Annotated in this window: 54 protein-coding genes (1 of these 54 running past the window's edge); 27 read left to right on the top strand and 27 right to left on the bottom strand. The window is 71.0% G+C overall.

All coding sequences use genetic code 11. The annotated features are described in order from the left end of the window. A protein-coding gene (locus ACQEU1_RS05715) for a DUF5682 family protein (protein WP_433196958.1) crosses the window boundary here: on the top strand, positions 1 to 72 show its 3' portion. It extends 2,664 nt beyond the left edge of the window; 72 of the gene's 2,736 nt are visible here — the last part of the coding sequence; the start codon falls outside the window, past its left edge; the stop codon is at positions 70 to 72. Between the two features lie 56 nt (positions 73 to 128). Here ACQEU1_RS05715 and ACQEU1_RS05710 read toward each other — a convergent pair whose 3' ends face one another. Continuing rightward, positions 129 to 908, bottom strand: coding sequence for an ion transporter (locus tag ACQEU1_RS05710; RefSeq protein WP_433196956.1), 780 nt, complete (start codon positions 906 to 908; stop codon positions 129 to 131). A 489-nt stretch (positions 909 to 1,397) separates the two neighbouring features. On the opposite strand from ACQEU1_RS05710, the gene ACQEU1_RS05705 reads away from it, so the two are divergent. After that, positions 1,398 to 2,354, top strand: coding sequence for a hypothetical protein (locus ACQEU1_RS05705; protein WP_433196954.1), 957 nt, complete (start codon positions 1,398 to 1,400; stop codon positions 2,352 to 2,354). On the opposite strand, the gene ACQEU1_RS05700 is transcribed toward ACQEU1_RS05705, so the two are convergent. The 3 genes from ACQEU1_RS05700 to ACQEU1_RS05690 form a co-directional block, all read right to left on the bottom strand. After that, entirely contained in the window at positions 2,336 to 3,118 is a 783-nt protein-coding gene (locus ACQEU1_RS05700; protein ID WP_433196952.1) for a lipoyl protein ligase domain-containing protein, read from the bottom strand. The genes ACQEU1_RS05705 and ACQEU1_RS05700 overlap by 19 nt on opposite strands. Before the next feature lie 25 nt (positions 3,119 to 3,143). Continuing rightward, positions 3,144 to 5,150 (bottom strand): sigma-70 family RNA polymerase sigma factor, encoded by a 2,007-nt coding sequence (locus tag ACQEU1_RS05695; protein ID WP_433196950.1) that lies wholly within the window; start codon positions 5,148 to 5,150, stop codon positions 3,144 to 3,146. Positions 5,151 to 5,217: 67 nt separating this feature from the next. After that, positions 5,218 to 5,832: a methyltransferase domain-containing protein gene (locus ACQEU1_RS05690; RefSeq protein WP_433196948.1), complete on the bottom strand. Its 615-nt coding sequence runs from the start codon at positions 5,830 to 5,832 to the stop codon at positions 5,218 to 5,220. Positions 5,833 to 5,890: 58 nt separating this feature from the next. Here ACQEU1_RS05690 and ACQEU1_RS05685 point away from each other — a divergent pair, with 58 nt between their 5' ends. Both ACQEU1_RS05685 and ACQEU1_RS05680 read left to right on the top strand, forming a co-directional pair. Further along, positions 5,891 to 7,045, top strand: a complete 1,155-nt coding sequence (locus ACQEU1_RS05685) for a glycosyltransferase (RefSeq protein ID WP_433196946.1) — start codon at positions 5,891 to 5,893, stop codon at positions 7,043 to 7,045. Positions 7,046 to 7,133: 88 nt separating this feature from the next. Beyond that, a complete protein-coding gene (locus ACQEU1_RS05680) occupies positions 7,134 to 10,118 on the top strand; it encodes an MGH1-like glycoside hydrolase domain-containing protein (protein ID WP_433196944.1) in 2,985 nt (994 codons plus the stop codon). On the opposite strand, the gene ACQEU1_RS05675 is transcribed toward ACQEU1_RS05680, so the two are convergent. From ACQEU1_RS05675 to ACQEU1_RS05665, 3 genes are read right to left on the bottom strand one after another with little or no spacing between them, the layout of a single operon-like run. After that, positions 10,115 to 10,720 (bottom strand): TetR/AcrR family transcriptional regulator, encoded by a 606-nt coding sequence (locus ACQEU1_RS05675; protein WP_433196942.1) that lies wholly within the window; start codon positions 10,718 to 10,720, stop codon positions 10,115 to 10,117. The two genes, ACQEU1_RS05680 and ACQEU1_RS05675, sit on opposite strands and share 4 nt — an antisense overlap. Positions 10,721 to 10,748: 28 nt before the next feature. After that, positions 10,749 to 11,600, bottom strand: a complete 852-nt coding sequence (locus tag ACQEU1_RS05670; RefSeq protein ID WP_433196940.1) for an alpha/beta hydrolase — start codon at positions 11,598 to 11,600, stop codon at positions 10,749 to 10,751. 57 nt (positions 11,601 to 11,657) lie between these two features. Beyond that, positions 11,658 to 12,767 (bottom strand): hypothetical protein, encoded by a 1,110-nt coding sequence (locus ACQEU1_RS05665; protein WP_433196938.1) that lies wholly within the window; start codon positions 12,765 to 12,767, stop codon positions 11,658 to 11,660. A gap of 47 nt (positions 12,768 to 12,814) precedes the next feature. On the opposite strand from ACQEU1_RS05665, the gene ACQEU1_RS05660 reads away from it, so the two are divergent. The 4 genes from ACQEU1_RS05660 (at position 12,815) to ACQEU1_RS05645 (ending at position 16,397) form a co-directional block, all read left to right on the top strand. Further along, on the top strand, positions 12,815 to 13,696 hold the full coding sequence (locus tag ACQEU1_RS05660) for a pentapeptide repeat-containing protein (protein WP_433196936.1): 882 nt from the start codon (positions 12,815 to 12,817) through the stop codon (positions 13,694 to 13,696). A 196-nt stretch (positions 13,697 to 13,892) separates the two neighbouring features. Continuing rightward, on the top strand, positions 13,893 to 15,113 hold the full coding sequence (locus ACQEU1_RS05655; protein ID WP_433196934.1) for an NAD(P)/FAD-dependent oxidoreductase: 1,221 nt from the start codon (positions 13,893 to 13,895) through the stop codon (positions 15,111 to 15,113). A 19-nt stretch (positions 15,114 to 15,132) separates the two neighbouring features. Beyond that, positions 15,133 to 15,543 (top strand): hypothetical protein, encoded by a 411-nt coding sequence (locus tag ACQEU1_RS05650; protein ID WP_433196932.1) that lies wholly within the window; start codon positions 15,133 to 15,135, stop codon positions 15,541 to 15,543. 125 nt (positions 15,544 to 15,668) lie between these two features. Further along, positions 15,669 to 16,397 carry a hypothetical protein gene (locus tag ACQEU1_RS05645; protein WP_433196930.1) on the top strand — a complete coding sequence of 243 codons (729 nt, stop codon included), beginning with the start codon at positions 15,669 to 15,671 and terminating at the stop codon, positions 16,395 to 16,397. A 1-nt stretch (position 16,398) separates the two neighbouring features. Here the strand turns inward: ACQEU1_RS05645 and ACQEU1_RS05640 are convergent, their stop codons facing one another. After that, entirely contained in the window at positions 16,399 to 17,745 is a 1,347-nt protein-coding gene (locus ACQEU1_RS05640; protein WP_433196928.1) for a PLP-dependent aminotransferase family protein, read from the bottom strand. Positions 17,746 to 17,834: 89 nt separating this feature from the next. Here ACQEU1_RS05640 and ACQEU1_RS05635 point away from each other — a divergent pair, with 89 nt between their 5' ends. After that, the gene (locus ACQEU1_RS05635) at positions 17,835 to 18,677 is read left to right on the top strand and encodes an NAD-dependent epimerase/dehydratase family protein (protein WP_433196926.1); all 843 of its coding nucleotides are present in this window, start codon (positions 17,835 to 17,837) and stop codon (positions 18,675 to 18,677) included. Here the strand turns inward: ACQEU1_RS05635 and ACQEU1_RS05630 are convergent. The 3 genes from ACQEU1_RS05630 to ACQEU1_RS05620 are packed head-to-tail and all read right to left on the bottom strand — an operon-like array spanning position 18,669 to position 21,562. Continuing rightward, positions 18,669 to 19,517 carry an RNA polymerase sigma-70 factor gene (locus ACQEU1_RS05630; RefSeq protein WP_433196924.1) on the bottom strand — a complete coding sequence of 283 codons (849 nt, stop codon included), beginning with the start codon at positions 19,515 to 19,517 and terminating at the stop codon, positions 18,669 to 18,671. The genes ACQEU1_RS05635 and ACQEU1_RS05630 overlap by 9 nt on opposite strands. After that, positions 19,514 to 20,662, bottom strand: coding sequence for a PucR family transcriptional regulator (locus ACQEU1_RS05625; RefSeq protein ID WP_433196922.1), 1,149 nt, complete (start codon positions 20,660 to 20,662; stop codon positions 19,514 to 19,516). Before ACQEU1_RS05625 ends, ACQEU1_RS05630 begins: the two co-directional genes overlap by 4 nt. 45 nt (positions 20,663 to 20,707) lie before the next feature. Next, on the bottom strand, positions 20,708 to 21,562 hold the full coding sequence (locus ACQEU1_RS05620; RefSeq protein ID WP_433196920.1) for a LysR family transcriptional regulator: 855 nt from the start codon (positions 21,560 to 21,562) through the stop codon (positions 20,708 to 20,710). 107 nt (positions 21,563 to 21,669) lie between these two features. On the opposite strand from ACQEU1_RS05620, the gene ACQEU1_RS05615 reads away from it, so the two are divergent. Further along, complete coding sequence (locus ACQEU1_RS05615) at positions 21,670 to 22,563, top strand: NADP-dependent oxidoreductase (protein WP_433196918.1); 894 nt, start codon at positions 21,670 to 21,672, stop codon at positions 22,561 to 22,563. Here the strand turns inward: ACQEU1_RS05615 and ACQEU1_RS05610 are convergent. From ACQEU1_RS05610 to ACQEU1_RS05590, 5 genes are read right to left on the bottom strand one after another with little or no spacing between them, the layout of a single operon-like run. After that, positions 22,523 to 24,625 carry a heavy metal translocating P-type ATPase gene (locus tag ACQEU1_RS05610; protein ID WP_433196916.1) on the bottom strand — a complete coding sequence of 701 codons (2,103 nt, stop codon included), beginning with the start codon at positions 24,623 to 24,625 and terminating at the stop codon, positions 22,523 to 22,525. The genes ACQEU1_RS05615 and ACQEU1_RS05610 overlap by 41 nt on opposite strands. After that, positions 24,622 to 26,469, bottom strand: coding sequence for a cytochrome c oxidase assembly protein (locus tag ACQEU1_RS05605; RefSeq protein ID WP_433196914.1), 1,848 nt, complete (start codon positions 26,467 to 26,469; stop codon positions 24,622 to 24,624). The genes ACQEU1_RS05610 and ACQEU1_RS05605 overlap by 4 nt, the downstream gene beginning before the upstream one ends. Positions 26,470 to 26,502: 33 nt before the next feature. Next, positions 26,503 to 28,038, bottom strand: coding sequence for an acyl-CoA synthetase (locus ACQEU1_RS05600; protein ID WP_433196912.1), 1,536 nt, complete (start codon positions 28,036 to 28,038; stop codon positions 26,503 to 26,505). After that, positions 28,038 to 29,165: a DUF5938 domain-containing protein gene (locus ACQEU1_RS05595; RefSeq protein WP_433196910.1), complete on the bottom strand. Its 1,128-nt coding sequence runs from the start codon at positions 29,163 to 29,165 to the stop codon at positions 28,038 to 28,040. The genes ACQEU1_RS05600 and ACQEU1_RS05595 overlap by 1 nt, the downstream gene beginning before the upstream one ends. A gap of 3 nt (positions 29,166 to 29,168) precedes the next feature. Continuing rightward, positions 29,169 to 29,972 (bottom strand): SDR family NAD(P)-dependent oxidoreductase, encoded by an 804-nt coding sequence (locus ACQEU1_RS05590; protein ID WP_433196908.1) that lies wholly within the window; start codon positions 29,970 to 29,972, stop codon positions 29,169 to 29,171. A gap of 134 nt (positions 29,973 to 30,106) precedes the next feature. Between ACQEU1_RS05590 and ACQEU1_RS05585 the strand changes: the two genes are divergently transcribed. The 4 genes from ACQEU1_RS05585 (at position 30,107) to vanX (ending at position 33,373) form a co-directional block, all read left to right on the top strand. Then, complete coding sequence (locus ACQEU1_RS05585) at positions 30,107 to 30,742, top strand: TetR/AcrR family transcriptional regulator (RefSeq protein WP_433196906.1); 636 nt, start codon at positions 30,107 to 30,109, stop codon at positions 30,740 to 30,742. Between the two features lie 86 nt (positions 30,743 to 30,828). Then, positions 30,829 to 31,782 (top strand): D-isomer specific 2-hydroxyacid dehydrogenase family protein, encoded by a 954-nt coding sequence (locus ACQEU1_RS05580; RefSeq protein ID WP_433196904.1) that lies wholly within the window; start codon positions 30,829 to 30,831, stop codon positions 31,780 to 31,782. Continuing rightward, positions 31,779 to 32,777, top strand: a complete 999-nt coding sequence (locus tag ACQEU1_RS05575) for a D-alanine--D-alanine ligase family protein (RefSeq protein WP_433196902.1) — start codon at positions 31,779 to 31,781, stop codon at positions 32,775 to 32,777. Before ACQEU1_RS05580 ends, ACQEU1_RS05575 begins: the two co-directional genes overlap by 4 nt. Beyond that, positions 32,774 to 33,373: a D-Ala-D-Ala dipeptidase VanX gene (gene vanX, locus ACQEU1_RS05570; protein WP_433196900.1), complete on the top strand. Its 600-nt coding sequence runs from the start codon at positions 32,774 to 32,776 to the stop codon at positions 33,371 to 33,373. The genes ACQEU1_RS05575 and vanX overlap by 4 nt, the downstream gene beginning before the upstream one ends. Before the next feature lie 4 nt (positions 33,374 to 33,377). Here vanX and ACQEU1_RS05565 read toward each other — a convergent pair whose 3' ends face one another. Then, on the bottom strand, positions 33,378 to 34,448 hold the full coding sequence (locus ACQEU1_RS05565; RefSeq protein WP_433196898.1) for a sensor histidine kinase: 1,071 nt from the start codon (positions 34,446 to 34,448) through the stop codon (positions 33,378 to 33,380). Between the two features lie 62 nt (positions 34,449 to 34,510). Here ACQEU1_RS05565 and ACQEU1_RS05560 point away from each other — a divergent pair, with 62 nt between their 5' ends. Further along, on the top strand, positions 34,511 to 35,026 hold the full coding sequence (locus ACQEU1_RS05560; protein ID WP_433196896.1) for a hypothetical protein: 516 nt from the start codon (positions 34,511 to 34,513) through the stop codon (positions 35,024 to 35,026). Here the strand turns inward: ACQEU1_RS05560 and ACQEU1_RS05555 are convergent. The 3 genes from ACQEU1_RS05555 to ACQEU1_RS05545 form a co-directional block, all read right to left on the bottom strand. Beyond that, positions 35,023 to 36,141: a BMP family lipoprotein gene (locus ACQEU1_RS05555; protein WP_433211340.1), complete on the bottom strand. Its 1,119-nt coding sequence runs from the start codon at positions 36,139 to 36,141 to the stop codon at positions 35,023 to 35,025. The two genes, ACQEU1_RS05560 and ACQEU1_RS05555, sit on opposite strands and share 4 nt — an antisense overlap. Before the next feature lie 82 nt (positions 36,142 to 36,223). Continuing rightward, positions 36,224 to 36,736 carry a GNAT family N-acetyltransferase gene (locus tag ACQEU1_RS05550; protein ID WP_433196894.1) on the bottom strand — a complete coding sequence of 171 codons (513 nt, stop codon included), beginning with the start codon at positions 36,734 to 36,736 and terminating at the stop codon, positions 36,224 to 36,226. Beyond that, positions 36,733 to 37,728, bottom strand: a complete 996-nt coding sequence (locus tag ACQEU1_RS05545; protein WP_433196892.1) for a hypothetical protein — start codon at positions 37,726 to 37,728, stop codon at positions 36,733 to 36,735. Before ACQEU1_RS05545 ends, ACQEU1_RS05550 begins: the two co-directional genes overlap by 4 nt. A gap of 131 nt (positions 37,729 to 37,859) precedes the next feature. Between ACQEU1_RS05545 and ACQEU1_RS05540 the strand changes: the two genes are divergently transcribed. The 7 genes from ACQEU1_RS05540 to ACQEU1_RS05510 all read left to right on the top strand — a co-directional run bounded on the left by ACQEU1_RS05540 (position 37,860) and on the right by ACQEU1_RS05510 (position 46,203). After that, entirely contained in the window at positions 37,860 to 38,579 is a 720-nt protein-coding gene (locus ACQEU1_RS05540) for a MerR family transcriptional regulator (RefSeq protein WP_433196890.1), read from the top strand. Beyond that, positions 38,576 to 40,897, top strand: coding sequence for a VIT domain-containing protein (locus tag ACQEU1_RS05535; RefSeq protein WP_433196888.1), 2,322 nt, complete (start codon positions 38,576 to 38,578; stop codon positions 40,895 to 40,897). The genes ACQEU1_RS05540 and ACQEU1_RS05535 overlap by 4 nt, the downstream gene beginning before the upstream one ends. Positions 40,898 to 40,942: 45 nt before the next feature. Next, positions 40,943 to 42,817, top strand: a complete 1,875-nt coding sequence (locus ACQEU1_RS05530; protein WP_433196886.1) for a GH36-type glycosyl hydrolase domain-containing protein — start codon at positions 40,943 to 40,945, stop codon at positions 42,815 to 42,817. Positions 42,818 to 42,879: 62 nt separating this feature from the next. Next, positions 42,880 to 43,176, top strand: a complete 297-nt coding sequence (locus ACQEU1_RS05525; RefSeq protein WP_433196884.1) for a hypothetical protein — start codon at positions 42,880 to 42,882, stop codon at positions 43,174 to 43,176. 63 nt (positions 43,177 to 43,239) lie between these two features. Next, on the top strand, positions 43,240 to 44,640 hold the full coding sequence (locus tag ACQEU1_RS05520; protein ID WP_433196882.1) for a fatty acid desaturase: 1,401 nt from the start codon (positions 43,240 to 43,242) through the stop codon (positions 44,638 to 44,640). Positions 44,641 to 44,650: 10 nt separating this feature from the next. Further along, the gene (locus ACQEU1_RS05515; protein ID WP_433196880.1) at positions 44,651 to 45,253 is read left to right on the top strand and encodes a TetR family transcriptional regulator; all 603 of its coding nucleotides are present in this window, start codon (positions 44,651 to 44,653) and stop codon (positions 45,251 to 45,253) included. Positions 45,254 to 45,276: 23 nt separating this feature from the next. After that, the gene (locus ACQEU1_RS05510; RefSeq protein WP_433196878.1) at positions 45,277 to 46,203 is read left to right on the top strand and encodes an SDR family NAD(P)-dependent oxidoreductase; all 927 of its coding nucleotides are present in this window, start codon (positions 45,277 to 45,279) and stop codon (positions 46,201 to 46,203) included. Here the strand turns inward: ACQEU1_RS05510 and ACQEU1_RS05505 are convergent. From ACQEU1_RS05505 to ACQEU1_RS05495, 3 genes are read right to left on the bottom strand one after another with little or no spacing between them, the layout of a single operon-like run. After that, complete coding sequence (locus ACQEU1_RS05505) at positions 46,200 to 46,556, bottom strand: 5-carboxymethyl-2-hydroxymuconate Delta-isomerase (RefSeq protein ID WP_433196876.1); 357 nt, start codon at positions 46,554 to 46,556, stop codon at positions 46,200 to 46,202. The genes ACQEU1_RS05510 and ACQEU1_RS05505 overlap by 4 nt on opposite strands. A gap of 9 nt (positions 46,557 to 46,565) precedes the next feature. Next, complete coding sequence (locus ACQEU1_RS05500; RefSeq protein ID WP_433196874.1) at positions 46,566 to 47,231, bottom strand: GNAT family N-acetyltransferase; 666 nt, start codon at positions 47,229 to 47,231, stop codon at positions 46,566 to 46,568. Further along, a complete protein-coding gene (locus tag ACQEU1_RS05495) occupies positions 47,228 to 47,731 on the bottom strand; it encodes a winged helix-turn-helix transcriptional regulator (RefSeq protein WP_433196872.1) in 504 nt (167 codons plus the stop codon). Before ACQEU1_RS05495 ends, ACQEU1_RS05500 begins: the two co-directional genes overlap by 4 nt. Before the next feature lie 91 nt (positions 47,732 to 47,822). Between ACQEU1_RS05495 and ACQEU1_RS05490 the strand changes: the two genes are divergently transcribed. The 4 genes from ACQEU1_RS05490 (at position 47,823) to ACQEU1_RS05475 (ending at position 50,995) form a co-directional block, all read left to right on the top strand. Next, on the top strand, positions 47,823 to 48,110 hold the full coding sequence (locus ACQEU1_RS05490; protein ID WP_433196870.1) for a putative quinol monooxygenase: 288 nt from the start codon (positions 47,823 to 47,825) through the stop codon (positions 48,108 to 48,110). Beyond that, complete coding sequence (locus ACQEU1_RS05485) at positions 48,107 to 48,601, top strand: PaaI family thioesterase (protein WP_433196868.1); 495 nt, start codon at positions 48,107 to 48,109, stop codon at positions 48,599 to 48,601. The genes ACQEU1_RS05490 and ACQEU1_RS05485 overlap by 4 nt, the downstream gene beginning before the upstream one ends. Further along, positions 48,598 to 49,476 carry an NmrA family NAD(P)-binding protein gene (locus ACQEU1_RS05480; RefSeq protein WP_433196866.1) on the top strand — a complete coding sequence of 293 codons (879 nt, stop codon included), beginning with the start codon at positions 48,598 to 48,600 and terminating at the stop codon, positions 49,474 to 49,476. Before ACQEU1_RS05485 ends, ACQEU1_RS05480 begins: the two co-directional genes overlap by 4 nt. A 76-nt stretch (positions 49,477 to 49,552) precedes the next feature. Then, the gene (locus ACQEU1_RS05475) at positions 49,553 to 50,995 is read left to right on the top strand and encodes an alpha/beta fold hydrolase (protein ID WP_433196864.1); all 1,443 of its coding nucleotides are present in this window, start codon (positions 49,553 to 49,555) and stop codon (positions 50,993 to 50,995) included. Here ACQEU1_RS05475 and ACQEU1_RS05470 read toward each other — a convergent pair. Further along, the gene (locus ACQEU1_RS05470; RefSeq protein WP_433196862.1) at positions 50,985 to 51,731 is read right to left on the bottom strand and encodes an SDR family oxidoreductase; all 747 of its coding nucleotides are present in this window, start codon (positions 51,729 to 51,731) and stop codon (positions 50,985 to 50,987) included. The two genes, ACQEU1_RS05475 and ACQEU1_RS05470, sit on opposite strands and share 11 nt — an antisense overlap. 101 nt (positions 51,732 to 51,832) lie before the next feature. On the opposite strand from ACQEU1_RS05470, the gene ACQEU1_RS05465 reads away from it, so the two are divergent. Further along, positions 51,833 to 52,675, top strand: coding sequence for a helix-turn-helix transcriptional regulator (locus ACQEU1_RS05465; protein WP_433196860.1), 843 nt, complete (start codon positions 51,833 to 51,835; stop codon positions 52,673 to 52,675). Here ACQEU1_RS05465 and ACQEU1_RS05460 read toward each other — a convergent pair. Genes ACQEU1_RS05460 through ACQEU1_RS05450 form a run of 3 tightly spaced genes read right to left on the bottom strand, consistent with a single transcriptional unit; the run spans position 52,662 to position 55,773 of the window. After that, the gene (locus ACQEU1_RS05460; protein WP_433196858.1) at positions 52,662 to 53,138 is read right to left on the bottom strand and encodes a GNAT family N-acetyltransferase; all 477 of its coding nucleotides are present in this window, start codon (positions 53,136 to 53,138) and stop codon (positions 52,662 to 52,664) included. The genes ACQEU1_RS05465 and ACQEU1_RS05460 overlap by 14 nt on opposite strands. Then, positions 53,135 to 54,157: an alpha/beta hydrolase-fold protein gene (locus ACQEU1_RS05455; protein ID WP_433196856.1), complete on the bottom strand. Its 1,023-nt coding sequence runs from the start codon at positions 54,155 to 54,157 to the stop codon at positions 53,135 to 53,137. The genes ACQEU1_RS05460 and ACQEU1_RS05455 overlap by 4 nt, the downstream gene beginning before the upstream one ends. 17 nt (positions 54,158 to 54,174) lie before the next feature. Then, the gene (locus ACQEU1_RS05450; protein ID WP_433196854.1) at positions 54,175 to 55,773 is read right to left on the bottom strand and encodes a cellulase family glycosylhydrolase; all 1,599 of its coding nucleotides are present in this window, start codon (positions 55,771 to 55,773) and stop codon (positions 54,175 to 54,177) included. Positions 55,774 to 55,889: the final 116 nt, after the last annotated feature.

Below are 55,889 nucleotides of genomic sequence, written 5' to 3'. Positions count from 1 at the left end.
CCGCCGGGCGTGGCCCTGCTGGCCCGCCACCCGGACACGGCGGTGGCCCTGGAGGCGCTGCTGGCCACCTGACGAGACAGCCCGGGTCCGTCCCCGCACGGGACGGACCCGGCGTTCGGTCGCAGCGCTCAGGCGGAAGCCTTGGCGCGCAACGCCTCCACGTCGGCCCGGAGGCGCCGCACCTCGGTGAGGATCTCCATCGTCGCGGCCATCTCCTCGCGATCGTGCTCGGCGTGTTCCTCGCTCATCTGGTTCTGCATGGCGCTCACCGCCACGGCGATGAACAGGTTCAGCACGGTGAACGACGTGACGACGAGGTACCCGACGAAGAAGATCCACGCGAACGGCTTCTCGGCCATGACCTGCCGCGCGACCTCGGACCACGCCTCCCCGGTCATGACCTGGAAGAGCGTGAACAGCGAGTCGCCGAGGTCCCCGAAGTAGTCGGGCGCAACGCCGCTGAACAACTTCGTCGCGATCACCGCCGACACGTACAACACCAGCGCGAGCAACGCGGTGATGGAAGCCATCCCCGGCAACGCCGTCAGCAACGCCGACACCACCCGCCGCATGCTGGGCACGACAGAGACCAACCGCAACACCCGCAGGACCCGCAACGCCCGCAGCACGGAGAACGCACCAGAAGCCGTGGGCAACAACGTAACCGCGACCACCGCGGTGTCGAACCAGTTCCACGGATCGCGGAAGAAGCTCCTGCCATAGGCGCCGAACCGCAGCGCCAACTCGACCACGAACACCACGAGCGCGAGCCGGTCGATGGCGTGCAACACGTCCCCGAACGACGCGAGCAACGCGGGCGACGTCTCGGCGCCCAACGTGACGGCGTTGACCAGGATCACCGCGGTGATCACCTTGTTGAACCACGGGGCGTCCACCAGGAGGCGCACCCGCTCACGGGACAGCACAAGATCAATCTATCGACCGCCCCAGCACCGCCGGCGGTTCGCCCGTTCGGCCGCTGCTGTTGTGCTGCATCGGGTTTGCCGGGTCCGGTCCAGTGCGGCTGGTGCGCCACGCTCAGTCCGCGACGGCTGATGCCCGCCCCGCTCCGCCATATCCGCCCAGCCCGCAGCGCCCGCTCGGCCGCCCGCTCCTCCGTGCCTGCCTTGCTCCTCCGTGCCTGCCTTGCTCCGCCGTGCCCGGCTCGCTGCGGTCCGGCTCATCGGATCTGGGTTCACCGCGCGTTCCGGCCCGCCCGTGGTAGCTTGAGCCGCCGAAAAGACGTGAGGCGCCCGCTTGGGTGGTCGGGTCCTCGTAGTCCACACGTCCTCGCGAATCACCGCGGCCACGGCATCTTTCTGACGACTCGATTTCGTCGGGGGATGCGATGTGGCGCTGGTTGTCACAGGGTCTCCTGGCGAGGAACGGAAACAGTTGTGACCACCACGACCAAGTTCGAGGACGCCGCACCGCGCGGGCGTGCGCAGGCCGGGATGCGCGGGGTGATGTTGCCCGTCGTGATCGGGACGCTGACCGGGGCGATCTTCGTGACGGTGTTCCTGGCGCTCTTCCACGCGCCGACGCCGCATCGGCTGCCACTTGGGGTCGTCGGGACGGCGGAGGCCGTCCAGGCGAGGCTCGACGCGCAACGGCCCGGCGCGTTCGCGCTGACGACCTTCGCGGACGCTCAGCGCGCGACCGAGGCGATCAAGCGCCGTGAGATCTACGGTGCCCTGCTGCAGAGCGAAGGAAAGGTGCTCGTCGCCGGTGCGAACGGGCCTTCGGTGACCGCGACCGTCAGCCAGGCGCTCCAGGCGCAACCGGTGGACGTGCTGCCGTCGTCCGCGGGGGACACCGCCGGGTTGTCGACGTTCTACGCCGGGTTCGGCGTGGTGCTGGCCGGGTTCCTGTTCGGACAGATCTCGTACGGGATGGCGCCGCGGCTGGCGTTGCGCGGGCGGTTGCTGAGCATCGGGATCTTCGGGGCGCTCAACGGCGTGCTGGTCGCGTTGATCAGCAGCGGCCTGAACGCGCTGCCCGGCAACGTGGCCGTGCTCGCCCTCGTCATCGGCCTGGTGGCGACGGCGGTGGCGGCCGCGACGGTGACGATCATCCGGCTGGCCGGGCCGGTCGGCACGACGATCTCGTCGGTGTTGCTGCTGATCCTCGGCAACGCCACCGGTGGCGGCACGTTGCCCGTCGCGTACCTGCCGGAGTGGCTGCAGTGGGTTTCGGGGGTGTTGCCGGTCGGCGTCGGGGTGCGGGCGATCAAGGGCGTCTCGTACTTCCAGAACGACGGGCTCGTGGTCGGGCTGCTCGTGCTCGCCGCCTGGATCGTGGTCTGCGCGGGCGTGCTGTTCCTCAAGGACAGGCGTCAGCCCGTCACGGGGTGAGCGCGGGTCCAGTCGTCCACGTGGAAGGGTGCCTCGCCGCGCGCGGCCGACGCGTGGGCGAGGGCCCAGCCCGGCAGCGGTGCGGGCGTCAGGCCGAGCCGTGAGCGGTAGTCGGCCACGAACGCCTCCGCGACGGCGGAGGAGGTGAGCGAGGGCTCGTAGTCGGCCAGGCCGGCGATCGAGCTCTCGCGCAGCTCGTAGCCGAGTGCCTCGGAGACGTCCGTGATCACGGCGCGCACCTCGTCCGAGACCGACACCTGCACGACGGTGCTGAACAGCGAGCCGGTCGAGGTGACGCGTTGCGCCGAGCCGACGACCTTCGTGTCGCCGGCGACGTTGACGCTGAACTCGCCGGGGCAGTACTCGCCCGCCACCTCGCCGACGCGGGCGTCGATGGGGCCCAGGCCGCGCAGCACCCGGACGTGGGCGTCGGCGTTCGCGGCGAACGTCGAGGCGCCCGCGTGCCGGATGTCCGTGGTGCTGTCGAGGTGGTCGATCACGACCGCGCCGCCGTCGTAGGCGACCATCCGCCCGCCCGGCGACCTGACCACCGGCTCGAAGCCCGCCGCGCGGGCGATCGCGGTGGCGTCGGCGATGCCGGGCGAGCGGAGGTCACGGCCGCTGAACGCGACCGTGCGGCCAGACGGCACGTAGATGTGCACGAGCTGCGCCCACGGCGCGTTGGGCGTGCGCAGCAGCAGTGCCGGGACCACCAGTTCGGTGATGGCGTTCCCGGCACTCCCGGAGACCAGCAGGTTGTTCACGCCCGTGATTCTCGGGCACGGCCGGTCAGCCCGCGGCGCGGTATGCCTCACCCGCCTGGTTGGGCGTACCGCCCGCCTTGTAGAGGCCGGTGCCGGGCTTGTTCTCGTCGGGCAACGCGAACCACGCGTACCGCTCGACGTAGGGCAGGCCCTCCATCATCGCGCTGGAGTTCTTCGCGAACGCCGCGAGCTGCTCCTGCGTGGGGAAGCGCGCCGCACCACCGGAGAAGTCGATGAGCGCGTACTCGGTGAGCCAGATCGGCTTGCCGTACCGGGCGTGCACGGCCGACAGGTAGTTCTTCAGGTGCCCGACGGCGGCGTCGCTGAAGTCCGAGCCGTACCAGTGCACCGCGATGAAGTCGACGCGCAACCCCCGCTGCGCCGCCCCGGTCATGAACCGGTCGAGCCACCCGCCGGCCTTGTCACCGCTGTGCGCCACGGCGGGACTGCCCAGCCGCAGCCCGGTCGCCTGGAGCTTCGGCCACAGGTCGAGTGCCTGTTCGGGCGTCATGTTGGCCTGCTCGGGGAAGTCCGGCTCGTTGAACCCGAGCAGCACCTTGCCGTTCGCCTTCGCCTTGGCGAGCGTCGCGTCGTCGGTGAACTTGGTGCCCCAGATCATCGGCACGAACTCGACGTTCGGTGGCGTCGCGATGCCGTCGGGCGTCGCGGCCCAGTTGTAGTACCAGCCGGCGCGGACGTCCGTGAGCGCCTTGCCGACACCGTCGAACTTCCAGGTGCTCACGCCCTTCTTCACCGACTTCGTCACGGGGACGGCGGGCGGCGCGGGCTGGACCGTGGTGGTGGGCGGAGTGGACGACGGAACCGACGACGGCGCGGACGACGACGGGGCGCTGGTGGTCGTCGTGGTGGTCGGGGTGGTGGTGGCGACGGGGATGGCGCGGGCGACCGGTTCCTCGCCGGAGGGGATCACGGCCACCGCGACGCCCAGGGCCAGGACGGCGGCCGCTGCGGCGGCGACGGGCTTGACCAGGGCGCCCTTGAGGAGGAGGGAGAACTTGCCGCCGGTGGCGGAGGTGGAGGCCGGCGAGGTGGCGCCGACGTGGCTCACACCGGTGAGGGTGGAGGGGTCGGCCCCGCCGAAGTGGGTCGTGCTGCCGAGGGTGGAGGGGTCGGCCCCGCCGAGGTGACTCACGCCGGTCACCGCGGACGGGTCGGCCGCGCCACCGGCGTGGCTCATCCCGGCCACCGCGGTCGGGTCGGCCGTTCCCCACACCTGGCCCGCGGCCCCCGCGAACAGCGACGGGTCGAGCGTGAACGGCAGCGGCACGAGCGGCAGCCGTGCCAGCAGCCCCTCCACGGAGGCGAGGTCGTGCCCGCAGCGCTCACACCGGACGCACTCCCGGCTGTGCCGCGCGATCCGCTTGCGCCACAACGCGCTCGGCTCGCCGTCCCACTCCGCCACCATGTCGGCGAGGTCCGGACAACGCGGTGTGCGTTCCAACGCGCGCACGACGATCCGTGCGGCGTCGAGCTGTGCCTTCACGCGTTGGACGCGCACGGCCGTGTGCTGCGGAGTGAGGTCCAGCGCCGTGGCGACCTCGGTGCGAGTAAGCCGGCCAGCGGCTTCCAGCCACCACAGGGACAGCAGTTCGCGTTCGTCCTCGCTGAGCCAGCGGGTGGCCGCCACGACCTCGCGGCGCTGGCCGGACAGCTGCAGGCGCATGATCGTGAGGTCGACGAAGTCGGCGCCGGGGTCGGCGACGTCGTGCGGCACCTCGCCGGCGATCGGGGCGCGCTGGCGTTCGCGGTGGCGCAGGCGGATCTGGTTCATCGCGATCACGACGAGCCACGAGCGGAAGCCTGCCGGGTCGCGCAACGACGGGAGGCCGTGCACCGCGCGCAGCATGGTCTCCTGGACCACGTCGTCGGTGTCGGCGTGGCCCCCGAGGGCGTGGCCCACGATGTTGTAGACGAGGGGCAGGTACCCGCTCACCAGCTCGTCCAACGCGCGCTGGTCGCCGTCGAGCGCGGCGATCACCGTCGCGACGACGGGTTCCTCCGGTGCTGCCATGCCCACCTCACTTGCCGGTCCTCTGGTCCGACCAGGAGATGTCCAGGGCGCGCGGCGATAACAGAAACTACTTCGGCTTCACCGCGACCAGTCGCTCGACCACGCCGAGCTTGAAGCGGTCGTGCCGTTCCACGGCCAGGCCGTGGCCTTCCACCAGCGGAAACGGGCGTCGGAGGAAGTGTTCGCCCGCCATCGGCACGGTGATCCGCTCCAGCAGCCACTGCACGCCACGCGCGAGCCGGGACGTGCTGGCGACGTGGTCGAGCAGGATCAGCCGACCGCCCGGCCGCAGCACCCTGACCATCTCGGCCAGCGCGGCGGTGTGGTCGGGGATCGCGCACAGTCCGAGCGTGCACACCACCGCGTCGAACGAGGCGTCGGCGAACGGCAGGGCGTGCGCGGTGCCCTGCCGCAACGTCACGGCCCGTCCCAGGTCGGCGGCCCGCCCCCGCGCCAGCTCCAGCATCCCGTCGCTCAGGTCGAGGCCCGTGACCACGGCGTCGGCGGGGTAGTGCGGCAGGTTGAGGCCGGTGCCGACGGCGACCTCCAGCACCTCGCCGTGCGCCTGCGAGCACGCCCACGCCCGTGAGTCGCCGAAGACCTTGCGGTCCAGGACGCCGATCTCCTGGTCGTAGGTGGCGGACTTGCGGTCCCAGTAGTTCTGCCAGCGCGGCCGGTCCATGCCGCCCAGCGAAGCATCCCGCCTCGACTGGCGCGAGCAACTCCGCTAGATCTGTGCGGTGCGCGTTGTCGTGGTCTCCGGAGGCGATCCCGGTCATGTGGTGCCGGCGATCGCGTTGTGCCTGAAGTTCGCCGCCGCCGGCGACACCCCGTTCCTGCTCACCGGTGACCGCTGGGTCGACGCGGCCCGCGCGGAGGGCATCACGGCGTCGAACGTCCCCGGCCTCTCGCTCGCCGACCTGAAGGACGTGCCGGACCTCGGGCTCGCCCTGTGCGACCAGGCCGCCGACCTCGCCACGGCGCTCGCACCGCAGCTCGCCGTGCTCGGGCCGGACCTGGTCGTGTGCGACGTCCTGGCGCTGGGCGCGAGCATGGCCGCGGAACTCGTCGGGGTGCCGTGGGCGCAGCTCTCCCCGCACCCGCTGTACGAACCGTCGAAGTGGCTGCCGCCGATGGGCAGCGGGCTGGAGGCGGGAACAGGTGTGCGCGGCCGGCTGCGGGACGCGGTGCTGCGCGCGCTGACGGCCAGGTCGCTGCGCCAGGGCGAACGCCAGCGGGCCGTCGTCCGGCAGCGCATCGGCCTCGGCGCGAAGGAGACCGGCCGGATCGCCCGGCTGATCGCGACGCTCCCGGCCCTGGAGGTGCCACGCCCGGACTGGCCGCGCGACGCGCACGTCGTCGGCCCGCTGCTGTGGGAGGCGAGCCGGGACGTGCTGACCCCGCCGCCGGGTGACGAGCCACTGGTTATGGTGGCGCCGTCGACCGCCTGGACCGGCGCGCAGGGCATGGCCGAGATGGCGCTGGAGGCCTTGGAGGGACTCCAAGTACGAACGGTGATCTCGACGTTCGCCCAGCTCGACGACCTGCCGGACTGGGCGCGGTCGGGGCCGGGCAAGCAGGACGAGCTGTTGCGTCAGTCGGCGGTCCTGGTGTGCGGCGGCGGGCACGGAATGCTGGTCAAGGCGTTGCGGGCCGCCGTGCCCGTCGTGGTCGTGCCCGGCGGCGGTGACCAGTGGGAGATGGCCTGCCGGGTGGCCAGGCAGGGGAGCGGGCTGATCGTCCGGCCGTCCACGGTGGACGGACTGCGGGACGCCGTGACGCGCGTGCTGGACGACCCCGAGTTCGCGGCTGCAGCGGCACGGGCGGCGGCGACGGTGAGTGATGTTCGTGATCCTGTGGAGGTATGTCGGACTGCGTTGACTCTTGCGCGTTGAGAGCGCTCCCACTTCAATGAGGGCCATGCGCGTGTCAATGACGATGCTCGTGGTGGCGGCGTTATCCATTTCGACGGTAGGGCCCGCGGTGGGAGAGCAAGACCGCGCGGCAACGGGGCTCGGCCACGCGGAGGCGGGGCGGAGTCGCGCGGCGGCGGCTCCCGACCTGTACCCGCCGGTCGGCGCGGGCACCAGCTTCCTCAACCACTCCGACCTGCTCGGCAACGTCCCCGAACCGGCCTGGTACGAGGCCAACATCCCGTTCGTGGACCTGCCCGATCGCGAAATCCGCGACACCTACTACTACCGCTGGCGCACGTACAAAGAGGCGCTGAAGTACACCGGCCCGAAAGACGGCTGGATCGTCTCGGAGTTCCTCGGCCCGGTCGGCTACTCGGCACCGAACGGCGGCATCGTCGCGGCGGCGGGCCACCACGTCTACGAGGGTCGCTGGCTGCGCGACCACCGCTACCTCGACGACTACGTCGACTACTGGCTGCGCGGAGCAGGGGCCGGGCCGAAGCCCGCCACCGACTTCCTCAACAAGAACACCACCGACTGGGCCCACCAGTACTCGTTCTGGGCCGCCGACGCCGTGGCCGCGCGGGCCGCCGTCGACGGCAGGGCGCGGTTCGCCACGGACCGGCTGCCGGAGCTGACCCGGCAGTGGCAGCGCTGGCAGCCGCAGTTCGACCAGAACCTGGGTCTCTACTGGCAGACGCCCGTGTGGGACGCCATGGAGTACACGGTCAGCTCCTACCAGAGCCCCGACCCGTACCACGGCGGCGACGGGTTCCGGCCCACCCTCAACGCCTACCAGTACGGCGACGCCAAGGCGATCGCTCAGCTGTTCCGGGCACGCGGTGATACCACGAGTGCACGCCAGTACGACCAGGCCGCCGAAGCGCTCAGGACCAACCAGGAACGCTGGCTCTGGGACGACGCCGGCAAGTTCTACAAGCACGTCATGCGCGATGACAACCCCGGCCGCACGAAGCTCGCCGACCGCGAGGAGATCGGCTTCGTGCCGTGGTACTTCCACATGCCACCGGCGGCGAACAGCGCGGCGTGGGCGCAGCTCACCGACCCGCAGGGGTTCGCGGCGCCGTACGGGCCGACGACCGCCGAGCGGCGCAGCCCGTGGTTCATGAAGGACGCGCTCAACGGCTGCTGCCGCTGGAACGGGCCCAGCTGGCCGTTCGCGACCAGCCAGACGCTGACCGCGCTCGCGAACCTGCTGATCGACTACCCGAGCCAGCCCTACGTCGACCGCGACGACTTCGTCTCGGTGCTGCGCGGGTACGCGCTGACCCAGCGCAAGGACGGCGCGCCGTACGTCGCCGAGGCGCACCACCCGGACGAGAACCGGTGGATCTACGACGGCAAGGGCCACAGCGAGGACTACAACCACTCGACGTTCAACGACAACGTCCTGTCCGGCCTGCTCGGCGTCCGTCCGCAGCTCGACAACTCGCTGCAGATCTCGCCGCTGGTCCCGGACTCGTGGAGCCACTTCGCCGTCGAGAACCTGCCGTACCACGGCCGCAACCTCACGGTCCTGTGGGACAGGGACGGCTCGAAGTACGGCCAGGGCGCGGGCCTCAAGGTCTGGCTCGACGGCAGGCTGACGCACTCCCAGCAGAACCTGGCGACCGTCCGGCTCACCATCCCGGCCCGCACCGCCGCGGACACCCCGGAGCTGGTCGACGACTTCGCGAACGTCAGCCGCACCGGGTTCCCGACGGCCCGCGCGTCCTACAGCTACAGCGCCGACCCGCCCACCAAGGCGATCGACGGCCAGGACTTCCACCTCGACGTGCCCGGCACCCGCTGGACGTCGTACGGCAGCCCGAACGCCGCCGACTGGCTGGAGGTCGACCTCGGCGCCCCCACCCAGATCTCCGACCTGCGCGTGGTCTTCTACGACGACGGCGGGGGAGTGCGCGTGCCGACGACGTTCGACCTGCAGCACTGGGACGGATCAGGGTGGCGTGACGTGCCCGGCCAACGCAGAACCCCGGCGCAACCGGTGGCACGTCAGGTGAACCGGGTCCTGGTGGAACCCGCGCTGACCACCAGCCGGGTGCGCGTCCTGCCGCGCCGTGCGGACGGGGGAGCGGTCGGGATCACGTCGATCTCGTCCTGGCGCGCGCCGGTCGCCGGCCTCAGTGCGTCGGTTCCCGACGATCTCGCGCTCCGGTCCGGCGCGGTCGAGACCACGACGACTTTGCAGGCGCAGCAACCGTTGCGCGGTGTCCGGGCGACGCTCGCGGTCCCGCCGGCGTGGACCGCCACCGCGCTCACCCCGGCCACCGCCGCGGTGCTGAACCCCGGCCGCGGCCTCGTCACGAGGTGGCGGATCACCGCACCGGCCACGAAACTCGGTGACCGCGCGCCGATCCGGTTGCTGGCAACGGCTTCCGGCAGCACCGGCGCCACGTCGGCGGTGACGTCCGCCCAGGCCGTCTTCGATCCCGCCGACTACGCCTCCGTGGCCTGGGACGACACCTTCGACGCGGACCGGCTGGGCTCGTACCGCGTGGACGGCCCGTTCGGTGAGCCGGCACCGGGTCTGAGAGTCGCGAACGGCGTGCTGACGGCGAGCGCGGGAGCCAGGGCGGGCGCGGTGCTCGCGGCGCCCGTGGCCGGCAGCGCCAAGGGCACGGCGGTCGTCGTGGAGCCCAGGTCGTTCGCGGGCTCGGCGCCGGAGGACAGCCTGTTCCTCGGCCAGACCAACGGCAACCGCGACTTCGCGCTGGCCTGGTTCAACAACGCGGGCAAAGCGTCCGGTGTGGACGTCACGGTCGGCGGCACCAGGCGGGGCGACGAGGCCACCGGCGGTTGCTGCGCCACCCTGACCTGGGCGTCCGGTGACAAGCTCGCCGTCGTGATCGAGAACGGTCAGCTCACCAGCTGGCAGCAGCACGCGAACCGCTGGACGTTGCTCAGGTCGGCGCCCATCGGTACGGCGGTCGGCCAGGACGTGGTCGCGGGCTGGGCACCGGGCCTCGGCCTGCGCCTGGACGCGGGCGCGCTCACGATCGACCGCTTCACCGTCCGCACGAAGAGCTAGGCGCAGACGCGCTCGACCAGGACCCGCCAGCTGGTGACCAGGTTCTCCACCACGGCGGCCAGGTCGGGCGCGTCGTCGTGCGACTGCAGGTAGAGCAGGATCGGCCCCTCCAGCGCCGCTACCAGCTGCAACGCCAGGGTGCCGCTCAGCGCGTCGTCCGGGCGGGCCTCGGCCAGCAGCATCTGCACGTGGAAGAGCGACGGGCTCTCGGCGGCGGGCACGGGCTGGCCGGGGTCGATCGACGCGCGGGCCAAGACCATGTGCCGCACCAGGAACTCGAGCCGCGCCCGCCCGAACGCGACGAGCCGGTCCGACGCCGGCGCTCCCGGCCCGAGCGGGGGTGGCCCGCTCATGACCTCGCGCTGGAACCGGGTCTCCTCCTCGTCCAGCACCGCGTGGAAGATGCCCGCCCGCGTGCGGAACCGGCGGAACACCGTGCCCTTGCCGAGCCCTGCGCGTTCGGCGAGACCGTCCATCGTGACCTTGTCGGCGCCGAGCTCGGCCACCATCTCCCGCGCGACCTCGATGAGGTGCGCGCGGTTGCGTGCGGCGTCGGCCCGTTCTTCCCGGGGCCTGCCCAGCGGCAGCGCGACAGGTTCCACGTCCCGCACGCTACCCGGTGATCACCGGTCAGCGCCGGAAGGCGGAGTCCACGAAGTCGCGGGTCAGCCTCTGCAGCTTCTCGGGATCGTCCTCGCGCAGCATGTCCGTGCCGTGGCGGCCGCCCGGGATGATCTCCAGGTGCTTGTCGGCCGACCCTGCCGCCTCGTACAGGCGACGGGTGTGGGTGATCATGTTGCCGCTGTAGTCGTCGGGGGACACCGCGAAGAACGACGGTGCGGTGATCTTCCTGACCGCTGCCTCGCCGTCCAGTCCCGCGCACTGGGCCGGCGACGACAGGATCAGCAACCCGGTGAGCTTCGGCTCGTCCGCCGCCGTGACCGCGCTGGCCGTTCCGCCGCAGGACGCGCCGCCGAGCAGCACCCGGTCCGCGCCGAACGAGTGCAGCGCTGCCAGTGCCGCGCGCGTGTCCCGGTCGATGTTGTCGTTGTCCTCTGACTTCTCCGACGCGCCGTGGTTGCGGTACTCCAGCAGCACGACGTGGTACCCGGCCGCCGCGAGTTCCTGGCCGAACGCGAGCCACGAGCACATGTAGTAGCCCTGCTCGTGCGACAGCAGGACACCGCGGTCACCGCTGCCGAGCTCCACACCGGACAGTCGCACACCGTCCGAAGTGGTCAGTGTGAAGACGTTGGGGTCCAGGCTTTCCGGGACGCAGACGTTGACCTGGTGCCCGGCCGCGGTCTTGCGGGTCCGCTCGGGCACGGACGGGGCGTAGTCGACGGCGGGCGGGTACGGGAGCTTCGTCGTCGTGGTGGTCGTCGGTGTGCTCTGGGGCGTGCTGGTCGTCGCCGCGGTACCGGCACCGCACGAGGTCAACGTGAGGACGAGAAGCGCGGCAAGGGCGGTGCGGGCGGTCATGCTCCGCATGCTGCCAACCGGTTGTGAGGAAGTTGTCAGCACGCCGTGCGGGCGCGGTCAGCGGCGCAGCAACGCGTACGCCTGGGTGACCTGGTCGCTCACGAGCCGCAGGTCGTCGGGTCCGTACTGGCGGCTCACGAGGATCAGCCGCTCGTAGGTCCTGATGGCGTTGGTGGCGAGTCGTTCGACGGTCGCGGCCTCGCTCCTGCCGTGGTGGCAGGCGAGCATCCAGGCGAGCTGCGACCGCGCGTTGGCGGCGTTGCCGATCAGCTCCTCGAACTCCCGCACGGACTCGGGGTGCTCCCGCCGGAACCGCTGGACCGTCGCCTCGACCCGGGACGGATCGCCGTGCGTCGGGTCGAGGTCGGTGTAGAGGAACTCGGCGGCGCGCGCGGACTCCACGGCCTGCGGCCCGTTGCCGATGTTGTTGTGCAGCGCGGCCGCGTCGTAGTGCAGGCGTGCGATCGCGGGCTGGTTCGCGACTCTGGCGACGGGGTCGTGGCTCGCCTGGCGTTCGAGCTGGTCGAGTGCGCGTTGGTTCGCCTTGAGCTGCGGGCTGGTCCTGGGCCTGCCTGCCGGACGGGGACGTGCCTGCGTACCGAGGGGTGGTTTCCTCAGGTGTGCCTCGGCCGCCGCCTGCTGGGCGGCGATCCTGTCCACGTCGGCCTGCGTCGTGTCGTCGCCGTGCTCGCGCAGCTGCTCGTACGTGTCCAGGGGTGCGTCGTCGCGTGCCTTGCCCTCGTACTTCGCGAGCAGCCGAGCGAGCCTGGCGGCCGCGTCGGCGGCGTTGCGGATCAGGATCTCGGCGGCGATCCCGTCCGCTCGCATCTCGCGCAGCTGGCGGGCGACCGCGGCGGGGTCACCGGTCGTCGGGTCGAACGCCGCGTACGTCCGCACGGCGCTCTGGGCGGCGGCCACGGCCTCGTCACCGCGGCCGAGCGCGTCGAGGACCGTCGCCCGGTTGTACTGAACCCCCGCGAGCTGGAATCGGTGGAACGCCTCGCCGGGCTCGCGTTCGGTGAGCTCGGTGATCGTCTTCTCCAGCAGTTCGCTGTGCCGCAACGCTTCTGCCAGGTCGTTCGCCCGGACCGCCGCCTCGAACCGCTGGTGCTCGGTGGTCGCTTTCGCGCGGAGCCTCGCGACCGTCCGTCCCCCGAAGATCCCCATCACTCCACCGTGACAGCCCGGCTGCGGTCTGTCACTACTGTGCTCGTATGACGAGTGCCAGGGGAGTCGCCCTCAGCAACCGGGCCATCGCGCTCATCGGCGTCGGCCTGCTCGCGGTCGGGGCGACGTTCACCGTCCTGCTGCTGTGGCAGTTCGGCGACGACCGGCCGGTCACCAAGGCCCGCCTGGAGGCCATCAAGGTCGCCGGCACCATCGTCGTGGCGGCAGGCGGACTGGTCGCCCTGTGGCTCGCCGCCCGCAAGCAGCGCTCGACGGAGCTGGAACTCGGCCGCCAGCTCGCCGCCGACGCGGCCAACCAGCTGGACGCCGCCGAACGCCGCGTCACCGAGCTGTACACGAAGTCCGCGGACCAGCTCGGCAGCGACAAGGCGCCGGTGCGGCTGGCCGGGCTGTACGCGCTCGAACGCGTCGGCATCGGCGCGCCGGACCAGCGGGCCACGATCGTGAACGTCATCTGCGCCTACCTGCGCATGCCGCACACCCCGCCCGACCCCGGCCAGGACGCCGAGGTGTTCGAACGCCGCCAGCAGGAGGTCCAGGTGCGGCTGACGGCGCAGCGCATCCTGAACCGCCACCTGTCGACGTTGATCGACGCGAGCGGCACCAACGAGCACCGCTGGCAGCGCGTGCACGTCGACCTGACGAACGCCGACCTGCGCGGCGCCGACTTCGCGCAGTGCGACCTCACCGACGCGGACTTCAGCGGCGCCGACCTGCGCGGCGCACGGCTGACGTCCGCGACCCTCGCCCACGCGAAGTTCTTCCGGGCCGACCTTCGCGACGCCGACCTGCGCAACGCTCACGCGCTGCGAGCCAACTTCTTCATGGCCGACCTCAGCGGCGCGAACCTGTCCGGTGCGATGCTGACGGGTGCCTTCCTCGATGGCGCCGTGATCGACCCCGACTAGCGGGCTGCTCCGCGGGATCAGCTCGGCCGCGAGGTTTTGTGCTCCCGGCGCAAGCGGTGATGGTCGCCGGCCGGGTTCACTGCCGGGTGTGCATCGGTTCCCTCGGCGGCCGGACTCCTGAACCTTGACACTCAATGTCCAGGTTCCCTACCTTCGCCCTGACAGCACCGGTTCGTGACGACGGAGGAGAACCTGGATGTCCAGTATCCTGATCGTGGGCGGCGGTTTCGCCGGCGTCTGGAGCGCGGCCAGTGCCGCCAAGCTCCGCGGGGAGCGCGGACTGTCCGAAGAGGACCTGCGCGTGACCCTGATCAGCGCGGGCGACGACATGGTGATCAGGCCCCGGCTCTACGAGGCGAGCCCGGACCGCATGCGCGTGCCGCTCGACCGCGTCCTCGGCCCGATCGGGGTGCGGCGGCTCTCCGGCACCGTCACCGGCATCGACACCGGTGCCCGCACCGTCACGGCGGTCCGGCGCGACGGCACCACCGGCGAGATCTCGTACGACAGGCTGGTGCTGGCCTCGGGCAGCCAGGTCGTGCGCCCCGCGCTGCCCGGCGCGGAACACCTCTTCGACATCGACACGATGACCGGCGCGGCCACCCTCGAAGCCCATCTGCACCGGCTGCCCGAGCGCCACGGAGACGGCCGCTTCACCGCCGTGGTCGTCGGCGCGGGCTTCACCGGCCTGGAGATCGCGACGGAACTCGTCGGCCGCCTGCGCGACCTCGCCCCGGCCGAGCAGGTCAGGGTCGTTCTGGTGGAACGGCAGGACGAGGTCGGCCCGGAACTGGGCCCCGGCCCGCGCCCGGCGATCGAGAAGGCGCTCGCGAAGCTCTCCGTCGAGGTCCGCCTGGGCGTCAGCGTCGCCGAGGTGACGCGCGACAGCGTGCTGCTGTCGGACGGCACCGAGATCGCCGCGCACACCGTCGTGTGGACGGCGGGCATGACCGCGAGCCCGCTCACGGCGTTCGTCCCCGCACCAAAAGACCACCTCGGCCGCCTCGACGTGGACGAGTACCTGCGCGTGCGCGGCGTACCGGACGTCTACGCGGCGGGCGACACGGCGGCGGCACTCTCCCCGGCCGAGGGCCGCGTGGTCATGCAGAGCTGCCAACACGCGTTGCCGCAAGGCAAGTTCGCGGGACACAACGTCGCCGCGGACCTGCTCGACGAGGACCTGGTCCGCTTCGAACCGGCCTCCTACGTGACGTGCCTGGCGCTAGGCCCGGCCGGCGCGGTCGTGACGTCGGGCTGGGACCGCGAGGTGCAGATGACCGAGCACGTCGCCAAAGACCTCAAGCAGACCATCAACCAGCAGTGGATCTACCCGCCCGTCGACGACCCGCAGGCACTGCTGCGCCAGGCGGGCCCGCAGGCGGGATGGCCGGAGTACCGGCACCCTGAAGCCCAGTAACAGCAACGAAGGACCGCCCGTGAAACTCCTGCTCGACCGGATCAGCCTCGCCTTCATCGCGCTCACGTCGGCGTACGTGGGGTTCTTCGCGTACTTCGCCCCGAGAACGTGGTTCGACACGTTCCCCGGCCTCGGCCTGCGCTGGCTGCCCCAGCTCGGCCCGTACAACGAGCACTTCGCCAAGGACGTCGGCGCGGCGTACCTCGCGTTCACCGCGCTGAGCCTCATGGCGTTGCTGTACGCCAAGAAGCACGCGGTCGTGCCGCTCGCGGGCGCACCGCTGCTGGTGTTCAACACGCTGCACTTCATCTACCACCTGACGATGCTGCACATGTACGAGCCGCGCGACCAGGTGCTCAACGTCGTGCTGCTGAGCCTGCTGGTGGTGCTGTCGGTGATCCTGGTGATCCCGGACCGCACACGGCGCTGACCCTTTTGCAAAATGCAAACGGCGAATTTCTGCGCCATTTGTCGATTCGGTTACGAATGCACCACTTCGCCTGGATCGCGCCTACCGTTCTTCTTGGGTCGGGGCTGATCCAGGGGAGTGGCCTCATGTCGCCCACAGCAGCCGACCTCCAGCCCGCACACCAAGAAGTCTTGGCGCAGTGGCGCGCAATCCTCACCCAGGCCCAGAGCCTGTCGTTCTTCGACCGCATGGTCGTCGCGAGGACAGTGAAAGCACGGGCAGCGGGACTGGCCGGTGCCGAGGGAATGATCGCCGGTTCCGAGTCGCTGTCTGGCCAGGCTCAGGCCGTGGCGTCGGCGGCTGCTGACCGGGATCCCAGTCCGGCATTCCAGCGATGGGCTCCGGGGATCACGCTGCTGGCCGGCATCCTCGGCTGGTTCTCCAACGAGAAGATCGTGCCGATGGCGAAAGAGATCGCGGCATGGGCGGAACAGGCGGGGGCGTTGTTGGGGGCTGGTGTCGCGGGCGTTTTCCTGGTCGGTGTGCCGGGATACGTGATCATGTTGCTGTTCCGGGGTGTGGGCATGGCGTTGCTGTCTGTTTTCCAGGGGAACTCGGCGCCGAGTGCGTCCGAGAAGCTGCTCGGGCAGGCGGCGCCGGCCGAGCAGAGGGTGTTCGGGCTGCTCGGCGAACGCGTGCCCGGCGCCCAGATGCTCACCGGCTCGATGTTCGTCTGGATCGCGGTGACCGCCGTCATCGTGGTGTGGGTGCTGGGCTCGTTCGTGGTGGCGTTCTTCATCGGCATTTCGGACGGCTCGCCAGGCCCGGTTCCGCCGTTGCCCACCACGTTCAGGCTCCCGCTCCCGACCACCTGACTCAGGCCAGCACTCGGGTCAGGGCGGCCAGGGCGGCCGGCCACCCGCTGCGGGACGGCGTCGCGAACCCCACGACGACGGCGTCCCGCTCCGCCGCTGCCGAAGGATGCCGGAACCAGTCGAGCCCCAGCACGGCGAGCCGCTGCGCCGCCGCCTCCCTCACCGCCACGGCCTCGGTGCCGCGGGGGAGCTCGACCAGCGCGTGCAGGCCGGCGGCGATTCCGCGCACCCGGCCGGCCAGTGCGGACGTCAGGTCGTCGCGGCGCCTGCGGTACTGGACCCGCATGGCGCGCACGTGCCGGTCGTAGGCGCCGGAGTCGAGGAGTTCGGCGAGCACCAGCTGGTCGAGTGCGCTTGTCTGGGACACGCCGCCCAACGCTCGCGCGACGTCGTCGGCGATGGCGTCCGGCAGCACCATCCAGCCCAGGCGCAGGCCCGGTGCGATGGTCTTGCTGGCCGTGCCGAGGTAGATGACGTGGTCGGGGCTGAGGCCCTGCAGCGCTCCCACCGGTTTGCGGTCGTAGCGGAACTCGCCGTCGTAGTCGTCCTCGACGATCAGCCCGCCGGTCCGCCTTGCCCACTCGACGGCCGCCGCTCGTCTGGCCGGGTGCAGCGGCGCTCCGGTCGGGAACTGGTGGGCCGGTGTCAGCAGCACCGCGCCCACGCCGGGCAGGCGGCCGATCTCGGCGCCTTCGGTGTCCACCGGCACGGGCACCGTGCGCAGGCCGGCCGTGGTGAAGCGGTCGCGCAGCATCGGCATGCCGTAGCTCTCCACGGCGATCCGCTGGACGTGGCGGGCGCGCAGAGTCTGGGCCAGCAACGCCATTCCGTGCGACGCGCCCGAGCAGACCAGGATGCGGCTCGGGTCGGCGTAGACGCCGCGGGCGCGGGCCAGGTAGTCGGCTAGGGCTCGGCGGAGCTCGATCCGGCCGAACGGCGAGGAGTACGTGAACACCTCGTGCGGGGCCCGGTCCAGGGCGCGTCGGGTGGCCCGGGACCAGTCGGCCCTCGGGAACGACGACGTGTCCGGACGGCCCGGTCGCAGGTCGTGCAGCGGCTGGACCTCCGCCGGTGGCAGAGCACGCGGGGTGGTGCGCGGTGGGGTGCGGCTCGCCACCAGGGTGCCCGCGCCGGGACGTGCGGTCAGCCAGCCCTCGTCGACCAGCGAGCCGTAGGCGGCGACGACGGTGTTGCGGGCCAGGCCCAGGTCGGCGGCGAGGGTGCGGCTCGACGGCAGTTTGCTGCCGGGCGCCAGACGTCCGGTGCGCACCGCCTCGCGCAGGGCCTCGGTCAGGCCCGCCAGCACGCGCGGTCCCCGGACTTCCAGATGCAGATCGACGCCGTTCATGACGTGAGGACCGAGCGGGCGACCCGATTCGTGACAACGCGACTGTCACGAAACCCAACGCCTGCGCGGTCTACAGCCACGTGGAACAGATGCGAGTGTTCGCGGCAGGCGCGTCCGGCGTGATCGGCAGGCGCGTGACCAGGTCGTTGGTGGAGCAGGGGCACGAGGTCGTCGCCCTGACCCGCGGCGAGGACGAGGCGGCGAAGTTGCGCGCGATGGGCGCGAAGGCGGTGCTGGGTGACGTGTTCGACGCGGACCACCTCGCCGAACTCGTGTGCGCCGCCAAGCCGGACGTGCTCGTGCACCAGCTGACGGACCTGCGCGGCGGTGACCGGACGGCGAACTCCCGCGTGCGCACGGCCGGCACGCGCAACCTGGTCGACGCGGGACGGGCCGCGGGCGTGCGGCGGATCGTCGCGCAGAGCATCGCGTGGGCCTACGAACCAGGCGACGGGCCGGCCGCCGAGCACGTGCCACTGGACCTGACGGCGGAAGGGGAGCGGCACGACACGGTCGCGGGCATCGCGGCGCTGGAGTCCGCGGTGCGGGACCTGCCGGAGTGGGTCGTGCTGCGGTACGGCCTGCTCTACGGCCCGGACACCTGGTACGCGCCCGGCGGGCCGATGGTCGCCGCCGCGCTCGGCGGGCGCCTGCCGGCCACCGCCGACGTGACGAGCTTCGTGCACGTCGACGACGCGGCGAACGCGGCGGTGGCGGCGCTGGCGTGGCCGTCCGGACCGGTGAACGTGTGCGACGACGAACCGGCGGCGGGCCGCGACTGGCTGCCGGTGTTCTGCGCACGGGCGGGTGCGCCCGCACCGTCCACACCGGACGTTCCGCGCACGCCGTGGGCCCGTGGCGCGGACAACGGGCTCGCCCGTGCGCTGGGGTGGAGGTCGCGGCGGTGGCGGGAGAGCCTCGGGTCAGCGTGACAGGCCGGCGAGCTTGTCCGGGTTGACGACCATCATCACCCGCTCGATGCCCGCCGCGGTCGCGTGGATCGCCGCGAGCGAGACGGGACGGCCGTCCCGGCTGACGAGCACCGCCGGACGGCCGTTCACCTCGACCAGCACGGCCTCCGTGCCGCCGTGGAACTTCCGGACCACGCCGGCGAGGAACCGGGCCACCCGGCCGCGTCCCCGCACCGGAACCCGCGCCGCCCGGACGAGCCCACCGCCGTCGGAGCACGAGACCGCGTTGTCCGCCAACAGGTTCTCCAGCGCCGCGACGTCACCGGAGCGGGCCGCGTCCAGGAACGCCCGCAGCAGCCGCCGGTGCTCGGCCGCGTCGACCGGCCGGCGGCGTTCGTCGTGCACCCGGTCGCGGGCGCGTTTGGCGAGCTGCCGCGCGTGCGGTTCCGAGGTCTCCAGGACCTCGGCGATCTGCCGGAACGGGTAGGCGAACGCCTCGCGCAGGACGTACGCGGCCCGTTCCTTCGGGGTGAGCCGTTCCATCAGCACCAGCACGGCGAGGTCGAGCGCCTCTGCCCGTTCGGCGCCGAGCGCGGGATCGTCCTCGGTGCTCACCGGCTCCGGCAGCCACGGCCCCACGTAGACCTCGCGGCGCGCCCTCGCCGACGTGGCCGCGTTGATCGCGAGCCTGGTCGCGGTCGTCGCGAGGAACGCGCCGGGGTTGGTGATCGACGCCGGATCGGTGCGGTCGAACCGCAGCCAGGTGTCCTGCACGACGTCCTCGGCGTCGGCCACGCTGCCGAGCACGCGGTAGGCGATGCCGAACAACCGCGGCCGCGCCCGGTCGAACTCGGTGGTCACCCCAGCACCGCCGGTCCCAGTTCGTCGGCCAGGTGCAACGCCACGTGCAGCCGCAGCCGGCCGGTCCTGATCGGCCTGGCGAGGAGCTGCTCCGCCTTGCGCACCCGGTACAGCACGGTGTTCTTGGCGACGTGCAGGTCGGCCGCCGCGGCCGAGAGCCCCCGGTCGTGGTCCAGGTAGACCTTGAGGGTGTGCCGCAGGTCCGCGTTCGCCGCCAGCGGTCCGAGCTCGTGGCGGACGAACTCCGCGGCGGCGTCCAGGTTCTCGGCGGCGAGGGCGCTGAGCGCGAGGTCCTCGTAGGCGTGCGGACCAGGCCGCTGGGTGAGCCGGGCCAGCTCCCGCGCCCTGACGGCCTGCCGGTGGCTGGAGCGGAACCCGGCGACGCCCTCGGCCGGCAGTCCGGTGGCGACGTGCACGCCCGGTGTGCAGGGGAGTTCCGCCCGCACAGGCGTGGTGCGCGACCCCCACGCCCACAGCTCCGAGGGCCTGGCGGCCACCAGCAACCGGGCCGTGCAGCCGGCCGCGACGAGCGCGTTGACGGCCGCCGTCTCCAGGTCCCGCGCCGAGTGCCCGTCGGCCCAGACGACGAGCGCGAGGTGGTGACGGGTCAGGTCGTAGCCCAGCCGGTCCGCGCCGTGGCCGCCGTTCAGCACCGACTCGACCAGCTCACGCCGCGCGAACGCCGCGCTGCGCAGCCAGCGCTCCCGTTCCGCGGCGAACTGCGCGATCAACGTGGTCGACAGCTGGTCCAGGCCGCTGAACAGGTCGGACATCAACTGGTGCGCCTGCGGTGCGGTCGCGCGCGACGCGAGCTCGCGGGCGACGACGGCGTAGGTGCGTTGCACGGCCTGGACGATCGTCTCGACGGCCACCCCGCGGGCGACCGCCGTCCTCGTGGCGAGATCGGCCTCGACGGTGAGCCGCTCGCTGACCACCTCGCCCGTCCGCACCGCCAGCAACGCGCTGAGCACCACCGCCTCGGCGACGCGGGCGTCGTCGAACTCGTCCGCGCGCAACGCCACACCCCACTGGACGAGGTCGTCACCGATGACGCCCGCCACCTCTTCGAGCAACTCGGGCCTGCCGGCGGGCTCGGTCGCCGTGTGCGGGCGCACCTCGTCCAGCCACGATCGATCTGCGGTCATCACCTCGAACCCTAGGGTCCGCGCGGCCCGGTCCTTGGGCCGCTTTCACGCGGATTTCGTGGGCCATTGCGCACTGCCGGGGCGCATCCCGTGCTCCTCAGCGACCGCGAGCGTCGCCCTGACCAGCGCGGCCACCGCCCGGCTGCGGGACCGTTCCGCCCAGCCGATCACCAGCGCGGCCGGCGGGCAGTCCTCGATCGGCACGTACCGCACGGCCGGGCGCGGGTACTTCGCCGCCACCGAAGCCGGCAGCACGGTGATCGTCACGCCAAGACCGATCAACGCCAGCAGCTGCGCGAGGTCGTGCACACCTTGGGCACCGATGTCGCGCTCGGCCCGTTCGCCGAGGTCGCCGGTGAGGTCGAGGTCCGCCAGCCGCACGGCTTGCGCGCCGGCGAGCGGGTGGGTCGCGGGCAACGCCGCCACGCGTGGTTCCTCGGCGACCACGTCCACGTCGATGCCCTCGGGGTCGTACGGCTCGAACATCAGGGCCGCGTCGACCTCACCGGTGCGCAGCAGGTGGGTGTGTTCGCGCCAGCCGCACAGGCGGACGGTGACCGGTTCGGGGCAGGCCCGCAGGATCGGTTCGAGCAGGCCGCCGTCGGTGTCGGCCTTCACCGCCAGCACCAGGCCCGCGCGGGTGGCCCGGCTCGCGCGGAGGGCGGCGGCGTCCAGGGCTTCGAGGGCAGGGCGGGCGTGGGTGAGCAGCACATCGCCCGCCTCGGTGAGGTCGACGACGCGGGTGGAGCGGGCGAACAGGGAGACGCCCAGTTCGTGCTCCAGCGCCTGGATGGCGCGGGAGAGCGCCGGGCCGGCGATGCCGAGGCGGGTGGCGGCACGGGTGAAGGAACGTTCCTCGGCGACCGCCACGAAGTACCGCAGGGGACGAGACTCCACCATGGACACCAGCTTATTGCCTCATCGGCATCGGCATTGTTGCCTGGGAGGTAATAGTCGCTGCCGAGCCGGTCGTTCTCTTCCGGCCCGAGCGGCCGCAGGCTGGGAGCATGCGAGCGATCACCATCAACGGCTTCGGGGACGTCCCGCGGCTCACCGACCAGCCCGTTCCCGAGCCCGGCGCGGGCGTGATCCAGGTGGCCGTCGAGGCGGCGGCCACCAACCCGCTCGACCTGGCCATCGCGTCCGGGTCCCTGAAGGCCATCGGGGAGTACAGGTTCCCGCTCACCCTCGGCATGGACGGCGCCGGTGTCGTCACGGCGGTCGGCGAGGGCGTGACGGAGTTCCGGGTCGGGCAACGGGTGTTCGGCCAGTTCTGGGGCAGGCCGCTGCGGTCGGGGACGTTCGCCGAGGTGGCGGTGGTCGAGGCAACACCGGCGTTCGGTGCGCTGACCACCATCCCGGACGGGGTGCCGAGCCACGTCGCCGCCGCGCTGCCGACGTCGGGCATGACGGCCCTGGGCGCGCTAGAACACCTGCGCATCCCCGACGGCGGCACGCTGCTCGTCATCGGCGGGCCGGGCGGCGTCGGCTCGTTCGCCCTCCAACTCGCGCGAGCGGCCGGGCACGAGGTCGTCGCCACCGCCTCGAACGCCGACCAGCTGCACGACATGGACGTCGAGGTGGTCCTGCGCGGCACAGAACCCCTGGACGACGTCGTCCGCCGGACCAGCCCCGACGCCGTGCTCGACACCGTCGGCGATCGGGAGGTCATGCGCCGGGTGAAGGCCGCGCTGAAGGACGGCGCAACGGTCCTGTCGACGGCGTTCGGCCTCGACGACCCCGCGCTCGACTACCGGCTCGACCGCAAGCCCGAGCGGCTCGAAGCGGTGAGTGGGCTCCAGCCCCTGGTCGGGCTGGAGGTACCGCTCGAAGACGCTCCCCGCGTGCTGACCGGCGAGCTCAGGAGTCCGCGCGGGAAGACGGTGTTGCGCGTGGCGTGACCGACCGGAGCCGCAGGCTGTTGGCCACCACCAGCACCGACGACAACGACATGGCCGCGCCCGCGATCAGCGGGTTCAGCAGTCCGGCGGCGGCCAGGGGGATCGCGGCGGCGTTGTAGCCGAACGCCCACCAGAGGTTGCCGCGGATCGTCGTCAGCGTCCGGTTGGCCAGGACGATCGCGTCCGGCACGGCGTCGAGGTCGTCGCGCACCAGGATCACGTCGGCGGCGTGCGCGGCGACCTCGCTGCCCCGCGCCATCGCCATCCCGAGGTGTGCGGCGGCGAGTGCCGGGCCGTCGTTCACCCCGTCCCCGACCATCGCGACGTGGTGCCCGGCGGCCCGCAGCCGTTCCAGCGCCGCGACCTTCTCGGCAGGGCGGACACCGGCGAGCACCTCCTGAACGCCGATCTCGCTGGCCACGACCGCAGCGGCGGCAGAGCTGTCGCCGGTGAGCAGAACCGTCCGCAAACCCATGGCGTGCAGACGTTCCACGGCAGCGCGAGCGGACGGCCGGACGGTGTCGCGCACCGCGATCCCGCCGATCACCACCCCGTTCCGCGCGACCAGCACCCCGGTCTCGGCTCCAAGCGAGTCGTGCCAGGCCAGGACGTCCGCCGGAACGTCCGAAGAAGACATGAGCCGCACCGACCCGACGACGACCTCGGAGCCCTCGACCACACCGCGCGCACCGGCACCCACGAGCGCCTCGAAGTCGCTGACAGGCGGGGGATCGGTGACCGCCGCGGCGATCGCGACGCCGATGGGGTGTTCGGAAGCGGACTCGACGGCGGCCGCCCAGCGCAACACGTTCGCACCGAACGTGCCCACGACGGTCATCTGCCCGGTCGTCACCGTGCCGGTCTTGTCCAGCACCACGGTGTCGACCGCCCGCGACGCCTCCAGCGCGTCCGGCCCCTTCACCAGGATCCCGAGCTGGGCGGCCCGCGCGACGCCCACCATCAACGCGGTCGGCGTCGCCAGCCCGAGAGCGCACGGGCACGCGATGATCAGCACCGACACGGCCGCCCGGAACGCCTCCAGCGCCGAACCCCCGAACACCAGCCAGCCGCCCAGGGTCAGCACCGACAACCCCAGCACCACCGGCACGAACACCGCGCACACCCGGTCCACCAGCCGTTGCACGCGCGCCTTGCGTTCGGCGGCCTGCTGCGCCAACGCCCGCATCTGCGCCAGCTGCGTATGAGCGCCAACGGCCGTGGCGCGCACGACCAGCCGTCCGGTGTGGTTGACCGTCCCGCCGACGACCTCAGCACCCGCCGCGACCTCGACCGGCACCGGTTCGCCGGTCATCGACGACATGTCGATCGCCGAGAACCCGTCCTCCACCACACCGTCGGCCGGCACCGCCTCACCGGGCTTGACCACCAGCAGGTCCCCGGCCCGCACCTCGGCCGCCGGCACCAGCACCTCGGAGCCGTCCCGGAGCACCCGCGCCTCCTTGGCCGCGAGCCCCGCGAGAGCGCTCAGCAACCCGGCGGCCGTCCGTCGGGAGCGCACCTCGAAGTACCGCCCGGCCAGCAGGAACGTTGTCACACCTGCCGCAACGTCGAGGTAGCCGACATCGAGCGTCCACACCGCCCACCCGAACGACGACAACACCCCGAGCGAGACCAGAGTGTCCATGCTGGACGATCCGTGCCGCAGATTCCGTGCCGCGGCACGGTGAAACGGCCACGCCGAATAGGCCACCACCGGCAGGCTGAGCAGCACGCACAGCAACTCCCAGCCGGGAAACCGCAACGCGGACGCGAACGTCAGCGCCAGCGTCAGGTTCCCGAGCGGGACGGCGAGCACGGCCGCCACCACGAGCCGCCGCCGCAACGCGCCGACCACGTCGGCGTGCGACCCGGTCGTGGAGGCGTCGTACCCGGCCGCCCGCACGACCTGCACCGCGTCCGCTTCCGGCAGCCCGTGCACGATCGCGCGTTCGGTGGCGTAGTTGACGGTCGCGCGCACGCCGTCGAGCTTGTTGAGCTTGCGTTCGATGCGGGTCGCGCAGGCGGCACAGGTCATGCCGGACACGGCCAGTTCCACGGTCATGCGGAGGTCTTCCGTTCGGAGAGTTCGGCGAGCATCGCGTTGTAGGCGGAGAGCCGGTCGTCGGTGGCGTGGTCGAACCGCCTGGCCTCGTGCCGGTCGGCGACGGCCCACTGGCGCATCAGGGCGAGCACGACGACGAGCATCGGGATCTCCCCGGTGGCCCAGGCGATCCCGCCGCCGAGCCGTTGGTCGGTCAGCAGGTCCGGCACCCACACGAGATCCAGCGACCGGTAGAAGTTCGAGGCGATCACGGTCTGCTTGTTCATCAGGATCACGCCGAAGAACGCGTGGAAGGGCATGACGGAGAACAACAACCCGAGCTTCGCCAGGTGCGGCAACGACCGGGGCGCCGGATCCACCCCGATCACCAGCCAGAAGAACACGTACCCGGTCAGCACGAAGTGCACGTTCATCAGCTGGTGCGCCCAGTGCAGCGGCATCGCCGCGCCGAACAGCCCGGAGAAGTACAGCAGGTAGAACGAGCCGACGAAGGTGATCGCGGCGACCGCCGGATGCGCCGCGAACCGCGCCACCCGGCAGTGCACCAACGCCTTGATCCACACGCGCGGACCCGGTGGCAACACCCGCAACGCCAACGTGATCGGCCCGCCGAGCACCAGCAGCACCGGCCCGAGCATGTTCAACGCCATGTGCGCCACCATGTGCACGCTGAACGTGCCCGCCGCGTACCGGCCGACGCCCGACGACGTCACGACCAGCAGCACGGCACACCCCAGCAACCACGCGACCGTCCGCCCGACCGGCCAGCCCCGCACCCGCCGCGCCGCCACGACGTACAACACCGCGAGCACGAGAGCACCGAGCCCGACCACGAGGTCCAGCCGCCAGCCCAGCACGATCTCGGTGAACGACGGCGGGGCCGGAAGTTCGTACCCGATCAGGGTTTCCTGCGACGACGGCCGCACACCGCTCCACGCGGGCGGCACGAGATGAGCCAGTCCGGTCGAGGCACCCAACGCCAGCCCGACAGCGACGAGTTCGACGCCAAGAGGCCGCCGCGCACCCCAGCGCGCCCGGACCAGCGGAATCACCGCGCACACGGCGACCTTGAGCAGCATCAGGACCACGTAGCCGCTGTGCAGGTCGGGCCCCGCGAGGATCACCCCGACGACCGACCCGCTCAGCACCAGCACACCGATGCACCAGTTGCTCAGCACGCGGTACCGGCGCAGCAGGACCTCGTCGCCGACACGCCGCCGCACCGCTACCAGAGCGCCGATCCACACAGCAGCAGCCGGAATGTGCCACACCATGGCGTTCGTGGCTACGTCGTGCCACGCCCCGTTCGCCACGTGCCCGGTGATCACCGGCGCGAGCACCCCGACCAGCGCGGGCAGCACCCACAACACCGACGTCGTCCACGTCAACGTCGCCCGCGCACCGACGGCGACGATGCCCGCCGCGACGAACGTGACCAGCCACGCCTTGGGTTCCTCGGTCGCCCCGACGAGTCCCGGTAAGTGCTGCACCACAACGGAAAGCGGCTGACCGGTGGCGTCCGCAGTGGACAGCACGACCGCGAAGCCGGACGAGATCACCCAGGTCAACGCGGCATTCGCGGCCGTGCGCACGGCCGCGTAGGCAGGAGCGGTCAGCTGAGCACGCCGAGGTGGCGCCGGCACCACGAAGGCCCCGAACACCAACGCGCCGACCGTCACCGTCCCCGCCGCGTTCGCCAGCGTTCTGACCAGCCCGAACGCCAGCGAGGTCAGCCGTCCGGGATCGCTGTCCCCGAGCAACGCGTGCACGTCACCGGCCCACCACACCACGGCCACGACGCAGGAAACCGAGATGGCCGTCGCGAGCACGACGGCCTTGTCCACCCTCACACGACACAGGTCGTGCGAGGAACGGCTTCAGTTCCCGGAGAGCTGCGCGCGGATCTCGGCTTTCAGGACCTTGCCCACTTTGGACCGAGGCAGGTCCGGCCAGATCTCCACCTGCTTCGGCGCCTTCACCCCGCCCAACTGCTCCTTCACGAACGCGATCAACGCGTCGGGCTCGGCCTGACCGGACGCCCTCAGTTGCACCACGGCCGTGACCCGCTCGCCCCACTTGGGATCGGGCAGCCCGACCACGGCGCTGTCCTGCACCGCCGGATGCGCCCGCAACGCCTGCTCGACCTCGGCCGAGTACACGTTGAACCCGCCCGTGATGATCATGTCCTTCGCCCGGTCGACGATGAACAGGAAGTTGTCGGCGTCCAGGTAGCCGATGTCCCCGGTGTGGTGCCAGCCGAACGCGCTCACCTCGGCCGTCGCCGCCGGGTTCTCGTGGTACCCGGCCATCACCAGCGGTCCGCGCACCACGATCTCGCCGCGTTCCCCGGGAGGCAGCACCGTGCCGTCCGGTGCCATGATCGCGACCTGCGTCAACGGCGAGGGCCTGCCCGCCGACGACAACCGCTCGACCGCGATCGACCCGTCGGCGTGGAAGTGGTCCGCCGGGGCGAGCGTCGCGATCATGTTCGGTGCCTCGGTCTGCCCGAAGAGCTGACCCATCACCGGTCCGATCCGCTGCAACGCCTCGGTCAGCCGCACCGGTGACATCGGCGCGGCGCCGTACCAGAGGCAGCGCAACGAGGTCAGGTCCGTCGTGTCCAGCGCCGGGTGGTCGAGCAGGCCGTAGATCACGGTCGGCGGCAGGAACGCGTGCGTGATCCGGTGGTGCTCGATCAGCCGCAGGAACTCGCCGAGGTCCGGTGCGGGCATGATCACCGTCTCGCCGCCCATCGACATGATCGGGAACGTCAGCACGCCCGCGGAGTGCGTGAGCGGTGCGAGCGCGAGGTAGCGGGGACGGACGCCGAACGGGTAGCTCATCAGCGTCAGCGCGGTCGCCGTCTCCAGGTTGTGCCCGGTCAGCCGCACGCCCTTGGGGCGCCCGGTCGTGCCGCCGGTGCCGGCCAGCACGCACAGGTCGTCGTCGGGCACGAACACCGGTTCCGGTGCGCGGCCGAACTTCGCGAGCCAGGCCTCGAACGGGACGGCGCCCTCCACCTCGCCGTCGAGGCACACCAGGATCGTCAACGCGGGCAGGTCGCCGCGGATCCGTTCGACCAGGGGAGCGAACTTCGCCTGGAAGAACAGGCAGCGGCAGCCGAAGAGGTCGAGCAGCTCGCGGTTCTCCGCCGCCTCGTTGCGCGGGTTGACCGGGCACCACACCGCCCCGGCCCGCGAGATGCCGAACACGCAGGTGAGCGCCAGCGGGTCGTTCGCGGACAGCACGGCGACCCGGTCACCGACCTCGATCCCGCTGCCCTGCAATGCTCCCGCGATGTCCCGGGAGCGTTGCTGGACTTCGGCGTAGGTCTGCGAGACCCCGCCGACGGTGAGGCAGGGCGCGTCGCCCCCGAGCGACGCGCCCTTGTCCAGGTAGTCGCTGAGACGCATCAGCGGTGCGTTTCGACGATCGGGTCGAGCACCAGGCCGAACGACCGCAGCGCGCCGAGCAGTTCGCGGTGCCCGAACGCCTGGCAGCCCGACGCGAAGCCGACCCGGCGTGGCGCGTCCTGCAACAGGTGCACGGCGGCGTGCACGTTCAGCAACGCCGTCTGCTTGTAGTTGCAGTTGCCGTGGATGACGCAGCTGGCCCGGCCGAGCGGACCGGACGCGTGCACGGAGTCGAGCGAGATGTTGATCCGCGGGTTCTCCCGAGGCGGCATCTCACTGCGCACCTGCGCGGAGAACGCGTCGACGATCTCGTACTTCTCCGCGTCCGACTTGCCCTCCATCTGCTCCAGCGCGGCCGCGACGATCTGCGGCACACCCAGCATCAACGGCCGGTTGAACACACCGCCGAGCGCCCGCACGGACGCCACCCGCGGATCGCGCTTGAACCACACCGGGTGCGCGGTGCCGCCCCACGGCAGGGCGAGGCCGAGCTCGTGCTGACCCGGTACGACGAGCTCGTAGAGGCCCGCGTCCGGCGGCCATTCCACGTACTCGTTCTGCTCCAGGTAGTACGCCTTGGCGAACGCCGCGTTCGTGAGGATGGTGTTCGTGGAAGCGACTGTGGGATAACCCTTCCAGAACACCCCGATGTCCAAAGTGTCCAGTCCGGGCTGCTCCAGGCAGATCTGCGCGGCGATCTCGCCGACCGTGTACATCTGCGCGATGCCGGGGGAGAGCAGCAGGCCCTGCTTCGCGAACTCGGCGCCGTAATGCGCTTCGGCGTCGATCATCCAGTCCTGCTCGCCGTTCGTGTCGGTGTAGTGCGCACCGATGTTGAGGCTGGCCTGGACGGCCTCGTGGCCGTAGCGGGAGAACGGGCCGACGGTGTTGAGCACGACCTTGGCGCCGGTGAACGCCTCGGTCAGCGCGTCGGTGGAGTGCTCGACCTCGGCCACGTCGTAGGCGACCGTGTCGATGCCGGGCACCGCGTCCACGGCCTCCTTGACGCGCTGGGCGTCCCGGCCGGCGGCGAGGAACGGGATGCCGTACTCGCGCAGGTACTCGCAGATCAGCCGGCCGGTGTAGCCGGAGGCGCCGTAGACGACGACGGGCTTGTCGGTGGGCATCGGTCACATCCCCATTCCGCCGTCGACCGGCAGACCCGCGCCGGTGATGAACTTGGAGGCGTCGGACGCGAGGAACACCACGGCGTCCGCCATGTCGTCGACCTGCCCGAGGCGGCCGAGCGGTGTCAGTTCGACGACCGCGCCCACGGCGGCTTCGACCGACGGGAAGAGGCCGAGCTCGGCGCAGTCGACCGCCAGCTGGTTGCCCATCGCGGTGGGGGTGAGGCCGGGGTAGATGCAGTTGACCCGCACGCCGTAGCCGAGCTTGCCGGACTCCGCGGCCGCGACCCTGGTCAGCCGGTCGATCGCGGACTTCGTCGCCGAGTAGACGCTGATGCCGGGGAACGCGATGGTCGCCGCGACCGAGGCGATGCTGATGATCGACCCGCCGTTGCCTGCGGCTCCTCCCGGACGCATGGCGCGCAGGCCGTGCTTCATGCCGAGCGCGGTGCCGAGGACGTTGACGTCGAGCATCTTGCGGACGTCGGCCGGGTTCAGCTCGGTGATGAGACTGGTGATCTCGATGCCCGCGTTGTTGACGAGGACGTCGAGCCCGCCGATGGTGTCGACGGCCGTGCTCACCGCGGAGGCCCAGCTTTCGTCGTCCGTGACGTCCAAGGGGACGAACTCGGCTACGGCACCTTGGTCCCGCAGCGCTTGGGCCGTCTGTTTGCCCTCTTCCTCCAGGACGTCGCCGATCAGGACCGCCGCCCCGGCCTGCGCCAGCGCCTGGGCCATGCCCGCACCCAGCCCTCGCGCACCCCCGGTGACCAGCGCTTTCCGCCCGCTCAGCTGATAACTCGTCATTGAGTCGCCTCCTCGGTGAGATGGCTCACACACTAGTTATTCCTGGACAGTCGTCAAGATTTTCCTTGACGACTGTCCAAGATTTTTTGGACGAGTGGTCAAGGTTTGTCGCAGTGAACGGTAGGCTCCGGGGTGTGACAGAAGTCGCTTCGCGCAAGCAGGACCGCATCGCCCGCCGGCAGGTCGACAAGTTCGACGCCAGGCGGACGGAGCTCGCCGTGGCGACCCTGCACACGCTCGCCTCGCTCGGCTACGCGCGCACCAGCCTGCGGGAGATCGCGCAGAACTCCGAGTTCTCGCACGGCGTCCTGCACTACTACTTCGCGGACAAGCGCGACCTGATCACCGAGGCGGTCCGGCAGTACGAGGTCGTCTGCGTGACGCGCTACGACGAGGTCGTGGCCACGTCCGTCACGGCTGTTCAGCTTCGTGACGAGTTCGTGGCGATGTTCTTCGACACCCTCGAGCAGGACGCCACGCTGCACCGCCTCTGGTACGACCTGCGCAACCAGAGCTTGTTCGACGAGTCGTTCCGCGCGGACGTGCTGGAGATCGACAGCCACCGCGAGGCCATGGTGTGGCGGGTCGTCCACCGCTACGCCGAGCTGCTCGGCGGCACACCCGCCGCGTCACCGGCGATCGTCTACGTGACGCTCGACGGGCTGTTCCAGCGCGCGTTGCTGCACCAACTGTCCGGCAACTCCGACGTGGTCGAGGCGTTGCGGGTGGAGCTGCCGGTGACGATGGACCTGCTGGTGAAGCCCGCCTAGAGGTCGCGGCTTTCTCTTCGGCGTATCGCCTGCATATCGGAAACCGCATCCGGGGTGGCAACGCCGTGCTGTCTTGACTGAGTCGCATGGCAACAGGCATCACGATTTACGGGTGCGATCCGGACGAGGCCGTCCTGTTCCGGGAAATGGCGCCACGGTGCGGTGTGGCGCCGACTTTCGTCGAAGCACCGGTGGCGCCGGAGAATGCCGCGCTGGCGTCCGGGAACGAATGCGTCAGCGTCGGGCACAAGACCCGCGTGACCCGGTCCGTGCTTTCCGCGTTGAGTCGCGCCGGTGTTCGCTACGTTTCGACGCGGAGCATCGGGGTCGACCACATCGACGTCGAGTTCGCCGCGAGCGTCGGCATCGAGGTCGGCAACATCGAGTACTCGCCGGACAGCGTCGCGGACTTCACGGTGATGCTCGCGCTGATGCTGCTGCGCGACGTCCGGTCCGTGCTGAGGCGAGCGGACCTGCACGACTACCGGCTCGGCTCGCGTGGCCGTGAGCTGCGGGATCTGACCGTCGGGGTGATCGGCACCGGGCGGATCGGGGTGGCGGTGCTGGACCGGCTGCGCGGGTTCGGCGGGTGTGTGGTGGCGCACGACAGCAGGCCGCGCAACTCGGCCGACTACGTGCCGTTGGACGAACTGCTGCGGGTGAGCGACGTCGTCACGTTGCACACGCCGTTGAACGCGGGAACGCGGCATTTGCTCGATCGCGACCGAATCGCTTTGATGAAGCCCGGGGCGTTCGTCATCAACACCGGACGAGGTCCTTTGATCGACACCAAAGCGTTGGTCGAGGCGCTGGAAAGCGGTCGGCTGGGTGGTGCGGCATTGGATGTTCTGGAAGGCGAAGAGGGAATCTTCTACACCGACTGCCGCGCCCGTGACGTCGATCTCGACGCATTGGTGCGGCTTCGGGGAATGCCGAACGTGCTCATCACTCCGCACACCGCGTATTACACGGACCACGCGCTGAGCGACACCGTGGAAAACACTCTCATCAACTGTCTGAACTTCGGGGGAACGGCATGAGCAAGGTCAGGATCGGCGTGCTCTTCGGCGGCGCGTTCGAGGAGCACCCCGTCTCGGTGAAGTCGGCGGGGGAGGTGGCGCGGAGTCTCGACGCGGCGCGGTACGAGCCGCTCTGGATCAAGATCACGCGCGGTGGTGAGTGGCTGCTGTGCGACGGCCCGGACTCCGGCGACGGCCGGCCGGTGGTGCTCTCACCCGCCGGGCTGGTGGTGCTGGGCGACGGGTCGTTCGAGGTGATCGGCCTGGACGTCGTGTTCCCGGTGCTGCACGGCAGGCAGGGGGAGGACGGGTCGGTGCAGGGGCTGCTGGAGCTCGCCGGCATCCCGTACATCGGGTGTGACGTGCAGAGTTCCGCGCTGTGCATGGACAAGACGCTCACGTACGTCGTGGCTCGGAGTGCGGGGGTGGCGACGCCGGCGTTCTGGACCGAGGCGCCCGAGTCGCCGAGCTGGCCGGTGTTCGTGAAGCCCGCGCGGTCCGGGTCGTCGTTCGGCGTGACCAAGGTGTCCACCGAGGACGAACTGGCCGTCGCGCTGGAGGTGGCCCGGCAGTACGACTCGAAGGTCGTGATCGAGGAGGCCGTGGCAGGCAGCGAGATCGGCTGCTCGATCCTCGGCACCGGTGACGAACTCGTCGTCGGCGAACTGGACCGCGTCGCCCTGACCCACGGGTTCTTCCGCATCCACCAGGAGGAGACGCCCGAGACCGGGTCGGAGAACTCGACGTTCATCGTCCCCGCGGACATCTCCGACGAGTCGCGCGCCCTCGTGCGGGAGACGGCCCAGGTCGTCTACCGGGCGTTGGGCTGCTCGGGCCTCGCGCGGGTCGACATGTTCCTGACGCCCGAAGGGAAAGTGGTGCTGAACGAGGTCAACACCATGCCCGGCCTCACCTCGTACAGCCGTTACCCGCGGATGATGGCGGCCGCGGGCCTGCCGCTCGGTGACGTGATCGACCGGCTCGTGTCGTTGGCGCTGACGGGAAAGCTCCGGTGAACCCGGACTTCGTGTTCGTCGACGAGCACGTCCCCGGCGTTCGCTGGGACGCCAAGTACGCCACCTGGGACAACTTCACCGGCAGACCGGTCGACGGCTACCTCGTCAACCGGGTCGCGGGCACCACGGCGTTGTGCGCGGCGCTCGACATGGCCCAGCAGAAGGCTGAGTCGCTCGGCTTCGGCCTGCTGCTGTGGGACTGCTACCGCCCGCAACGCGCCGTGGACCGCTTCCTGCGCTGGGCCGAGGAACCCGACGATCCGCGCATCAAAGCCCGGTTCCACCCGAACATCAGCCGGGCCGAGATGTTCGAACAGGGTTACGTGGCAACGAAGTCCGGCCACAGCCGCGGCGGAACTGTCGACCTGACGCTCTACCACCTGGAGTCCGGAGACCTCGTCGCGATGGGCGGCGGCCACGACCTGATGGATCCGATCTCGCACCACGGCGCCCCGGTCGCCGAGGCCGCGAACCGGGCGCACCTCTGTTCGATCATGGAGGCCTGCGGTTTCCGGCGCTACGACAACGAGTGGTGGCACTACACCCTGGTCGACGAGCCCTACCCGGACACCTACTTCGACTTCCCCATCGCGTGAGGGGTCACGGTGCGGGCAGCCGCACCGTGACCCGCAGTCCGCCGTCAGCGCGCGGCGTCAACGTCAGCGTGCCGTCGTGCGCTTGCGTGATGCTCTTGACGATCGCCAGCCCGAGCCCCACCCCGGCCTGGTCGCCGCGCACCCGCGTGGTGCCGCGCTGGAACGGCTCGGTCAGCGTCTCCACCAGCTGGTGCGTGAGCCGCGGCCCGGTGTTCTCCACGGTCAGCGTGCCGAACGCGGGCCCGGCGGCCGTCGTGACCAGCACCGTGCCGTCGAGGACGTTGTGGACGATGGCGTTGTGCACCAGGTTCGTGGTGACCTGCAACAACAACGCGGGCGACCCGGCCGCGAACGCCATCTCCCCGCCCGTCTCGACGAAGATCCTGTGCTTCTCCGCCAACGGGAGCAGCGTCTCCGCCGCCTCCTCGGCGATCAGCGACAGATCGACCCGCTCGCGCGCGAACGACCGTTGATCGGCCCGGCTCAGCACCAGCAACGCCTCGGTGAGGTCGATCGCGCGGGCGTTCACGAAGTGCAGCCGCTCCACCAGCTCGTCCGACTCCCGGCTGCTGCGCGCCACGTCGAGCAACGTCCGCGTGACGGCCAACGGCGTCCGCAACTCGTGCGAGGCGTTGGCCGCGAACCGCTGCTGCTCCGCCACGTGCGTCTCCAGCCGCCCCAGCATGGCGTCGAACGCGTCCGCGAGCTCGTGGAACTCGTCCGACCGCCCGGGCAACGCGATCCGGTGCGCGAGCGACCCACCGGCCGCGACGCGCGTGGCGTGCGTGATGCGGTCCAGCGGCGCGAGCATCCGCCCGGCCAGGAACCAGCCGCCGAGCAGCCCGAACACCAGCAGGAAGCACAGCACCCCGGCGATGAACGGTGCGAACGAGGCGGCCAGCCGGGTCCGGTTGATCAGGAAGTCGCCGGTGGGCGTGAGGATCCAGCCGTCGGGCAGGAAGTAGGTGTAGTAGGCGAGCACGGCCGCCATCAGCAGGATGCCCGTGACGACGAGGAAACCGGCGTAGCTGATCGTGAGTTTGAGGCGGACGCTCAAACCTGGTGCCCTGTCCACTGCCCCGAGGCTAGGGCAGTGGCCGTATCGTCCGCATATCCGAACTTCGTGGGGGAGCGGGCGTGGAGTTTCCGGGGACGTACGAGGACGAGCAGGGCGTCGAGCAGATCACCTGGCGCATCGAACCCGTGCGGCGCGGGTACGTGATCCGGACCGAGGTGCGGGGCGTCCCGGTCAGCGGGCACCAGCTCGAGGGGCTCGAGAGGTCCGACGGCACCGAGCTCCACGACTGCGTGCTCGGCGGGGACATGGGGGTCGTCCGGTTCTCCCTGGACTTGCGGGACGAGAAGCTGACGCTGAGCGACGAGACCCGGACCGTGGACGCCGACGTCTTCGAGACCGGTATGCAGCAGCTCGGCGTGACGTCCGAGTGCTGCTTCACGTGCCTGTTCTCCGACTACGCGCCGGGAGGGCAGGCCGTGCTGGGCATGCGCTGCCACCGCGACGTGCGGGAGCGGTACCTCGCGGTCCGGTCCAAAGCGGACTACTGGCACGTCCCGGTCACCCAGGACGTGCCCGAGACGTACCTGTGCGGCGAATACCAGCGCCGGATCCCCGGCACCGGGTACCGCGGCTAGATCTTGTCGTCGACCTTGATCTTGCCCTCGATGATCTGCGCCTTGTAGCCCTCGACGATGCCCTGCAGCTTCGCGTCGACCTTGCCGCCGGACGTCGCGTACCCGACGCCGTTGGACTTCAGGTCGAACACCTTCGGCAGCGACGCGAGGTCGTTGCCCGCGGCCGCGTGGAAGAAGTCGTAGACGGCCACGTCCACGCGCTTGAGGCTCGACGCCGCGATGACGTCCCGGTTCGCGGCGAGCGACGGCTGGTTGTACTGGTCCGCGTCGCAGCCGATCGCGAGGACGCCCGCCTGCTTGACCGCCGCGAACACGCCGATGCCGGACGCGCCCGCCGCCGGGTAGACGACGTCGGCGCCCTTGTCGATCAGGCCCTTCGCGGCCTCCTGGCCCTTCGGCGGGTCCTGGAAGCCGGTGAAGTCGCCGGCCGGGGTGATGTACTTCTTGTCGATCGCGATCTTCGGGGCCGCGGTCCTCGCGCCCTGGTTGTAGCCCGCCTCGAACTTCTGGATCAGCGGGATGTCGACGCCGCCGACGAAGCCGATGTGGCACTTCTTGCTCTGGTAGGCGGCGATGACGCCGGCGAGGAACGCGCCCTCCTGCTCGGCGAACACCAGCGGCGTCACGTTGGTGACGCCCTCGACGGCGGAGTCGACCAGGCCGAACTTGACGTTCGGGAACTCCGGCGCCACCACCTTCAGCGACTCGGTGTAGGCGAAGCCGACGCCGACGATCGGGTTGAAGCCCTCCGTCGCGAGCTGCCGCAGGCGGGTCTGCTTGGCGGTCTCGTCCTCGTTCGGGGCGGCGGACAGCTCGCGCGTGTTCTCCTTCTTCACGCCCATGTCCGCGATCGCCTTGTCGAACCCGGCGGCGGCGAGGTCGTTGAACGACGCGTCACCGCGGCCGCCGATGTCGTAGGCCAGGCCGAGCTTCAACGCGCTGCCGTCGACCTTCTTGCTGTCGGTGGCCGCTGCCTGCGACGTGGTGGGCGCGGTGGGCGGCGTCGCGAACTCGCAGGCGCTCCCGGTCTGAGTGGTGGTGGTGCCACCGTTGTCCTTGGCGCACGCGCTCACCACCATGGTCAGCGCGATCGCGGCAACGGCGGTGCCACGGATACGACGGCGCACAGGTCCCCCTCAACTCTCGGCTTGTGAGAGCCGGACGGTACCTCGCGACTGTTTCGTTCTTGTTGAGCGTTCACCCAGTGAGATCTTTGCGGAACACCAGGAAGTCGCACGGGGTCGCGAGGTGCGGCACCAGGAACGGGTAGGCCTCTTCAAGGTTGTCCCGCCGCTGCAGCCGGTAGCCGAGGCGGGTGTACCAGGCGCGCAGGAACTCCTTGACCGGGTGCTGCCAGTCCTGCGGCACCAGCAGCTCCAGCTGCATCTCGGCCAGGTTCCGCTCGCGCGCCCAGGTCTCGGCGAACTCGACGAGCTGCCTGCCGATGCCGGTGCCACGTTCCTCGGGAGCGGCGACGAGCATGCCGAACTCGCCCGCGCCGTCCGCCAGCTCGTGGATCCTGACCGAACCGACGAGCCTGCCGTTGTCGTGTGCTGTGGCGATCTCGCCGGCCGCGATGAGTCCGGCGATCTCTTCCTCGCTGGTGCGTGCGGCGCCGTCGAGCCAGATGCCCTTCTCGGCATCGGCGTAGACGCGGTTGATCAGCGCGGCGATCGCCGCGGCCTGCCCGGTGTCCTCGGTGAACGTCACCACGGCGCGGGCTGGGTGGTCTCGGCGAGCCTGTCGGCGTGCTGGAGGACACCGAGCTCGCGCAGCATCTTGTCCTTCTGCCTCGGGTCGTGCGCGACGTTCGACGCGTGCAAGGCCTTGCGCAGCCGTGCCTTGCGCCACGGCGTGCCTCTGCCCGCGAGCGCGAGCTTCGCCGCCCGCAGCGCGGCCTTGTCCCTGGTGCGCGCGAGGGCGTCCCGGCCGTCGTCGCCGAGGCCGAGCAACGAGAGGAACCGTTCCCGCAGCTCACGGCCGATGCGCGCCCACGTCGTCGTCCGCTGCCGTGCGGCCCGGATCTCGATGCCGAGCGCGAGGTGCAGCATCACGAGCCCCAGCACCGGCCCGAGCAGCACGCGTGCGGTGCCGGCGATCGGTCCCGACAGGCTGAAGGCGGCGAACGCGGCGAACGCCGTCAGCGCCCACGCCACGAGCCGCGCCGGACCGGGCCGGCCGTTCTGGCGCACGCCACCGCGCATCGCCCAGCCGCACGCGATGAGCGCCGCCTCCATGACGGAGAACAGCAGGACCCGTTCGACCACGTCGGTGATGCCGAGCCGCTGCTCGAAGAACCGCCACGACGTGTCGACGCTGACGCCGATGCTCATGAGCGCCACGAGGTAGAACCCCTTGGCCCCGGCGGGCTTGGCCGGCGCGGCTTCGGGCTCAGGCCCGGGTTCGAGCTCGGGTTCGGGGGAGGGCTGCCGGTCCAGTTCCGCGATCAGCTCCGGCGTCAGCACGACCTGTCCGGCCGTGTCGGTGACACCGTTGCGCGCACGCCATTCGTTCACGATCGGCGTTGCGTACGCCCTGCTGGGAACCCTCTGACCGTGGCTGTTGAGCCACAACCGGACGTCTTCGACCGTGCAGCCGCGCGGCAGGTGCTCGAGCGCGTACTGGATCTGGGCCTTCAGGTACTTCAAACGGCCTAACTCGGCGCTGTGGTCGGTCAGGGTGCCGACCTCGTCCGTGGTCACTCGTGCTCTCCGTCCTCATCGATGGGCTTGCAGGGGCACGCGGACCCGCCGGACCCTACCCGGCTACCAACCGTGAACATCATCAGGTTTTCTCGTTGACACTGTCATGATGACAGTGTCACTATCTAGGGGTGTGGACGCTCGACGAGTTGCTGGACCGCGTCTCCGCCGCGTTGACGGCGGAGTACTCGGGCGCGCCCAACGGCCGCGTCCGGGACGTCCCCGACCGGCGGGCAGTCCGCTGGTACGCGACGACGGGCCTGGTCGACAGACCGTCCGCGATGCGCGGCCGCACGGCCCTGTACGAGAAGCGCCACCTGCTCCAGCTGGTGGCGGTGAAGCGACTGCAGTCGGAGGGGAGGACGCTGGCGGACATCCAGGCGGAGCTGACGGGCGCCACGGAGGCGACGCTGACGGCGATCGCCCGCGTGCCGCCGCACCTGCTCGACGCGGGGGACGCGGAGCCTGCGGGAGAGGTGAGGCCGCGCTTCTGGGCCGCGCCGGCGGGGGTTGCCGCAGCGCCCCAACCGCCTGCCGAACGCTTGATCCAGCCGCCTGCGGCCCGCGTCACCCGGCTGCCTGCCGAACGCGCGGACGCCGCCGCTCCTGCACCAGCCGATCCCGCTCCCACTCCGACCGTGTCTCCCGCCTCGACCGCCCTCCCCGCTTCGGCTCCAGCCGCCCCCCAGCCCCCGCCCCTCCTGACCGGCGTCCCCCTCCCCGGAGGCGCGTACCTCCTCCTCCCGGGCACCCCGACCGAAGCCGACCGCGCCGACCTGGCTGCCGCCGCCCGGCCACTGCTCGACCTCCTCGCCGCCCGCGGCCTGCTCACCGAAAGGGAACCGTCATGACCATCTCCGTCGCCCCGATGAGGGAAGCGGAAGCCGACCGCATCGGCCGGACGACCGAGGACGCGGGTCTCGGCGCACTGCGCACCGAGCGCGGCAACCTGCCGCTCGAACGCCTCGACGTGCGCGCGCAGATCACCGGCCTGACCGGCCGCACGGTGCTGACGGCCGGGTTCGTGAACACCTACGACACCGCGCTCGAAGCGACCTACGTGTTCCCGCTGCCGGACCGTGCCGCCGTGACGGGCATGAAGATGACCGCCGCCGACCGCACGGTGGTGGCCGACCTGCAGGAACGCGCGCAGGCCCGGCAGACCTACGACGACGCGATCGCGGCGGGCAAGCGGGCGTCCATCGTCGAGGAGGAGCGGCCGGACGTCTTCACCATGCGCGTCGGCAACATCCCCGCGGGCGAGCGGGTCAGCGTCGAGCTGACGCTCACCGGGCCGCTGGTGTTCGAGGACGGCGCGGGCACGTTCCGGTTCCCGCTGGTCGTGGCGCCGCGGTACGTGCCGGGGCAGCCGTTGCCGGGGCCGTCGGTCGGGGACGGGCACGCCCAGGACACCGACCTGGTGCCGGACGCGTCGCGGATCTCGCCGCCGGTGTTGCTGCCGGGCTTCCCGAACCCGGTCGAGCTCTCGATCGACGTCGACATCGACGCGGGCGGGCTGGTCCTGGGCGAGGTGCGGTCGAGCCTGCACACCGTCGTGACCGAGGGCAGCACCGTGTCCGTGCAGCCGGGGGAGCGGGTCGACCGCGACTTCGTGTTGCGCCTGACCTACCAGGGCAACGGCACCGCCGTCGTGTGCGTGCCGGACGCCGAAGGTGACGAGGGCACGTACCAGCTGACGGTGCTGCCACCCGAGCCGGAGACGAAGACCAGGCCGCGTGACGTCGTGCTGCTGCTCGACCGGTCCGGCAGCATGGGCGGCTGGAAGATGGTCGCGGCGCGCAGGGCGGCGGCGCGGATCGTCGACACGCTCACCGCGGACGACACGTTCGCCGTGCTCACGTTCGACCACGAGATCGAACGGGCCGAGCTGGGCGGCGGGCTCGCCACGGCCACCGACCGGCACCGGTTCCGCGCGGTCGAGCACCTCGCGAAGGTGCAGGCGCGCGGCGGGACGGAGATGTTCGAGCCGCTGCGCCAGGGGTTGAGCCTGCTCTCCGACGTGGCGCAGGGCCGTGACCCGGTGCTGGTGCTCGTGACAGACGGCCAGGTCGGCAACGAGGACCAGATGCTGCGCGACATCTCGTCGTTGATCAACCGCACGCGCATCCACGCCGTCGGCATCGACACGGCCGTCAACGCCGGGTTCCTCGGCAGGCTGGCCGCGGCCGGCGCCGGGCGGTGCGAGCTGGTCGAGAGCGAGGACCGGCTCGACGAGGCGATGACGCACATCCAGCGGCGGATCGGCGCGCCGGTCATCACCGACGTCGTGGTCGAACCCGCCTCCGACCTGCCCAAGCTGCCCACGGCCATCTACCCGGGCGTGCCGCTGGTGGCGTTCGGCAGGTACCGCGGCAAGCCCGCCGAGTTCACCGTGCGCGGGCGGACCAGGGCCGGTGAGGACTGGCACGAGACGGTCGCGGTCACCGAGCACACGGCGGAGGCGGTCCGGTCGCAGTGGGCCCGTGCGGCGCTGCGCGACCTGGAGGACCGGTACGCCACCGGCGACTCGTCGGTCGAGCCGAAGATCGTCGAGACGTCGCTGAAGTACGGCGTGCTGTGCCGGTTCACCGCCTTCGTCGCGGTGGACGAGCGGGTCGTGTCCGACGGGACGGTGCACCGGGTGACGCAGCCGGTCGAACAGCCCGCGGGCTGGGAGATGCCGGGCGCACCGGTGCGGAGCTTCGGCGGCGGCATGCCCGCTCCGGCTCCGCTCGCGGCGGGAGCGGGCCCGTTCGCCGCGGCGCCGGCGATGATGGACGGCATGCGTCCCGGTGGCGCTCCGGTGGCCCGTGCGGCCGCCCGGCCGGCCGCGCCGAAGATGGTGAGCATGCCGGTACCGCCGCCGTCGCCCCAGTCTCAGCCGGACGACCTGAGGGCCGTCGTGGCGCGCGAGGTGCAGCGGCTGGAGACCGACGCGGCGCTGCCCGCGTGGGAACGCCGTGACCTGCTCGCCGACCTGGCCAGCCGCATCGGCACGCTCTTCGCCTCCCGCCAGGGGAAGGAGTTCCAGCCGGTGCACGACCTGATCGCGGCGATCACGGCCGGTGGTGACACCGACGAGCTGTGGGCACGGGCGGTGCGCGTGCTGCGCGAGTTCACCGGGTCGGAGAAGGCCGAACCGGAACGCCGGCGCAGGTTCTGGCGCTGATCGGACGATTGCCCGTCCGAGGGTGCAGCCGGAACGCTCAGCGACGTGAGCGCGTTCGGGGAGTGGACGACAGCCGAGGGCCTGCCTGCGTTCGACTACCGGGCAGGCCCGACGCCGTGGGACCCGATCATCGACCCGCCGTCGTCCACACACCGCGTGCACCTCGGCAACCGCCGCATCACCCTCGCGGCGGACACCGACGGGCTCCTCGGCCTCTGGGACGAGCACGTCGACGGCCGCTGGCTCGCCGAACGGACCGGAGGCGGGTTCGGCACACCGTTGTTCGGCCCGACCTTCGTGCGGTTCACCGGCGAGACCGTCGAACGCACCGTGCTGTGCCCGGAAGGCGACGTGCCGTGGGTGCTGATCAGGATCGACGTGACCGGCAGCGCCGACGTGACGGAGGAATGGATCGTCCGCCAGCGCGAGGTCAGCCTCGAGTTCGGACCCGTGCGCGGCGACGCTCCGCCGCACCTGGCGACCGTGGCGCTGGAGCACGTCGGCGGCACGCGCGTGGCAGCCACCGACGGGCCGCTGAAGATCACCACCACGGCCGCGCGAGGGAGCACCACATGGTTCCGGTTCGGCCTGCTGGACGGTCCTGTCGACCCGGAGTCCGTGTACGCCAACAGCTTCACGGCACTGCGCAAGCGGCTCCCCACCGGCAGGACCCCCGAGATCACCTGGCACGCGGCGCTGCTGACGGGCGGCGCGTGCGCTGACGGAGCGCTCGGCGGGCACACGCTCAACCAGGGGAGCGCGTACGCGTTCCGGCACGGTTTCAACGGCGCCGCAAGGGATCCGTTGCAGCACGCCCTGCCGTTGGTGCACTGCGAACCGGACCTCGCGTTGTCCGTGCTGCGCAACACCTGCGCGTGGGGAAGCCCGGACGGCGACCTCCCGTACGCACTCGACGGCCGCAAACAACCGTGGACGCAGGTCTTCCGCCCGTCCGACCTCAACCTGTGGTCCCTCTGGCTGGCCGCCGAGTACGCCGCCGCGACCGGCGACCTCGCGGCGTTCGACGAGCCCGTCCGCTACCACCCGAGCCACGACGCGGAACCCGTGCCGCTGGGCGAGAACCTGCGCCGCCAGTTCCGGTTCTTCATCGACGTCGTGGGCACCGGCGAGCACGGGCACGTCCGGATCCTCAACGCCGACTGGAACGACCTCGCCATCCGGGAGTCCGGAGTGGACAGAGAGGTGATGGTCGAACGCGGCGAGTCGGTGCTGAACTCGGCGATGGCCGCCTGGGTGCTGCCGGTGTACGCGGGTCTCGCCGACCGCCTGGGTGACACCGCGACCGCCGAGGAGGCACGCTCCCGCGCCGACGAACTCCGCGAACTCGTTGCCGCCGAATGGAACGGCCGCTGGTTCAGGCGCGCGTACGGCCCCGGCAGCGTCGTGGGTGAGCACGACCTGTGGCTCGAAGTGCAGCCGTGGGCGATCCTCAGTGGCGCCGCGACCCCAGACCAGGCACGTGCTCTGCTAGCCACGATCGACGAGACCTGCCGGGCGGGCTCACCGCTCGGCGCCCGTCACCGGTGGCCGATAGCCGAAGGCACACAAGGACAAGTGTGGTCGTCGGTCAACATGACCCTGATCTGGGCGGCCTCCCGGTACGACCCGGACCTGGCGTGGGACGAGTGGCACCGCATGACACTGCACGCGCACACGGCCGCGTATCCGGACGTGTGGACGGGAACGCTGTCCGGCCCGGACTGCTACCTCGCGCCGGAGAGCGACCGTCCCGGCGAGACGTGGGCGTTGCCCGAGGCGGGCATCGCGATGCAGGCGTACCCGATCGCCAACCTGCACAGCCACTCCCAGCCGTTGCTCGCCTACCTGCGGCTGCTCGGCGTCGAGCCACGACCGGACGGAACACTCAGCCGAGTACCTCGATCCGGTGAATGGGCGTGACGAAACGGGCCTCGGCGTGGTCTGCACCGGTGCAGGCCCCCGCACCAGCCCGAGGAGTTCCGTTGTCCAGCTGCCCCAGCCGAGTGGTCCCGTTGCGCACGCCGCTGTCCGAGGACCAGCGGCTGTTCCTCGTCGAGCAGACCGTGCTGTGCCACCCCGCCGTGCACAGCGTCGAGCTGACGCCCGGTGAGGAGATCCGCGCGGAGGTGGTCGTGTGGCGGGGGAGCTCTCCTGAACGGACCGCTCACGACCTCGGTGCCGCGCTCGACGCCGTGCTGGCGGACGTGCCGGTGTGCGTGACCGTCACGGCCATCGCGTACCGGCGCCGGTCGACCACACTCCTCGCGGTTTACAAATAGGCGGCTGTTGTCAAACGGGCTTTACGTGCCCTACCGTTCTGTCAACCTCCTGAGGAGTGTGGCATGAGCGACACGAAGGCAACGGTGCCCGTCGGCTCGACCGAGCAGTGGACGGACGGCAAGCGGTACCTGTGGCTGCTGGGACTGGTCGTGCCGTCCCTCGCGTTCCTGGCGATCGGGATGCACGCGGTCACGGGCTGGGGCGTGTGGTTCTGGATCGGCCCGATCGTGGTGCTGCTGATCGTCCCGGCGATCGACCTCTTCGCCGGGCTCGACCGCACCAACCCGCCCGACGACGTGCTCGAACGGCTGGAGAACGACCGCTACTACCGCTGGATCACGTACCTGTTCCTGCCGATCCAGTACGTCGGCTTCGTGTTCGCGTTCTGGCTGATCGCGCGCGGCGACCTGAGCGTCGTCGACAAGATCGGGCTCGCGGTGTCGATCGGGTGCATCGGCGGCATCGGCATCAACACCGCGCACGAGCTGGGGCACAAGAAGGAGAGCCACGAGCGGTGGCTGTCGAAGATCGCGCTGGCGCAGAGCTTCTACGGCCACTTCTACATCGAGCACAACCGCGGCCACCACGTGCGGGTCGCGACGCCGGAGGACCCGGCGAGCAGCAGGGTCGGCGAGAGCTTCTACCGGTTCTGGCCGCGCACGGTGTTCGGGTCGGTCAGGTCGGCCTGGCGGCTCGAGGTGAAGCGCTACGGGCGGCGCGACCGGCACCCGTACCGGCTGGGCAACGACGTGCTCAACGCGTGGCTGATGTCGGCGGTGCTGTGGGCGGCGATGATCGTGTGGCTCGGGCCGGGCATCGTGCCGTACCTGCTGGTCCAGGCCGTGATCGGCTTCTCGTTGCTCGAGGTCGTGAACTACATGGAGCACTACGGCATGCTGCGCCAGATGGTCGGCGCGCCGGGCCGCAGGCGTTATGAGCGGGTCGACCCCAGCCACAGCTGGAACTCCAACAACATCGCCACGAACGTCCTGCTCTACCACCTGCAACGGCACAGCGACCACCACGCGAACCCGACCCGCCGCTACCAGACGTTGCGCGACTTCGCGGAGTCGCCGGTGCTGCCGACCGGGTACGCGGGCATGATCCTGCTGGCCCTGGTGCCGCCGGTGTGGCGGCGCGTGATGGACCCGCGCGTGCGGGCGCACTTCGGCGGTGACATCGGCCGCGCCAACATCCAGCCTGGCCAGCGCGCGAAGGTCCTGGCCCGCTACGGCGGCACGGACTCCGCGGCTTCCTCGGCGGAGGACACGCGTGGCGACGCGACCGCCGGCGGCATGTGCCCTGGCTGCGGTTACGTCTACGACGAGAAGACGGGCGACCCGCGTGAGGGCTTCCCGGCTGGCACGCCGTGGGCCGACATCCCCGACACCTGGTGCTGCCCGGACTGCGGAGTCCGCGAGAAGATCGACTTCGTGGCGCCGGGCCGGGCGACGGCCGCCTAGGATCAGTCCCATGGCTTCTCCCGCGGCCGCCGGTCGCAGGCGCCCGATCATCGAGGCGGCGATCGAGATGACCGCCCGCGACGGCTGGGCCGCGGTCACCATGACGCGGCTCGCCGAGCAGGTCGGCGTCAGCAGGCAGACCGTCTACAACGAGATCGGCTCGAAGAACTCGCTCGCCGACGCGATGCTGGCGCACGAGCTCGACCGCTTCCTCACCGCGATCGGCGCCGCCTTCGACCGCCACCCCACCGACCTGGTCGAGGCGATCCACGACGTCGTCCGCGACGTCCTCGACCTCGCGCGCGGCAACCTGCTGGTGCGCGCCATCGCCTCCGCGACCCACGGCGCCGACACCGAACTGGTCCCGCTGCTCACCACGCACTCCGACACGCTGCTCGCCGACGTGAAGGCGATGCTGGCCGTGCGGGTCGGCTCCTACGACACGGGCCTGGGCGTCGAGCAGGTCGAGGTGCTGATCGACCTCATGACCCGCGCCGTCCTCAGCCACGTCGTCCAGCCGACCGGCACCCCGGCCACCACCGCGGACGGCCTGGCGTGGCTGGCGTCACGTGTGCTCGCCGCCCCGGCGAGGAAACCCCTGCGGTACAGCTGACTTCGATGCGAGGAGACACAGCGGTGAGCGCACTGCTCGGCGTGCTCGACACGGTCGCGGACCGGCTGGTGGTCCCCGGCTACTCGAGGTGGGGCCTCCTGCTCCGCCGCCGAGGCTGGCACGACCTCCCGTCGTTGCGGGGCAAGCGGGCCATCGTGACGGGCGCCGCCTCCGGCATCGGCAAGGCCACCGCACTGGGCCTCGCCCGCCTGGGTGCCGACGTGGTCCTGGTGGTGCGCGACGAACTGAAGGGCGCGGCAGCCCGAGCCGACATCCTCGCCGCAGTCCCCGACGCCACCGTCCAGGTCCGCCACTGCGACCTGTCGAGCCTGGCCTCCGTGCGCGAGTTCGCGTCGTCACTGGAGTTCGACCGCGTGGACGTCCTGGTGCACAACGCCGGCGTCCTGCCGTCCCGCCGCACCGAGACCCCGGACGGCCACGAGCTGACGTTCGCCACGCACGTGGCCGGCCCACTCCTGCTGACCGACCTGCTCCGCCCGAAGCTGAGCGGGGGCCGCGTCATATTCGTGTCGTCCGGTGGCATGTACACCCAACGCCTGCAGGTCGACGACCCGGAATACCGCACCGGCACCTACAAGGGCGCGACCGCCTACGCCCGCACGAAACGCATGCAGGTCACCCTGGCGCCGCTGCTGACGTCCCGCTACGCCCAGGACGACATCGCGGTCCACGCCATGCACCCTGGCTGGGCCGACACACCGGGCGTCGCGACCTCGCTGCCGGGCTTCCACCGCGTCACGAAGACGTTCCTGCGCACCCCGGAAGAAGGCGCCGACACGATCCTGTGGCTGGCCGCGACGACCCAGCCGGCCGGACGCTTCTGGCACGACCGCCGCGAGCGCCCGACCCACCTGCTGCCCACCACGCGCGACGAGGACGTGGTCGCGTTCTGGCAGTACTGCGCGAGCGCGGCCGGGATCCTGCCCTAGAGAACGACCTTCTGGTACTGCTCGCGGTCCATGTCGTAGACCTCCAGGGTCACCTGCGTGGGCAAGCCTTCGACGGGCTTGAGGTGGTCGCGCGCCAGCTCGATGCTCACCCGCCCGACCTCCTGCTTGAGCTCCACGGACCGCCCCGTCAGCAGCCCGACCCGGACGTGGATCATCGCCGCCGGCGACCCGTCGCCGATCACGGACTCCTCGATCTGCCGGAACCGCGTCTTGAACGCCACGACCTCCGCGCTCACCAGCGGTCCGACCGTGCGGTGCAGGGCGAGGGCGAAGGCGCGGCGGTCGAAGGCCTCGCTCAGTTCGGCGGAGTACTCGACGGTGATCTGTGGCATGCGCCCACGCTACCGGCGGCCGTCGTGATCGAGAACGAGGAACTCGGTGCTGAGGCGCTGCTCGAAGCCGAGGCGTTCGTACAGGCGGACCGCGCCGGTGTTGGACGCGAGCACGTGCAGGAACGGCGTCTCGCCGCGAGCGCGGATGCCGTCGGCCACGGCCAGCAGCAGGCGGGTGCCCAGGGCCTGGCCGCGCGCGTCCGGGTGGGTGCAGACGGCGCTGATCTCGGTGTACCCCGGTACGTGCAGCCGTTCGCCCGCCATCGCGACCAGCCGGCCTTCGCGGCGGACGCCCAGGTAGGTGCCCATCTCGATGGTGCGCGGCAGGAACGGGCCCGGCTTCGTGAGGTCGGCCAGCGCGATCATCTCGGGGACGTCGGCGGCGGTCAGGACGACGGCTTCCGGTTCCGGTGCCGTCTTGAGGTCGGGGGCGACGAACTGCAGCAGGGGCAGGCGGGTGGTGACCTGCCAGCCGGGTGGCGGGGTGTGGCCGGTGACGACGGCGTGCGGGGACAGGGTGGCGAGGTCCTGCCAGTCGGTGTCGGTGGGGTCGGACGGCAGGGCGGTGAACGGGGACATGTCCGGCGGGTAGCGCAGGGCGTTGCCCTTGGACTCGGCGAAGTGGGCGTGCGGGCCGGTGAGGGCCGCGTGGGTGGCGTTGTCCAAGGGGTTCACGTGAGGGGCTCCAACAGGCGGCGGGGCTGGGTGATGAGGGCCGACACCGGGTCGAGGTCGGTGTCGAAGACGGTGTAGCCGGGGCCCGGTTCGACGGTGGTCTGCGCTATCGGGACCACGCCGCCGCACACGTCGCAGCGGTTCTGGGGGTCCAGCACACCGTTGTCGGCCTCGTGGCGGAACGTGCGCTTCGCGCCGCCGGGGGAGTAGTGGGCGTCGCCCCAGGTCATCATCGCGCGCAGCACCGGCCAGAGCCGCAGGCCCTTGGCGGTGAGGCGGTACTCGCCGTCCACGTGGGACAGGACGTCCTCCTGCACCAGGAACTTCAGGCGGTTGGTCAGGACGGCGCGGGGGATGCCGAGCTGGGTGGCGAAGTCGCCGAAGCGGCTCACGCCGAAGAAGGCGTCGCGGACGATCAGCAACGTCCAGCGTTCGCCCACGATCTCCAGCGCACGCGCCAGTGAGCAGTTGCGGTCCGCGTAGGTGCTGGGCAGTGCCATGGGTTCCACTGTAGTTCATTCACTGAACTGCCGTGCTACGGTTCGTCTAGTTCAGTGAATGAACTCCCCGAGCGCCCGAAAGGCAGCCGCCATGTACCAGTTCCTGGTGTCGTTCACCGTTCAGCCGGACCATCGCGAGGACTTCGTGAAGGTCGCGCGCCGGACCGCCGAGGACTCGCTCGCGAACGAGCCCGGCTCGCTGCGGTTCGAGGTCATCGCGGACGAGGAGAACCCGGACCTCTTCTACCTCAACGAGGTCTACGCCGACGTCGAGGCTTTCCAGGCCCACGCGGGCGGGCCGTACTTCGGCGCGTTCTTCGCCGAGGCCAGTGCGTACGCTGAGGGCCCGACCTGGCTGATGAAGGGCACCGCGGCATGACGGACCGCACGAGAACGGTCACGTGGTCCGATCCGAGGCAGACCGCTCTGCAAGCGGGGGAGCGGGCCGGGCTGGACTTCCTGAAAGCCGTTGCCGCGGGCGAACTCCCGGCGCCGCCGATCGCCGAGCTGCTCGGCATGCGGCTCGTGTCGGTGGACAGCGGCTCGGTGGCGTTCACGCTGGACCCGGCCGAGTTCCACTACAACCCGATCGGCTCGGTGCACGGCGGCGTCTACGCGACGCTGCTGGACTCGGCGGCGGGGTGCGCGGTGCACTCGACGTTGCCGGCCGGCACCGGCTACACCAGCCTCGACCTCGCCGTGCGGTTCGTCCGTCCGATCACGACGGACACGGGCACGGTCACCTGCGTCGGAACCGTTGTGCACCAGGGGAGGCGGACCGTCATCGCGGAGGCCCGGCTGGTGGACGGCGCTGGCAGGCTGCTGGCGACGGCCACGAGCACGTGCCTGATCCAGGAGGCGAAGAGTTGATCCTCGTCACGGGGGCCACCGGACGGCACGGCGGCACCGGCGCACACCTGGTGCGACGGCTGCGGGAAGAGGGCAGGGACGTCCGCGTTCTCGCCCGCACCCGCAGCGAACGCACCGAGGAACTGGCGGCGGCGGGAGTGGAGGTGGTGCTGGGTGACCTCCAGGACCGGCGCGGCATCGTGCCCGCGCTCGACGGCGTCGACCAGGCCTACTTCACGTACCCGATCGACGCCGGCGTGATCCCGGCGGCGGCCAACTTCGCCGCCGCCGCAAGGGGAACCGGCGTCCGCGTGGTCGTGATGTCGATGGGACCGGCGCACCCCGCCCACCCCAGCCGGCGCGGCCGCGACCAGTGGCTGGCCGAGGAGATCCTCCAGTGGGCCGGGCTGGACGTGCTCGTGCTGCGGATCGCGGCCGCGTTCCACGAGAACGTCCCGGCGCTGCACGGGAGGTCCGTCGAGCAGGAAGGCGTGATCCGCAACTGCTTCGGTGACGGCAAGGTCGCCTGGATCAACGGCCGGGACGCGGCGGAGCTCGCCGCGGCAGCGCTCCTGCACCCCGAACGGTTCGCGGGTCCGATCTGCTACCCGCAGGGCGCGGAGGAGCTGAGCCATCACGAGATCGCCCGGATCCTGGCCGAACGGCACGGCAAGCCCGTCCGCTTCGAACCTGTGACGCCGGAGCAGTGGCGTCGGGAGCTGGTCGAACTGTCCACAGTGGAGGGCGTGGTCAACGCCGACATGGCGGGCCACATCACCGAGGTCGCGGCACGGGTCGCCCAGCACGGCTCGACGATGGCCGCGGACGCGCAGGCGCTCCAGGCCCTGATCGGCCGGGAGCCGCTGACGTTCCGCGAGTACGTGCGCCTCATCTGATCAGCTGGCACAAGGGGTGCACGGCTCATTCGTTCGCATGATCCGCACACCCCTGCCCGCTGCCTACCTTCGAACCATGTCGAAGGCACTGAACGTCGTGGGGCGGTGCGCGGCCGTGGTCGTGCTCGCCGTCCCGATCGTCACCGCGGCACCCGCGCAGGCGTCCACTCCGGACTGGCAGCCGTGCCGCGAGGTCCAGGAGCACTGGGACCCGCAGGACACCCGCTCGGAATGCGCCACGCTGAGGGTGCCGCTCGACCACGCCCGCCCGCACGGCCGTCAGATCGACCTCGCCATCAGCCGCATCAAGGCCACTGACCAGCGCAAACGGCGTGGTGTGCTGCTGATGAACCCCGGCGGGCCCGGCAACCAGGGCATCGACATGCCGTCCCTGGTGCTGAAGACGAGGTTCGCCGACCTCAACACCGACCACGACCTCATCGGCTTCGACCCGCGCGGGGTCGGGTCGAGCGGCGGCGTCGAGTGCGACGCCACCCAGGAGGATGGTCCGGAGCCGGACCCGGAGGCGAGCCCGGAGGAGCGGTTCCGGCAGGACTACGCCCGCAACGCCCGCACCAACGCCCGTTGCGCCGGCTACGACCGCGAACTGCTGGCGAACCTCTCCACCAGGGCCGTCGCCGACGACATGGATCTGATCCGCGCCGCCCTGGGCGAGCGGAAGATCAGCTTCTTCGGCATCTCCTGGGGCACCGCGCTCGGCGCCGTCTACCGCAGCCACCACGACCACCGCGTCGACCGCATGCTGCTCGACTCGGTCATGCCCGCCGACTTCACGCTGGAGACCATGAACCTCGGCTCGGCCGCCGCCAAGCAGGCCAACTACGAGGTGCTGGCAGGCTGGCTCGCCGAACGAGACGAGACGTTCCGTCTCGGCAAGTCCTCCGGCCAGGTGACGAAGGCGATCACCGCGCTGGTCGCGAAGCTCGACGCGAAGCCCGTCACGGTCACGGTCGACGGCAAGCCGCGCACCTGCACCGGCGGGAACGTCCGCTCGTTGCTCACCTACAAGCGCACCGCCTGGCCGCAGGTCGCCGAGTCGATCGTCGCCCTGCGCGACGGCGGAACCCCACCGCTGACCGGCCAGGAACCCGATCTGGAGGGCTTCGGCCTCACCCCGGTCTGGTACGGCGGCCTGCTGATGCAACGTGCCGTCGTCTGCAACGACCAGGGCAGGGCACCGGACGCCGACCAGGCGTGGCGCCAGGAGCAGGACCGCGCCACCAGGTACCCGTTCTTCCGCAACGGCGCCGGCTACGGCAACTGGTGCGCGGGCTGGCCGCTGCCCGCCACGCCTTGGCAGCTGAAGCGCGCGACCAGCCCGTTGCAGCTCGTCGGCCACCGCTACGAGACCGTCACGCCGCACATCTGGGCCGAGCAGATGCGCGAGCGCGTCGGCGGCGCGCTGCTGACCGTGGACGACAGCACGCACGGCTCGCTGTGGGTCGTCGACCGCGCGGACGAGGCTGTGCGGTTCCTCCGCACGGGTCTCAGCCGTTGAGCGCGGCGACGACCTGGTCGTAGTCGCCGCGAGCCTCGCCGTAGCGCAGGAACTTCACCCGCTCGACCTGGATCTCGTGGGCGTCCGGCTGGTTCTCGATGATGGTCATGACCTCGGCGACGTACTCGTCCAGCGGCATGGCGTGCTCGTTCTCCGCGTGACCGGGCATGAGGTCGGTCTGCACGGCCGGCGGCTCCAGTTCCAGGACCTCCACGGACGTGTCCGCGAGCTGGAGCCGCAGGGACTCGCTGAGCATGTGGATCGCGGCCTTGGACGAGTTGTAGCTCGGCGTGATCCTGAGCGGGGTGAAGGCGAGTCCGGACGAGACGGTCATGATCGTGGCGGCGGGCAGCGTCTGGAAGTGCTCGACGAACGCGGCGATCAGGCGGATCGGGCCGAGGACGTTGGTCGTCACGGTGCTCTCGGCGGACGCCAGGAACGACTCGGGGCGGTGCCAGTCCTCTGCCCGCATGACGCCCGCCATGGTGATCAGCACGTTGGTCGACGGGAAGCGCGCGAGGACGTCCTTCGAGGCCTCCTCGATGCTCGCGGGGTCGGCCGTGTCGATCCGGACGGTCTCGACACCGGGGTGCTCGGCCGCGATCCGGTCGAGCAGTTCGGTGCGCCGGCCGCCCACGACCACGGTGTTGCCGCGCTCCCGCAGGGCGAGGGCGAGCGCCAGACCGATGCCGCTGGTGGCGCCGGGGATGAAGACGGTGTTTCCGGTGATGTCCATGGCACTGAGCTTCGGACGATCGCCGAACCCGCGGCAGAGAGCCCTTGTCGGGGGATCGGCGATCCCTGGTTCAGCACCCGAACCCCCGGATACTGGAGCACATGGACCGTGAGGAGCTCGCCGCCTTCCTGCGCCGCCGCCGCGAGGAGCTGAGGCCAGAGGACGTCGGCCTGCCGGTGGGCGCGCGCCGGCGGGCACCGGGCCTGCGCCGCGAGGAGGTCGCCGCGCTCGCCGCGATGTCCACCGACTACTACACGCGCCTGGAACAGCAACGCGGCCCGCAGCCCAGCGAACAGATGCTCGCCGCGCTCGCCCGCGCGCTGCGGCTGACCGACGACGAACGCGACTACCTGTTCCGCGTCTCCGGCCGCAACGCCCCGTCGCCGCAGGTCACCGCCACGCACGTCGCGCCCGCGTTGCAACGGGTGCTGGACCGCCTCGACGACACGCCCGCCCTGATCCTGTCGAACCTCGGCGAGGTCCTCGTGCAGAACCGGTTCGCCGAGGCGCTCTACGGCGACTCGTCCCGCTTCACCGGCCACGCCCGCAGCGGCGTCTACCGCTGGTTCACCGATCCGGACGAACGCCTGATCTACCCCGAGCACGACCGCGACCGGCAGAGCCGCACCCAGGTCGCGAACCTGCGCGCCGCCTACGCCTCGACGGGCCCGAAGTCCCGCGCCGGCGAGCTGGTCCGCGTGCTGCGCAGGGAGAGCGCGGAGTTCGCCGAGCTCTGGGAACGGCACGAGGTCTCCAAGCGGTACGAGGACCACAAGGTGCTGATCCACCCGCAGCTCGGGGAGATCGAGGTGGACTGCCAGGCGTTGTTCACCGAGGACCAGTCGCAGGCGTTGCTGGTGCTGACGGCGCCGCCGCGCTCGGAGGCGTTCGACAAGATCCAGCTGCTCGGGGTGCTGGGCACGGAGAAGTTCAGCTCAGCCTGAGGATCGTCTCCTCGATCTCGGTCCCGCGCGCCGAGGCGAACCCGGTGTCCGTGCCGACGACCTCGAACCCGGCCTTCAGCAGCACGCGCTTCGAGCCCTCGTTGTCGGTGGCGCACCGGCCGTAGATCGGCCGGACGGTGACCTCCTCCAGCAGCAACGCGAGCGCCCGCCCGGCCACGCCCTGGCCCCACACCGAACGGTCCACCCAGTACGTGACCTCGGTGTCGCCCTCGATCACGAAGGCCGCGATCGACCCCACCACGCGGCCGTCGGCCACGATCACGCGGTTCGTGGTCTCCGGGTTCGCGAGGTTGCGGCGGGTGTGGGCGTCGAACGCCGCGCGGTCGTCCGGGTCCTTCGCGGTGAACGCGGCCATCGCCACCGACTCGGGGTCTCTCATGAACTCGAACAGTGCGTCGAAGTCGGCTTCCCCGACCGGGCGCAACGTCACGTCGTGGATCATCGGGCGAGCCTGTCCGCCAGCCACGCCAGGGACAGCGGATAGCGGTAGTCGATTCCGCCGTGGCCCGCGTCGAACAGTTCGAAGTGGACCCGCTCGTCCGGCAGACCGGCCGCGGCGATCTCCCGGCGGAACGCCTCGGCGCCCAGGTCGAGGTAGTACTCGTCGCGCGTGCCCGCGTCGATCCACACGGCCCGCAACGACCGGATCGCGTCCGCGTGCCCGGCCACCATCCGCACCGGGTCCCAGTCGAGCCACCGTTGCCACAGCTCGGGAATCGGCGCGCCGGTCACCGGGTCGAACGGCAGCCGCGGCGTGCCGTCGTCGTCGGCCGAGAAGCACGCCGCCACGCCGAGGACGCCGAGCAGGTCCATGTCCGCGGGACGGGTGAACGCGGGCCGCGAGCGGAAGTCCTCCCACCACCGCTGGACGTCGTGGTCGTAGCCGCGCAACGATCGCGCCGCCTTGCCGAAGTCCGCGAGGTAGCAGAACTCGTAGAGCGAGTCGCCCGCGTGCGTGGCCAGCGCGCCGAACAGGTCGGGCCGCAGCATCGGCGTGATCATCGCGCCGAACCCGCCCGACGACTTGCCCGCGATCGCCCGCGACTCCCGGTCGGGGATCGTCCGGTAGTGCGCGTCCACCCACGGCACCACCTCGTCGCACAGGTACGAGTGGTAGCGGCCGGTGCCGGGGGAGTCGACGAACTGCGAGCCGCCGTACGACGTCCACGCGTCGACGTACACGACCACGCAGCCCGGCGCTCCCTCGGCGAACACCGCGTCAGCCGTCTCCAGGAACGGCTGGCGGAACGGCGCCCGGTTCTCCCACATGGACAGGTGCCCGGTGTAGCCCTGGATCACGTACACGGCCGGGTACCGCTCGGCGCTCCCGTCGTAGCCCGGTGGCACGTACACCCACAGCGGACGTTCGTGAGGATCGCCGAGCGGGTTCCCGCGCAGCAGTTCGGAGGAGATCGTGTGCCGGTCGAGCCGACCGGCCAGGGGTGCGTCCCAGGGCAGCATGATCCCCAGTCAACACCTCATGTGGTGCAGGCCGCCTGGTTGAGCGTGACCGCGGAGGGCATGCCCGCCGCGCCATTGGCGGTGAAGCCCAGCGACACCGACGCTCCGGCGCCCAGGGAAGGGCTGTAGGCCGGCGCCGTCACCGTGACCGTCGTGCCGGACTGGGTGAAGGTGCCGTTCCAGCCGCTCGCCACGGTCGCCCCACTGGGCAGGGTGAACACGACCTTCCACGGGTTCGCGGCGTTCGTCGCCGTGTTGGTGACGGTCAGCGCGCCCTGGAAGCCGCCCTGCCAGGAGTTGTCGAGCTTCCAGGCGGACTTGCAGGCGCCGGTGCCGCCACCGGACGTGGTGGTGGTCGTCGTGGTCGTGGGGCTGGGGCCGCCGCCGGTGGGCGGGATCAGGTACGGCTGCAGGATGGCCTGCTTGGCCTGGTTGACGGTGGTCCAGTCGTCCCCGACGATGCCGCCGGTGTCACCGCTGTTGGGGTTCCACGACCAGTACGTGAACGAGATGCCGTTGACGCCCGTGCCGGTGTAGGCCATGAGGTTCTCGAGCCACACCTTGTCGACCGGGTTGGCCAGGGTCGTGCCGAACTCGCCCATCATCAGCGGCGCGATGTTCTGCCGGTGCAGGTAACCCCAGTACTTGTCCCAGATCGCCGGCATGTTCGCCGGGTAGTCGGGTGCGCTGAACCACGGCTGGTTGTAGACCGAGGTGGCGTACTCGTGCGGCGAGTAGACGAGGCGGTTCGGCACGGACAGGCGCACCGGGAACTGGCCGGCCTTCGACAGGTTGCCGCCCCACCAGCCGCAGTCCTCGTCGTTGGACGGGTCGCCGTCCCACACGTTCGACAGGCCGCCGCTCGGGCAGCTCACACCCTCGACGAAGATCAGCCAGTTCGGCTGCACGGCCAGGATCGCGTTGCCGGCGCGCTCGGCGGCCAGGCGCCAGTCGCGGGCGGTGTCGCCGCAACCCCAGCACGACCCGGTCGCGGCCGGGTTGGTGCCCTCGGCGTGCGGCTCGTTGTGCAGGTCGGCGCCGATGACCGTGGTGTTGCCCGCGTAGCGCTGGGCGAGCATCTTCCAGTCGTTGATCCACGTGGTCTCCGGCACGCCCGCCGTGTACCAGAGGGCGCTCTGGCCCGCGCTGGTCGGCCGGTGGCGGTCGAGGATCACGCGCATGCCCTTCTGACCCGAGTAGTCGATCACCTTGTCGAGGATCTGCAACGGCGACAGCCCCACCAGGTCGGGGTTGGTGTAGTCGTTGATCCCGGTGGCCTTGGCGTCGGGCTTCAGGGCGTCGTTGGAGAACGGCACGCGCAGCGTGTTGTAGCCCAGCTGGGCCATCTGGTCGAGCTGCTGGCGCCACGTGCGGCTGGACCACAGGCCGTGGAAGGTCTTGTTGTCGGTCTCCATGCCGAACCAGTTGATGCCCGTCAGCCGGACCGTCGCGTTCGTGCTGTCGAGGATCTTGTTCCCGCTGGTGTGCAGGTACCCGGTGCCCGTGCCGCCCGCCGCGAGCGCGGAGGAGTGGCCCGCCGCGCCCAGCACGACCACCCCGCTCACCGCCACCACGGCCGCGATCACCGCGCCCACAACCCTGTGCCGCCGTTTCATCTGGTCTCCTTGTCGACTCGCACTCCCGACCTCGGATTCTGGGAGCGCTCCCAGAATCCGAGCGGTGACGGCGGTGGTCAACTCGGCGGCCGGATCTCGGTCCACTTTCGACGGTC

Source organism: Lentzea sp. CA-135723, assembly GCF_050936595.1.
Classification (GTDB): Bacteria; Actinomycetota; Actinomycetes; order Mycobacteriales; family Pseudonocardiaceae; genus Lentzea.
This window is presented reverse-complemented; position numbering and strand designations above follow the sequence as displayed.

Bases quoted from the DNA above. Each gene is read 5' to 3' on its own strand.
- ACQEU1_RS05615 (WP_433196918.1), top strand. From the start codon at position 21,670: ATGCGAGCGATCACCATCAACGGCTTCGGGGACGTCCCGCGGCTCACC.
- ACQEU1_RS05520 (WP_433196882.1), top strand. From the start codon at position 43,240: ATGAGCGACACGAAGGCAACGGTGCCCGTCGGCTCGACCGAGCAGTGG.
- ACQEU1_RS05690 (WP_433196948.1), bottom strand. From the start codon at position 5,832: ATGGACCGGCCGCGCTGGCAGAACTACTGGGACCGCAAGTCCGCCACC.
- ACQEU1_RS05490 (WP_433196870.1), top strand. From the start codon at position 47,823: ATGTACCAGTTCCTGGTGTCGTTCACCGTTCAGCCGGACCATCGCGAG.
- ACQEU1_RS05645 (WP_433196930.1), top strand. From the start codon at position 15,669: ATGTCGCCCACAGCAGCCGACCTCCAGCCCGCACACCAAGAAGTCTTG.
- ACQEU1_RS05670 (WP_433196940.1), bottom strand. From the start codon at position 11,600: ATGACCGCCCGCACCGCCCTTGCCGCGCTTCTCGTCCTCACGTTGACC.
- ACQEU1_RS05620 (WP_433196920.1), bottom strand. From the start codon at position 21,562: ATGGTGGAGTCTCGTCCCCTGCGGTACTTCGTGGCGGTCGCCGAGGAA.
- ACQEU1_RS05485 (WP_433196868.1), top strand. From the start codon at position 48,107: ATGACGGACCGCACGAGAACGGTCACGTGGTCCGATCCGAGGCAGACC.
- ACQEU1_RS05595 (WP_433196910.1), bottom strand. From the start codon at position 29,165: ATGCCCACCGACAAGCCCGTCGTCGTCTACGGCGCCTCCGGCTACACC.
- ACQEU1_RS05465 (WP_433196860.1), top strand. From the start codon at position 51,833: ATGGACCGTGAGGAGCTCGCCGCCTTCCTGCGCCGCCGCCGCGAGGAG.
- ACQEU1_RS05515 (WP_433196880.1), top strand. From the start codon at position 44,651: ATGGCTTCTCCCGCGGCCGCCGGTCGCAGGCGCCCGATCATCGAGGCG.
- ACQEU1_RS05660 (WP_433196936.1), top strand. From the start codon at position 12,815: ATGACGAGTGCCAGGGGAGTCGCCCTCAGCAACCGGGCCATCGCGCTC.
- ACQEU1_RS05475 (WP_433196864.1), top strand. From the start codon at position 49,553: ATGTCGAAGGCACTGAACGTCGTGGGGCGGTGCGCGGCCGTGGTCGTG.
- ACQEU1_RS05625 (WP_433196922.1), bottom strand. From the start codon at position 20,662: ATGACCGCAGATCGATCGTGGCTGGACGAGGTGCGCCCGCACACGGCG.
- ACQEU1_RS05450 (WP_433196854.1), bottom strand. From the start codon at position 55,773: ATGAAACGGCGGCACAGGGTTGTGGGCGCGGTGATCGCGGCCGTGGTG.
- ACQEU1_RS05495 (WP_433196872.1), bottom strand. From the start codon at position 47,731: ATGGCACTGCCCAGCACCTACGCGGACCGCAACTGCTCACTGGCGCGT.
- ACQEU1_RS05695 (WP_433196950.1), bottom strand. From the start codon at position 5,150: ATGGCAGCACCGGAGGAACCCGTCGTCGCGACGGTGATCGCCGCGCTC.
- ACQEU1_RS05470 (WP_433196862.1), bottom strand. From the start codon at position 51,731: ATGGACATCACCGGAAACACCGTCTTCATCCCCGGCGCCACCAGCGGC.
- ACQEU1_RS05665 (WP_433196938.1), bottom strand. From the start codon at position 12,767: ATGGGGATCTTCGGGGGACGGACGGTCGCGAGGCTCCGCGCGAAAGCG.
- ACQEU1_RS05575 (WP_433196902.1), top strand. From the start codon at position 31,779: ATGAGCAAGGTCAGGATCGGCGTGCTCTTCGGCGGCGCGTTCGAGGAG.
- ACQEU1_RS05460 (WP_433196858.1), bottom strand. From the start codon at position 53,138: ATGATCCACGACGTGACGTTGCGCCCGGTCGGGGAAGCCGACTTCGAC.
- ACQEU1_RS05610 (WP_433196916.1), bottom strand. From the start codon at position 24,625: ATGACCGTGGAACTGGCCGTGTCCGGCATGACCTGTGCCGCCTGCGCG.
- ACQEU1_RS05655 (WP_433196934.1), top strand. From the start codon at position 13,893: ATGTCCAGTATCCTGATCGTGGGCGGCGGTTTCGCCGGCGTCTGGAGC.
- ACQEU1_RS05535 (WP_433196888.1), top strand. From the start codon at position 38,576: ATGACCATCTCCGTCGCCCCGATGAGGGAAGCGGAAGCCGACCGCATC.
- ACQEU1_RS05640 (WP_433196928.1), bottom strand. From the start codon at position 17,745: ATGAACGGCGTCGATCTGCATCTGGAAGTCCGGGGACCGCGCGTGCTG.
- ACQEU1_RS05635 (WP_433196926.1), top strand. From the start codon at position 17,835: ATGCGAGTGTTCGCGGCAGGCGCGTCCGGCGTGATCGGCAGGCGCGTG.
- ACQEU1_RS05600 (WP_433196912.1), bottom strand. From the start codon at position 28,038: ATGCGTCTCAGCGACTACCTGGACAAGGGCGCGTCGCTCGGGGGCGAC.
- ACQEU1_RS05505 (WP_433196876.1), bottom strand. From the start codon at position 46,556: ATGCCACAGATCACCGTCGAGTACTCCGCCGAACTGAGCGAGGCCTTC.
- ACQEU1_RS05590 (WP_433196908.1), bottom strand. From the start codon at position 29,972: ATGACGAGTTATCAGCTGAGCGGGCGGAAAGCGCTGGTCACCGGGGGT.
- ACQEU1_RS05455 (WP_433196856.1), bottom strand. From the start codon at position 54,157: ATGCTGCCCTGGGACGCACCCCTGGCCGGTCGGCTCGACCGGCACACG.
- ACQEU1_RS05580 (WP_433196904.1), top strand. From the start codon at position 30,829: ATGGCAACAGGCATCACGATTTACGGGTGCGATCCGGACGAGGCCGTC.